This is a genomic window from Sphingopyxis sp. H053, from assembly GCF_001468225.1.
Lineage (GTDB): Bacteria > Pseudomonadota > Alphaproteobacteria > Sphingomonadales > Sphingomonadaceae > Sphingopyxis.
On the sequence record NZ_LNRU01000005.1, the window covers coordinates 391,534 to 438,927 of the forward strand.

At 65.2% G+C, this 47,394-nt stretch carries 46 protein-coding genes (1 of these 46 only partly in view); 14 read left to right on the top strand and 32 right to left on the bottom strand.

The window, feature by feature from the left end; genetic code table 11:
- The 19 genes from ATE70_RS12245 to coxB all read right to left on the bottom strand — a co-directional run.
- On the bottom strand, positions 1 to 222 hold the start of the coding sequence (locus tag ATE70_RS12245; RefSeq protein ID WP_058538159.1) for a sugar MFS transporter. It extends 1,071 nt beyond the left edge of the window; 222 of the gene's 1,293 nt are visible here — the first part of the coding sequence; it begins with the start codon at positions 220 to 222; its stop codon lies off the left edge, out of view.
- A gap of 51 nt (positions 223 to 273) precedes the next feature.
- On the bottom strand, positions 274 to 2,757 hold the full coding sequence (locus ATE70_RS12250; protein ID WP_058538160.1) for a glycoside hydrolase family 3 protein: 2,484 nt from the start codon (positions 2,755 to 2,757) through the stop codon (positions 274 to 276).
- Between the two features lie 89 nt (positions 2,758 to 2,846).
- Positions 2,847 to 4,040, bottom strand: coding sequence for an MFS transporter (locus tag ATE70_RS12255; protein ID WP_058538161.1), 1,194 nt, complete (start codon positions 4,038 to 4,040; stop codon positions 2,847 to 2,849).
- Positions 4,033 to 5,097, bottom strand: a complete 1,065-nt coding sequence (locus tag ATE70_RS12260; protein ID WP_058538162.1) for a LacI family DNA-binding transcriptional regulator — start codon at positions 5,095 to 5,097, stop codon at positions 4,033 to 4,035. The genes ATE70_RS12255 and ATE70_RS12260 overlap by 8 nt, the downstream gene beginning before the upstream one ends.
- Before the next feature lie 95 nt (positions 5,098 to 5,192).
- Complete coding sequence (locus tag ATE70_RS12265) at positions 5,193 to 6,695, bottom strand: tryptophan halogenase family protein (RefSeq protein ID WP_058538163.1); 1,503 nt, start codon at positions 6,693 to 6,695, stop codon at positions 5,193 to 5,195.
- Positions 6,692 to 7,723 carry a cupin-like domain-containing protein gene (locus ATE70_RS12270; RefSeq protein ID WP_058538164.1) on the bottom strand — a complete coding sequence of 344 codons (1,032 nt, stop codon included), beginning with the start codon at positions 7,721 to 7,723 and terminating at the stop codon, positions 6,692 to 6,694. The genes ATE70_RS12265 and ATE70_RS12270 overlap by 4 nt, the downstream gene beginning before the upstream one ends.
- A complete protein-coding gene (locus tag ATE70_RS12275; RefSeq protein WP_058538165.1) occupies positions 7,716 to 8,435 on the bottom strand; it encodes a SapC family protein in 720 nt (239 codons plus the stop codon). The genes ATE70_RS12270 and ATE70_RS12275 overlap by 8 nt, the downstream gene beginning before the upstream one ends.
- Before the next feature lie 12 nt (positions 8,436 to 8,447).
- Positions 8,448 to 9,974 carry a tryptophan halogenase family protein gene (locus ATE70_RS12280; RefSeq protein ID WP_058538166.1) on the bottom strand — a complete coding sequence of 509 codons (1,527 nt, stop codon included), beginning with the start codon at positions 9,972 to 9,974 and terminating at the stop codon, positions 8,448 to 8,450.
- Positions 9,975 to 10,079: 105 nt separating this feature from the next.
- Complete coding sequence (locus ATE70_RS12285) at positions 10,080 to 13,088, bottom strand: TonB-dependent receptor (protein ID WP_058538167.1); 3,009 nt, start codon at positions 13,086 to 13,088, stop codon at positions 10,080 to 10,082.
- 167 nt (positions 13,089 to 13,255) lie between these two features.
- Positions 13,256 to 14,134, bottom strand: coding sequence for a class I SAM-dependent methyltransferase (locus ATE70_RS12290; RefSeq protein ID WP_058538244.1), 879 nt, complete (start codon positions 14,132 to 14,134; stop codon positions 13,256 to 13,258).
- Positions 14,135 to 14,138: 4 nt separating this feature from the next.
- Entirely contained in the window at positions 14,139 to 15,536 is a 1,398-nt protein-coding gene (gene thrC / locus ATE70_RS12295; RefSeq protein WP_058538168.1) for a threonine synthase, read from the bottom strand.
- Between the two features lie 26 nt (positions 15,537 to 15,562).
- Positions 15,563 to 16,207: an SURF1 family protein gene (locus ATE70_RS12300; RefSeq protein WP_058538169.1), complete on the bottom strand. Its 645-nt coding sequence runs from the start codon at positions 16,205 to 16,207 to the stop codon at positions 15,563 to 15,565.
- The gene (locus ATE70_RS12305) at positions 16,200 to 16,592 is read right to left on the bottom strand and encodes a DUF983 domain-containing protein (RefSeq protein WP_058538170.1); all 393 of its coding nucleotides are present in this window, start codon (positions 16,590 to 16,592) and stop codon (positions 16,200 to 16,202) included. Before ATE70_RS12305 ends, ATE70_RS12300 begins: the two co-directional genes overlap by 8 nt.
- A gap of 1 nt (position 16,593) precedes the next feature.
- Positions 16,594 to 17,469, bottom strand: coding sequence for a cytochrome c oxidase subunit 3 (locus ATE70_RS12310; RefSeq protein ID WP_058538171.1), 876 nt, complete (start codon positions 17,467 to 17,469; stop codon positions 16,594 to 16,596).
- 80 nt (positions 17,470 to 17,549) lie between these two features.
- Positions 17,550 to 18,098: a cytochrome c oxidase assembly protein gene (locus tag ATE70_RS12315; RefSeq protein WP_231740071.1), complete on the bottom strand. Its 549-nt coding sequence runs from the start codon at positions 18,096 to 18,098 to the stop codon at positions 17,550 to 17,552.
- Between the two features lie 23 nt (positions 18,099 to 18,121).
- Positions 18,122 to 18,271, bottom strand: coding sequence for a hypothetical protein (locus ATE70_RS25190; protein WP_197411447.1), 150 nt, complete (start codon positions 18,269 to 18,271; stop codon positions 18,122 to 18,124).
- Positions 18,268 to 19,179 carry a heme o synthase gene (locus ATE70_RS12320; protein WP_058538173.1) on the bottom strand — a complete coding sequence of 304 codons (912 nt, stop codon included), beginning with the start codon at positions 19,177 to 19,179 and terminating at the stop codon, positions 18,268 to 18,270. Before ATE70_RS12320 ends, ATE70_RS25190 begins: the two co-directional genes overlap by 4 nt.
- A gap of 60 nt (positions 19,180 to 19,239) precedes the next feature.
- A complete protein-coding gene (ctaD, locus tag ATE70_RS12325) occupies positions 19,240 to 20,922 on the bottom strand; it encodes a cytochrome c oxidase subunit I (RefSeq protein WP_058538174.1) in 1,683 nt (560 codons plus the stop codon).
- Positions 20,923 to 20,937: 15 nt separating this feature from the next.
- A complete protein-coding gene (coxB, locus tag ATE70_RS12330) occupies positions 20,938 to 22,050 on the bottom strand; it encodes a cytochrome c oxidase subunit II (protein ID WP_058538175.1) in 1,113 nt (370 codons plus the stop codon).
- A 232-nt stretch (positions 22,051 to 22,282) separates the two neighbouring features.
- On the opposite strand from coxB, the gene pyrE reads away from it, so the two are divergent.
- The 5 genes from pyrE to ATE70_RS12355 all read left to right on the top strand — a co-directional run bounded on the left by pyrE (position 22,283) and on the right by ATE70_RS12355 (position 26,117).
- A complete protein-coding gene (gene pyrE, locus ATE70_RS12335) occupies positions 22,283 to 22,870 on the top strand; it encodes an orotate phosphoribosyltransferase (protein ID WP_058538176.1) in 588 nt (195 codons plus the stop codon).
- Entirely contained in the window at positions 22,867 to 23,610 is a 744-nt protein-coding gene (locus ATE70_RS12340; protein ID WP_058538177.1) for a pyridoxine 5'-phosphate synthase, read from the top strand. The genes pyrE and ATE70_RS12340 overlap by 4 nt, the downstream gene beginning before the upstream one ends.
- Positions 23,611 to 23,731: 121 nt before the next feature.
- Entirely contained in the window at positions 23,732 to 24,133 is a 402-nt protein-coding gene (gene acpS / locus ATE70_RS12345) for a holo-ACP synthase (RefSeq protein WP_058538178.1), read from the top strand.
- 7 nt (positions 24,134 to 24,140) lie between these two features.
- On the top strand, positions 24,141 to 24,977 hold the full coding sequence (gene lepB / locus ATE70_RS12350; RefSeq protein WP_058538179.1) for a signal peptidase I: 837 nt from the start codon (positions 24,141 to 24,143) through the stop codon (positions 24,975 to 24,977).
- A gap of 18 nt (positions 24,978 to 24,995) precedes the next feature.
- Positions 24,996 to 26,117 (top strand): AI-2E family transporter, encoded by a 1,122-nt coding sequence (locus ATE70_RS12355; RefSeq protein ID WP_082639437.1) that lies wholly within the window; start codon positions 24,996 to 24,998, stop codon positions 26,115 to 26,117.
- 38 nt (positions 26,118 to 26,155) lie between these two features.
- Here ATE70_RS12355 and ATE70_RS12360 read toward each other — a convergent pair whose 3' ends face one another.
- Both ATE70_RS12360 and rpsU read right to left on the bottom strand, forming a co-directional pair.
- Complete coding sequence (locus tag ATE70_RS12360) at positions 26,156 to 26,710, bottom strand: FKBP-type peptidyl-prolyl cis-trans isomerase (protein ID WP_058538180.1); 555 nt, start codon at positions 26,708 to 26,710, stop codon at positions 26,156 to 26,158.
- A gap of 365 nt (positions 26,711 to 27,075) precedes the next feature.
- A complete protein-coding gene (gene rpsU / locus ATE70_RS12365; protein WP_037510267.1) occupies positions 27,076 to 27,282 on the bottom strand; it encodes a 30S ribosomal protein S21 in 207 nt (68 codons plus the stop codon).
- Between the two features lie 278 nt (positions 27,283 to 27,560).
- Between rpsU and ATE70_RS12370 the strand changes: the two genes are divergently transcribed.
- From ATE70_RS12370 to ATE70_RS12385, 4 genes are all read left to right on the top strand, one after another.
- Positions 27,561 to 28,325, top strand: a complete 765-nt coding sequence (locus ATE70_RS12370; protein ID WP_058538181.1) for a class II aldolase/adducin family protein — start codon at positions 27,561 to 27,563, stop codon at positions 28,323 to 28,325.
- Between the two features lie 27 nt (positions 28,326 to 28,352).
- Positions 28,353 to 28,898, top strand: coding sequence for a (2Fe-2S)-binding protein (locus tag ATE70_RS12375; protein ID WP_058538182.1), 546 nt, complete (start codon positions 28,353 to 28,355; stop codon positions 28,896 to 28,898).
- Between the two features lie 133 nt (positions 28,899 to 29,031).
- Positions 29,032 to 30,036, top strand: coding sequence for an RcnB family protein (locus ATE70_RS12380; RefSeq protein WP_058538183.1), 1,005 nt, complete (start codon positions 29,032 to 29,034; stop codon positions 30,034 to 30,036).
- Positions 30,037 to 30,155: 119 nt separating this feature from the next.
- On the top strand, positions 30,156 to 31,427 hold the full coding sequence (locus ATE70_RS12385; protein WP_058538184.1) for a metal-dependent hydrolase family protein: 1,272 nt from the start codon (positions 30,156 to 30,158) through the stop codon (positions 31,425 to 31,427).
- 9 nt (positions 31,428 to 31,436) lie between these two features.
- On the opposite strand, the gene ATE70_RS12390 is transcribed toward ATE70_RS12385, so the two are convergent.
- Positions 31,437 to 34,034 (bottom strand): EAL domain-containing protein, encoded by a 2,598-nt coding sequence (locus tag ATE70_RS12390; RefSeq protein ID WP_231732631.1) that lies wholly within the window; start codon positions 34,032 to 34,034, stop codon positions 31,437 to 31,439.
- 190 nt (positions 34,035 to 34,224) lie between these two features.
- On the opposite strand from ATE70_RS12390, the gene ATE70_RS12395 reads away from it, so the two are divergent.
- The gene (locus ATE70_RS12395; RefSeq protein WP_058538186.1) at positions 34,225 to 35,256 is read left to right on the top strand and encodes a fatty acid desaturase family protein; all 1,032 of its coding nucleotides are present in this window, start codon (positions 34,225 to 34,227) and stop codon (positions 35,254 to 35,256) included.
- On the opposite strand, the gene ATE70_RS12400 is transcribed toward ATE70_RS12395, so the two are convergent.
- The 5 genes from ATE70_RS12400 to ATE70_RS12420 form a co-directional block, all read right to left on the bottom strand.
- Positions 35,257 to 35,748: an asparaginase domain-containing protein gene (locus tag ATE70_RS12400; protein ID WP_058538187.1), complete on the bottom strand. Its 492-nt coding sequence runs from the start codon at positions 35,746 to 35,748 to the stop codon at positions 35,257 to 35,259.
- Positions 35,745 to 36,239 carry a DUF3291 domain-containing protein gene (locus tag ATE70_RS12405; RefSeq protein WP_058538188.1) on the bottom strand — a complete coding sequence of 165 codons (495 nt, stop codon included), beginning with the start codon at positions 36,237 to 36,239 and terminating at the stop codon, positions 35,745 to 35,747. The genes ATE70_RS12400 and ATE70_RS12405 overlap by 4 nt, the downstream gene beginning before the upstream one ends.
- A gap of 105 nt (positions 36,240 to 36,344) precedes the next feature.
- Positions 36,345 to 37,946, bottom strand: a complete 1,602-nt coding sequence (locus ATE70_RS12410; protein WP_058538189.1) for a lysine--tRNA ligase — start codon at positions 37,944 to 37,946, stop codon at positions 36,345 to 36,347.
- A gap of 468 nt (positions 37,947 to 38,414) precedes the next feature.
- Complete coding sequence (locus tag ATE70_RS12415) at positions 38,415 to 38,951, bottom strand: DUF4199 domain-containing protein (RefSeq protein ID WP_058538190.1); 537 nt, start codon at positions 38,949 to 38,951, stop codon at positions 38,415 to 38,417.
- 99 nt (positions 38,952 to 39,050) lie between these two features.
- A complete protein-coding gene (locus ATE70_RS12420) occupies positions 39,051 to 39,461 on the bottom strand; it encodes a helix-turn-helix domain-containing protein (RefSeq protein ID WP_058538191.1) in 411 nt (136 codons plus the stop codon).
- 100 nt (positions 39,462 to 39,561) lie between these two features.
- Between ATE70_RS12420 and ATE70_RS12425 the strand changes: the two genes are divergently transcribed.
- From ATE70_RS12425 to ATE70_RS12435, 3 genes are all read left to right on the top strand, one after another.
- A complete protein-coding gene (locus ATE70_RS12425; protein WP_058538192.1) occupies positions 39,562 to 39,930 on the top strand; it encodes a PilZ domain-containing protein in 369 nt (122 codons plus the stop codon).
- A gap of 143 nt (positions 39,931 to 40,073) precedes the next feature.
- Positions 40,074 to 42,809: an ATP-dependent DNA helicase gene (locus ATE70_RS12430; protein ID WP_058538193.1), complete on the top strand. Its 2,736-nt coding sequence runs from the start codon at positions 40,074 to 40,076 to the stop codon at positions 42,807 to 42,809.
- 56 nt (positions 42,810 to 42,865) lie between these two features.
- The gene (locus ATE70_RS12435) at positions 42,866 to 43,417 is read left to right on the top strand and encodes a SixA phosphatase family protein (protein ID WP_058538194.1); all 552 of its coding nucleotides are present in this window, start codon (positions 42,866 to 42,868) and stop codon (positions 43,415 to 43,417) included.
- A gap of 3 nt (positions 43,418 to 43,420) precedes the next feature.
- On the opposite strand, the gene ATE70_RS12440 is transcribed toward ATE70_RS12435, so the two are convergent.
- The 5 genes from ATE70_RS12440 to rpmF form a co-directional block, all read right to left on the bottom strand.
- The gene (locus ATE70_RS12440; RefSeq protein WP_058538195.1) at positions 43,421 to 43,819 is read right to left on the bottom strand and encodes a MerR family transcriptional regulator; all 399 of its coding nucleotides are present in this window, start codon (positions 43,817 to 43,819) and stop codon (positions 43,421 to 43,423) included.
- 14 nt (positions 43,820 to 43,833) lie between these two features.
- Positions 43,834 to 44,127, bottom strand: a complete 294-nt coding sequence (locus ATE70_RS12445; protein ID WP_037516152.1) for an integration host factor subunit alpha — start codon at positions 44,125 to 44,127, stop codon at positions 43,834 to 43,836.
- A 152-nt stretch (positions 44,128 to 44,279) separates the two neighbouring features.
- Complete coding sequence (locus tag ATE70_RS12450) at positions 44,280 to 45,245, bottom strand: beta-ketoacyl-ACP synthase III (protein ID WP_058538196.1); 966 nt, start codon at positions 45,243 to 45,245, stop codon at positions 44,280 to 44,282.
- Positions 45,242 to 46,276: a phosphate acyltransferase PlsX gene (gene plsX / locus ATE70_RS12455; protein WP_058538197.1), complete on the bottom strand. Its 1,035-nt coding sequence runs from the start codon at positions 46,274 to 46,276 to the stop codon at positions 45,242 to 45,244. The genes ATE70_RS12450 and plsX overlap by 4 nt, the downstream gene beginning before the upstream one ends.
- A gap of 22 nt (positions 46,277 to 46,298) precedes the next feature.
- On the bottom strand, positions 46,299 to 46,478 hold the full coding sequence (gene rpmF / locus ATE70_RS12460) for a 50S ribosomal protein L32 (RefSeq protein ID WP_011541714.1): 180 nt from the start codon (positions 46,476 to 46,478) through the stop codon (positions 46,299 to 46,301).
- A 317-nt stretch (positions 46,479 to 46,795) separates the two neighbouring features.
- On the opposite strand from rpmF, the gene ATE70_RS12465 reads away from it, so the two are divergent.
- Positions 46,796 to 47,236 carry an MAPEG family protein gene (locus tag ATE70_RS12465; protein WP_197411449.1) on the top strand — a complete coding sequence of 147 codons (441 nt, stop codon included), beginning with the start codon at positions 46,796 to 46,798 and terminating at the stop codon, positions 47,234 to 47,236.
- Positions 47,237 to 47,394: the final 158 nt, after the last annotated feature.

Genomic DNA, 47,394 nt, shown 5'->3' on the forward strand with positions numbered 1-47,394 from the left:
GGCGCCATAGGCGATGAAAAACGCCATCTGCACCAGGTTCGCCTGCGCATGCGTCAGGTGGAACATCGGCTTGAACTTGCCGACCAGCAGGTCGTTGATGTTCGTCACCCCGCCCAGCAGGAAAAACACCGCAAAGGCGAGGATCAGCACCACGCGTGTGCTGTGACCGCCCTTGCCCGGCTGTTCGGTCGCGTTCGTCGCGACGTTCGGCGCCAATGCCATTCTCTCTCTCTCCCCTTGCCTTGTCTCAGGCTAACCCGGATGACGGTCTTGTCACTTTACCGCCGGTGGGCAAGGCAGATTCTCCCCGACCGCCTCAACATTCGTATTCAGCAGCGTCGCGGCGAAGCCCTTGTCGCTCGTGATCGAGACGGCATAGTCGACCTGCCGCAGATTGGCACCCGCATCGGCGAAGCAGCGGAGCGGCACCTTGATCGTCGAGACCTGCCCCTTTGGCGCCGCCTTCACCGCCGCCGAGACGTCGAACGCCTTGCCGCCGAGCGCGAGGCTGACCGGCGCGCTGCCGATCGCATCGACCCGCCAGTCGATACGCAGCGCGAAGCTGTTGTTCAACTGGCGCGACAGGTCGGCATATGGGCCGCTGAGGTGCAGCGCCGCGGGGCCGGTCCAGACGAAGCTTTTGCCATCCTCCTGCGCGCGAACATCGACCGAGCGCGCGGCGATCAGCCCGCCGGGGCTCGATACCGGCGGCGATTCCACCGGGCGCGATCCGCCCGCGTCGGTCACGGTCAGCACCCACGGCGCGCGCGCGCGGCCACCCGAGAAGTAATTTTCGACGTTCAGCGCCGCCGCGATGTCGACGCCCAATTCCTCGGACAGCTGCGGAACCGTCGTGCTCGCGCCATATTTCAGGCCATAACCGACCGCGAACTGCGGCTTTTCGACGGGCGAGCGCGCGTCGGCGGGCCAGGCGAAGGGCAGCGTGCCGGTAAAGCCGCGCACCGTCTTTCCATCCTTGCCGGCGACGAGCACGTCGGCGACGCCCGCACCCTGCGACCCCGGCAGCCAGCCCGCGACGAACGCATCGGCGGCGTTGATTTCGGGGTTGGTGAACATCGGCCGCCCCGACAGGAACAGCGCGACCACCGGAATGCCCGCGGCTTTCAGCTTCTTGAGCGTCGCGAGATCGGTCGCCTCCGACGGCTGATAGTCGAGCGTGGCGACGTCGCCCTGGAATTCGGCATAGGGCGCCTCGCCGAACACGACGATCGCGACGTCGGGTTTTTCTTTATAGACGCCGCCGTCGGACAGGGTCGCGACGCCGCCCGCATCGCGCACCGATTTGTTCAGCGCTTCCCAGATCGTCTGGCCATTGGGGAAGTCGGCGTGGGTGACGTCGGTCCCCTGCCAGCTGATCGTCCAGCCGCCCGACTGGATCGCCATGCTGTCGGCCGCGGGGCCGGTGACAAGCACGCGCGCGCCCGGTTTGATCGGTAGCACGCTGCCGTTATTCTTCAGCAGAACGAGCGACTTGGCGACCGCTTCGCGCGCGACAGCCAGATGTTCGGGCGTGCCAACGGCTTTCACCACGCTGCGGTCGACATGGCCTTCGGGAAACAGGCCGAGCTTGTATTTGACGCGCAGGATACGCCGCACCGCATCGTCGAGCCGCGCCGCCGATATCGTGCCGTCCTTCGCATGTTTCAGCGTGGTCTCGTACAGCCCCTTCCAGCTGTCGGGCGCCATGAACATGTCGAGCCCGGCGTTGATCGACTGCGCGCAATCGGTGACGCTGCATCCCGCAACCTGCCCGTGCCCGTTCCAGTCGCCGACGACGAAGCCCGCAAAGCCCATCTTCTCCTTGAGCGCGTCGGTCAGCAGCCCCTTGTTGCCGTGATGCTTGATACCTTGCCAGCTCGAGAAGCTCGCCATCACGGTGAGCGCGCCGGCGTCGATCGCGGCGGGATAGCCCATCGCATGCTTGGCGATCAGTTCCTTCTCGTCGGCCTTGGCGTCGCCCTGGTCCTTGCCCTCGAACGTCCCGCCGTCGGCTAGGAAATGCTTGGCGGTCGCCGCGACATGTGTGCCGTCGACCATCTTGCCCGCGACCAGCGGCCCCTGCAGCCCCAGCACCATCGCCTTGGCATATTCGGCGATCAGCTTCGGGTCGGCGGCATAGCCTTCATAGCTCCGCCCCCAGCGCAAATCCTGCGGCACCGCCAGCGTCGGCGCGAAGGTCCATTCGATACCGCTGCCGGCGATTTCGGCCGCGGTGACCGCGCCGATACGCTGGATCAGTTCGGGATCGCGCGCGGCGCCGAGGCCGATATTGTGCGGAAACAGCGTCGCGCCGGGGATATTGTTGTGGCCGTGGACGGCATCGACGCCAAAGATGATCGGGATCGCGACGCCGTTCGCCTGCGGGCGCAACGACACCGCGCGGAACTCGCCGACCAGCTTCGCCCAGTCGGCGGCGGTCGAGCGTTCATTGCCGTTCGGACCGCTGTTCCCCCCGGCGAGGATCGAGCCGAGCGGATAGGTTTCGAGATCCTTGGGCGTGATCGTGCTGATGTCGCCCTGAATCAGCTGGCCGACCTTCTGCTCGATCGTCATCTTCTTCATCAGCGCGTCGATCCGCGCCTCGGTCTTGGGATCGGTGATGGCCGCGGGGCTTTTTGCCGCGGGCCACAGTTCGGGATGGACCTTGGCCGCTTCGGTTCCAGTTGTCTGCGCGGTCGCGGTTGCCGTTCCTGCCAGCAGCAGCGCGGTCACCATACCCATTGCCTGTCGGCGCATCGTCTCTCCCATTCCTCTCATGTGAACGTTATCAAGTTTCACTTCGCATAGGGAGTGGATGAAAGCAAGCGCTCTGTTTTTGCGTTATATCAGCGCAGCCGCGGCATCGTCGCGAGCAGCAGCACCGCGATCGCGGAGAGCGCCGCGAGCAACAGAAAAAGCGCGTCGAAACCGAAACCCGGAACGAGCGAGATCGTCAGCCACGGCATGATCAGCGACGGCACGGTATTGGTCAGATTGAAGATGCCAAGGTCGCGCCCGCGCCGGTCCGACCGCGGCAGGATGCGCAGCGTCTGGCTGCTATGGAGCGACAGGAACACCGTCGACGCGATGCCGAAGACGAGATAGCTCGCCTTCGCCGCGTCGAGCCCCGTCGCCAGTGCCATACCGACCATTCCGAGGCTCGACACCGCCGCGGCGACGACGAGCGGCACGAAGGGCCGGTCGTTGCGGTCGGCCCAGCGCCCGGCCGCCAGCGCGATCGGGATCGCGATCGTCAGCGCCATGCCGAACAATCGCGCCTTTTCATTGTCGTGCATCCCGGGATCGATCGAGCGGAACCAGAAATAGAGATAGGCGAACAGCGCCGCCTCGGCGATCTGGACGAGCAGGCGCGCCAGCCACATCCGCACCGCCGGTCCGGTCGGTCGCCGCCGCTCGCCAACTGCGCGAGCCGGGGGCGGCGCGGTGAGGTCGGGGAACGCACGCGGGCGGCCGAGCAGCAGCACCGGCAGGACGGCGCTTGCCACCAGCAGCGCAATGACCACAAGCCGCTGCTCCGCCGACACCAGCCCCGGCCAGGTGACGAGCCATCCCGACCAGCCACCGAGCGCCGGCGAAAAGGCGAGCAGCCCGCCGAGCAGCCCCTTTTGTTCATCGGGAACGAGGTCGCCCGCCCATGCCGCGAGCGGCCCGAGCATCATGTTGAGCGTGAGCTGCCACGCGACGATGATCGCAACGAGCGACCAGATATTATGCGCGAGCGGAACGACCAGCAGCAAGGCGATCGTCAGGACCAGCCCCGTCAATATCCAGCCGCGCCGATTGCGCGTCAAATCGCTGAGCCAGCCGAAACCGATGCCGCCGGCGCTCGCCGCGACGGCACCGAAAAAGGTAACATATCCCAGCGTCTGCACGTCGGCGGTCCCGGCGAGCTGGGTCATGCGCCCGGGCAGCCAGATCGTCAGGAAGGGAACATAAGCGATCGCCCCGCCCGCCGACGCGAGCGCATAAAGCAGGAGGAAAGGGAGAGACTGGCGGCGCGGGGTCCCGGCGTCAGCCATGGACGGCGACAGGCGGCGCTGCGGTCGATCCGCGCTGGACGAGGCCGCCTTGCACGCGCGTCGGTTCGGTCGGGCGCGGCGCCCCACGCTGCGCCGCGATGATCAGCTCGACCGCGCGCGACGCGGTTTCGGCGACCGGCTGGTCGACCGCGGTGAGCGCCGGCTGGGTGAAGCGGACGACCGGCGTGTTGTCGAAGCTGACGATCGACAATTGTCCCGGCACATCGATGCCGAGGTCGCGCGCAACCTCCAGCGTCGCGAGCGCCATCTGGTCGCTGCTCGCGATGATCGCCGTCGGCGGATTGGCGCTGGCCAGCAAATGCCGCGCCGCGGCGGCGCCCGACGCATAGGTGAAATCGCCCTCGGCGAGCAGCCCATCTGTGGCGAGGCCCGCCGCCGCCATTTCGCCTTCCCAGCCGTCGATGCGCCAGCGGCTGAGACTATATTCGGGCGAGCCCGGAATGAACCCGATGCGTTTGTGACCGAGATCGATCAGGTGCCGCGTCGCGCGCCGCGCCGACCCTTCGTCGTCCATCGTCAGCGCGATGCCCGCGTCGCCGCCGCGCGAACCGATGCGCGCGAACGGGATCTTCTGCTGGTCGAGCAGCCCGACGATCAACGGATTGTCCGAATGCGGCGGGGTCAGGATGACGCCGTCGGGCTGCAGCGCCGCAATCGCCGCGCGCAGTTCGCGTTCGACATGATCATTGTGCGTGTCGACCAGCTCGAAGATCATCCGATAGCCATATTCGGCGCATTTCAGCATCCCGCCGAGCAGCATCTGATCGACCCAGTCGACCCCCTGCCGCCCCTGCCAGTCGGCGATCGTCCGTTCGCGGTCGTTGATCGCGAGGATCAGATAGGATCGCGACCCGCTCATCCGCTGCGCCGCGATCGAGGGAACATAGCCGAGCTTGTCGATCGACGCCTGGACGCGTTCCTTCATTTCGGACCGGACATTGGGCTCGTCGTTGATGACGCGGCTCACCGTCTGCAGCGACACCCCCGCGTCGGCCGCAACATGCTTGATCGTAACCGACTGCCGCCGACGCCCCATTATCTTTCCCGGCCCCCTATCGTGTCGCAATCGCTAACCGCATCGTCGCCACAATGCCAGCCACTAACCCGTTCTGCTTCCATAATTTCCGCCCTTCAAGCCGCCTGCGGGACTGCGGCGCCGCAATAGCGGGCGACATAATCCTGATGCGCGGGCAGGCCGGCGACCGTCTGGCGCACCTCGCTGCGGATCGCTTCGAGCAGCCGGTCGAGTTCGTCGTCGCGCAGCTTTTCGGCGATCGGGTGATGGCTTTGCGGCTCGATCCCCTGCCCCATCATCACCTGCACCCAGCTGTTCTCGGCGAACAATTCCTCATTCTTGCGGAACACGCGGCCGGTTTCGCGGAACAGCTCGATCTTCTGCGCCAGCGTGTCGGGGATCGGCATCGCCGCGCAATGGCGCCAGAACGGGCTGTCGCGGCGGTTGGTCACCTTGTAATGGAGGACGAGGAAATCGCGGATTTGCAGCATGTCCTGCATCTGCTGTTCGTTGAACTCGGCGACGTCGCGTTCGCTGACGCGCCCCGCCGGCAGCATGCGGATGAAGCGCAGCACCGAGCGCTGGATCAGGTGGATGGCGGTCGATTCCAGCGGCTCCATGAAGCCCGCCGACAGGCCGACGGCGACGCAGTTGCGATACCATTGCTTGCGCCGTGTGCCCGCAGTGAAGCGCAGGAAATTGGGCTCGGTCAACACGTCGCCCTCGATATTGCCGAGCATCCGGTCGAGCGCCGCATCCTTGCCCAGATAGCGGCTGCAATAGACGATGCCGTTGCCGGTGCGGTGCTGGAGCGGAATGCGCCATTGCCAGCCGGCGTCGTGCGCCATCACGCGCGTATAGGGGACGGGCGGATGGACATTCGGCGTCTGCAGCGCGATCGCGCTGTCGCACGGCAACCAGTTGCTCCAGTCGTCGAACCCGGCGTGGAGCGCGCCTTCCATCAGCAGCGCGCGGAACCCCGTGCAGTCGATGAATATATCGCCCTCGATCCGCCGGTCGCCGTCGAGGACGAGCGCCGCGATATCGCCGCTTGTCCCGTCGAGTTCGACGCGCGCGATCTTGCCCTCGATGCGCTTCGCCCCGTCGGCCTCGGCCATCTCGCGCAGGAAGCGCGCGTAGAGCCCGGAATCGAGCTGATAGGCGTAATTCATGCGGTCTTCGGGCAGGTGCGCGAACTTGCCCGCGATCGCGGCCTTCAGCTCCATGCAATAATCGTCATAGGGCTGCTGATGCCCCTTGGTGCGGCCATAGAGCCAGAAATGCTGGAAGCCCGCCGACCAGTGATCCTTGCCGGTCAGGCCGAAGCTGTGGAAATATTGCGTCCCGAGATCCTTCCAGTCGTCGAACAATATGCCGAGCTTGAAGGTCGCCTGCGTCGCGCGCATGAAATCGGCTTCGTTGATGCGCAGGATGCGGTTGAAATTGACCAGCGGCGGAATGGTGGATTCGCCGACCCCGATGGTCCCGATCGCTTCGGATTCGACCAGGGCCAGGTCGACCGCCTGCCCCAATGTGCGCGCGATGGCCGCCGCGGCCATCCAGCCCGCGGTGCCGCCGCCCGCAATGACGATGCGCTGGATGCGTTTATCTTCATTCATCGGCTGAGTGTCCTCAACAGGAAAGCGCGGAGGCGCCCGGCGCTTTCGGGGGTGAGCCGCGCCAGGATGCTGCGCGCCTTTTCGGGAATATGGTCGGTGACCTGCTCGTCATTCTCGAACACATAATGGTCGAACAGTTCGCGCCAGATCGCCTTATCCTCGGGCGGCAAGTCGCGGATCGCGAGGATCGCGTGGTTGAGCGCGACCTGCGGCTGCCCCAGCCAGGCGGGCGTGCTGCGCCACCAATAATTGACCAGCACATTGAAGTCCGCGAGCCCCTCGACATGGTGCCACCACATCGACGGGATGAAGATCGCATCGCCGGGTTCGAGTTCGATCGTCCGCGCTTCCGCCATCGCATCGACGAAGCGCGGGAAGGCCGCGAGGTCGGGCGCGTCGAAATCGACCATGCTCACCGCGCGGCCCGCGGGCGTGTTGTCGATCGGCCCGAGATAGAGGTTGCGGAACTGGTGCGGCGGGAACAGCGTGAAGCGGCGACGGCCGACGGCGCAGCAGGCGAGATTGTCGGGAAAGTCGTTATGTGCCGCGATCTTGGTGCGTGTGCCGATCCAGATGCTCTTCAGCGGATCGCGGTCGCCGAGATCGACCGAATTCGCTTCGTCGAGCCCATCGAAATGCGACGGGATGTCGATCGACGCGAGATAGACGGTGCGGTTTTCGCCCTGTTCCTCTGCCGTATCGATGCCGCCGAAGATGTCGGCGAGCTTGCCCGTCCCGATGCGGAAATTCATCTCCATTTCGGCATTGTAGAACAGCCGGCCATCGTGGCCGGGCGCACCGATCGACACCTTGAACGGACGGTCGCGCGCATGATCGAGCAAGTAGCGCCGCGCATCGCGGGCCGAGCGCTTGCCCGCCTCGACGAGCGGCCAGTCGCTTACCAGCCCGCGAAGGACAAAGGGCTCGCGCGCGCCTTCCAGCAACGCGTCCGGCCCTGCCCCCTTATTCCACTCACGCTCGGGCACCGGCGCGAGGCGGTCGTATATGGCGCGGTCGCGTTCAGCCACCGGCCAGCCTGCGGTTCTTGCGCGCGACGAGCACCGACAGCTGCGACAGCGACGCGAGCGCCATGAACATCGGCATCAAATGCCCCGCCGCGTGGAGCGCGCCGAGCGTCTCGCCGCCCAGCGCCCGCAGCTTCGCTTCGTCGATGATGTGGAAGCCGACGAGCGAATGGATCGATCCGTCGTCGAGCGTAACTTCGAGGCTGAAGGGTTCGAGCAGGTCGTAGGCGAGCAGCGCGTCGTAGAAGGCGCCGCTCTCGCGATAGCCTTCGTCGAGATCGCCGAGCCGCCCCGCGATCTCGTCGAGATAGGGCGTCGCCATGCCGTCGGCATCGAACAGTCGGATGCCCTCGCCCGCAGCGGCGATGCGCGGGTGATCCATGTCGATATGGATTTGCCCCGGACCGTCGCCACCCGCCGGACGTCCGATCAGGAACGGCTGGATAGCGGCCGATAGCGGGCGATAGCGCGCATCCCAGCGGTCGCCGTCGAGGAACAGATTCTCGCCATTTTCGAAACCGAACATCGCCAGCGCCGAAAAATCTTCGCGCCCGGTTTCGCGGCGGAACAGGATCGGGAAATGCGCCTGCACGCGCCGGAACTCGCTCGGCACCGTCAGCGTCGCCATGATGTCGTCGCCCAGCTCCGCCCCCGCGTCGGTCCGGATGCGGAGGTCGCGGTGGGTCTTGTTGTCGAGGACGGCGTGGCGGGTCATCAAATTCCTTTCCTATCGCGCGGCGGCTTGGGCACCGGGTCCGAGAGCGTCGAGATAGTCGCGATTGGCGGGCAGCGCCGCGGCGAGCGCGCGCGCGCGCTGCCGGTTCTCGGCGAGCAAGGCGGCCGCGCGCTCGCTCGCGGGCAGATCGGCGGGCACCGGATAGCCCATGCCATAGAGGATATATTGGTGGCTTTCGGCCGAGAAAATCTCGTCGACGCGCGGGAAATCCCATGCCGACGGCGGCTGGTCGCGCCACAGCGCCAGCATCTCCGTCAGGCGCGGCGGCATCTGCGCGGGGTCGCGCTGGGCCAGCCAATAGGGCTCTTCGCGCCGGCTGAGCGCATAGTGGAGCTTGAGGAACTCGACGATGCGATCCCAGCGATAGCGGAACAGGTCGTTGAAGCGGTCGGCGTGGATCGGCATGGCCGCGCGGCGGGCCGGAAAATTGTCGATGAGCGCCTTCAGCGACAATTCGATCATCACGATCGCCGATGCCTCGAGCGGTTCTATAAAGCCCGCCGACAGGCCGACGGCGACGCAATTGCCTTCCCAGAAACGCGCCCGGTGCCCGGTCGGAAAGGTCAGGCGCCGTGCCGGAACTTCGGGCGCATCAGGCAGGACGCGCGCGATATAGGCGCGCAGGGTCGCCTCGGCCGCATCGTCGTCCATGAAGCGGCTGGCATAGACGCAGCCGATGCCGCGGCGTCCCGGCAGGCCGATGTCCCAGATCCAGCCGGCGGCATGCGCGGTCGACACCGTCTGCGACGCGATGGCGCTGCCCGGCGCGACCGGAACCTGCGCCGCGAGCGCGCGGTCGTTAAACAGGATATCGCCGCGATCGATCCACCCGACGCCCAGATGATTGCCAATCAGCAGCGATGCATGGCCGCTGCAATCGATGAACAGGTCGCCCGCAATATCGCCGTTCTGGCGTGTCGCCACCGATGCGATGCCGCCCGCACCGTCGCGCGCCACATCGACGACATGGTCCGATATGTGGCGCACCCCGAGCCGCTGCACCGCATGCATCGCAAGCAGGTCCGCGAACTTGCCGGCGTCGAGGTGATAGGCGTAATTCGCCGCGCCCTGATAGTCGGGCATCGCGCGTTGGCGCGGCGCGAGATCGAGATCGCAAACATGCGCCTGCGCGGTCATCGCCGCCGCGAACGGCAGCTCGGGCGCCCCCGTCTGCCAGGCCGCGAGCAGTTCGGCAGTCGGTGCGGCGGGAGGCAGCGTGAACGGGTGCAGATAACGGTCGCCCTCGGCGCCGGTTACCCAGCCGTCGAACCGCGACCCCTGTTTGAACGATCCGTCGCACGCGGCGAGAAATTCGGCCTCGCCGATCCCGATCGATGCCAGTGTCGCACGCATCGTCGGCCAGGTTCCCTCGCCGACGCCGATCGTCGGGATATCGGGCGCCTCGATCAGCGTGACGTCGAGCTTTGCGGCGCGAGGCGCACTGGCGAGAAGGCAAGCCGCGAGCCATCCGGCGGTGCCGCCGCCCACGATGACAACCCTCTCGATCGCGCTATTCATTACCGTCGATCCTAAGCCAACCCACCGCCGCCGTCACGCAAAAGAGCCGCACCCCGAAAGGTGCGACCCTCTTGCCTGCGACCCGGCGAAAGTGGCCCACCCGCCTTAGAAGCTGAACCTGACCCCCGCCGCGTAGCGGGCGAAGCCCGGCTGTACGAAGGTGACATTATTCTTGTGCCGCGTGTGGCCCCGCCGTCCCTCGCCGGTCAGATTGATCGCCTCGACAAAGGCGGTGAGGCCGGGGATGAACTCATAGCTGGCGCTGGCGTCGATCTGCCAATATTCCTCAATATAGGTCGGGTTCGGACCCGAACCTTGAAGGAACTCGTCGCGCCAGTTCCACGCGACACGCGCCTGGAGGCCGTTCTTGTCATAATAAGCGACCGCGTTGGCGCTGTCGCTGAGCCCCGTCAGCGCGAACTGGGGAACCGCCACCGCCGCAGGCTTCGTATTGTCATAGGTCGCGTCACCGTTGACGATCGTATAGTTCAGGATCACGCCAAAGCCCGTGTCCCAGAAACTGTGCTGGAGCGCGAACTCCCACCCCTCGATTGTCGCGGTCTGATCGCTGTTGACCGGCGTCGTGATCTCGAAATTGACCTCCGGATCGCCCGGCGCGGCAAGGATGGTATTACCGCTCACCGTACCGGGGAAATTGTTGAGGATATACTGGCGGATATCCCCGACCGTCGGGTTCGGCGGGAGCGCCGCGAGCGCCGCCTGCCACCGCGGGCCGTTCACCGGGGTCGTAATCCCGGGCGCGCTATAGTCGATGCGCGTCGAGGATATGAAATTGCTGACATCCTTATGGAAATATCCAGCCGAGACATAGCTTGTCGGTGCGTAATACCATTCGGCCGACAGATCGATATTCTTCGACTTGTACGGGATCAAACCGGGGTTACCCAGTGCGCCCGTGCCGCCGCCCACGCGGAACAGCGTATCGAGCGATCGCCCGCCCTGCATACTGGCATAGTCGGCGCGCGTGATCGTGTGGCTGTACGACGCACGCAGCTTCACATTTTCCATCGGCGAGACGTCGAGGTCAAACGCGGGCAGCCAATTATTGTACGACCCTTTGAAACGCGTGAACTGCTCATCGGGCGAAAAAATGACATTGAATTCATTCTCGCCCACCCAGGTGGTGGTCACGGGCACCGGCACCAGCGCCGACGATGCGATATCGGTCGTTTCGTAACGGATACCCGCGACGAAATGCGCCGGGTTCTGGAAAAGATCGAACACGGTCGCGACCTGCAGATAGGGCGCCAGGGTTTTTTCGGAGATGCGCCGGTCGGTATTGAATTCCGCAAGGCAGGTTCCCGGCTGGGCCGTGCCCGTCGCGGGGTTGCTGCACGACTGGTAATTCTGCTCGATCAGACCGGCCATGCGCTCGAAATCGAAGGTGTAGAAGCTCTGGATCATGCCGTCGCGGGCGAGACCCGGGAATTTGTCGGGAAGCGTCACGAGCGAGAAGATGTCGTCGGGAATATCCGAAGCCGGGCCCGCCCCGCCCCACGTATCGTCGTTCTGGATCGTGCCGAATGCCGAGCGAACTTTGCTGTCGACATAGGAAACGCCGAAATCGATGCTGTCGAGGAAACCGCCGTCATGGTCGTATTTGCCGCGGAGCTGGACCTGGTCGATCCGGTTCCGGAAATAGGCGTTGCGAAACGCATTGCCGGTCGGCGTGATCAGCGCGGCATTCAGCGGATCGATCCCCGGATGCATCCCATAGGAGATGACCGGCAGATCATTTTCGAAATTGATCGTCTGGTTGGCGACACCGAAAACGGCATTGCCCAGCGACATGCTCGATCCGAAATTGTTGACCGGCTTCACTTCGGCGGTCGAATGATGCGCGTCGAGTTCGACCGTTACGCCGTCCGGGCCCTTCCATTCGAGATTGAAGCCCAGCGAATTATTCTCCGCCCGGTTTTCCTGAAGCGCGCCGCTGTAGGACAGATCCTTGCCGACCTGGCAGTTGTTCGGCGGCGCCGGCGACGGCGCCGAGCAACCCGGGTCGGGCGGTCCAAAGCGCTCGGTGTAGAAGAGCGGACCCGCGACCGGACCATCGGTCCACGCGCTCGACGTGTCGCCATGGTTGAACCACACGCCGACATTGCTGTTCCGCGTTTCGACGGTGTTGCGCGAATAGATATAATCGACCGTCGCGGTCAGATTGTCGGTCGGTCGAAATTGCAGCACCGCCTGGCCGTTGATGCGTTCGCGGTCGATGTCGTTGAGATCATAGGATGCGTTCTGCGGCACCTGATAGACGTCGGTCGGATCGGGCCGGTTGGTGATGTTCGCAGCGCCCCCCGTACCCGGCTGCGCCAGCGAACCCCAATTATTCTCGCTGCCAAGATAACCGTCGCGATAGCCCACATTGGCCGAGTTCGTGCTCGATTTGCGCTTCTGGTAAGAGCCCGCGATCATGATGCCGATTGTGTCATCGGCAAAGGTCGTGCTGACGATCCCCGAGATTTCGGGGGTGATCGGGTTGCCCTCGTTACGCGAGGTATCATACACGCCCTTGACGGCGAGGCTGCCCCGCAGCCCCGGATTGTCGAGGGGGCGCGGGGTGCGAATGTTGATGGTCGAACCGATGCCGCCCGATTCGATCGTCGCACGGCCGCTCTTGTAGACCTCGACGCCCGCTATGCCTTCCGACGCGAGGTTAGCGAAGTCGAACGAGCGCGACGATGGCGCGCTGCCGCCGTCGCCGATGGTCGCAGTCGGCACCTGGCGACCGTTGACCGTCACAAGGTTGAATTCCGGCCCGAAGCCGCGGACCGTCACCAGCGAACCTTCGCCATTGTTACGGTCGATAGACACGCCGGTGATGCGCTGCAGCGATTCGGCGAGGTTGGTATCGGGGAATTTTCCGATGTCTTCGGCCGAGATCGCGTCGACGACGCCCTGCGCCTCGCGCTTAATGTCGGCCGATGCGGCAAGGCTGGCGCGGATACCCGTCACGACGATCTCGTCGCCGTTCACTTCGCCCTCGGCCGGCGCCTCCTGCGCGGCGGCCGCTTGCGCCATGCCCATCAAGGACAGCGCCGACGTGCCGACCAGAAATTTGCCCAGCCACTGCTTTTGAGACGCCCGCATCCCATTCCTCCCAAATAGCCGCTCTTTTTTGGCGGCATTCCCGTTATGTGAACGTTATCTAAATGGGAACGTTCTCATTGTCAACGCATCGGCTGTGGCATTTCGGTCACAATATTACAGATTCTGCGCCGCAAACGTATGCGACATAATAAGCGCGAAGTCCGCGATCAGCGGCTCCAGCGCGCAAAAATCGCGGTCGGGAGCAGCAATCCCCGCCCCTCTTCGCGCACCGCGAGTTCGCCGCATTCGACCTTGCCGGGCAGGTCGGCGAAAAGCTGCGCCAGCAACTCGCCGATCGCGAGCGCCGACATGCGGACGGCATAGACGGTCAGGAACAGCGCCCGGCTGTCTTCGTCGAGCAACTGGCGGCAGTCGGTGAGCAAGGGCGCCAACCCCTCCTCGATCTGCCAGCGTTCGCCGGTCGGGCCGCGGCCGAATTTGGGCGGATCGAGCAGGATCGCGTCGTAGCGCTTCTCGCGCCGGACCTCACGCGCGGTGAATTTGCCTGCATCGTCGAGGATCCATCGCACCGGCTTGTCGGCCATATCCGCGAGCGCGGCATTCTCGCGCGCCTGCCCCACCGACTTCTTCGACGCATCGACATGCGTGACCGATGCGCCCACCGCGGCGAGAGCCTGGCTGCCGACACCGGTGTAGCCGAACAGGTTCAGGAAGGCGGGGTCCGCCTTGTCGGCGACGCGTTCGCGCAGCCAGTCCCATACCGGCGCCATGTCGGGGAAAAAGCCGAGGTGGCGAAAGGGCGTGCACTGCGCGGTGAAGCGCGTTTCGCGCCATGCGAGCGGCCAGCCTTCGGCGGGCACGGGCTTGTTATAATACCAGCGGCCGCCGCCATCGTCGTCCGACGCGGGGATGAATTCACCGTCTGCCGCTTCCCATTCGCTCGCAGGCAGCGCGGGCGCCCACATCGCCTGCGGTTCGGGGCGGATGAAGCGATAGCGGCCATAGCGTTCGAGCTTGCGCCCATTGCCGCTGTCGACCAGTCCATAATCGTCCCACGCCTCACCGACGAGCGTGACGAGGGGCAGAAGATCAGCCACGCGCCGCTTCCGCGAGGACAAAGGCCTTCACCGCGTCATAGTCGCCGGGCAGGCGCGTATAACGTTCCTCGCGGTCGAACAGATTGCCGAGCCGCGCGGGGAGCGGCGGGCGCACGCCGGTCGCGCGTTCGACGGCTTCGCGGAACTTTGCCGGATGCGCGGTCGCGAGCGTGACAATGGGAATATCGGCATCGATGTCGAGCGCGCGCGCCGCCGCGAGGCCGACCGCGCTGTGCGGATCGATGATCTGCCCGCCATGTTCCTGCGCCCAGCGCAGCGCGAGCGCCATCGCGTCGCCGTCGATGCTCGCGCTCGAAAACAGCCCGCGCGCGCCGGCAAGCATGTCGGCGGGGATCGTCATCGCGCGGCTCTTGTCGAACTCGCCCATCATGCCGGTGATCGCCGCGCCGTCGCGCCCCGCGAGGTCGAACAGCAGCCGTTCGAAATTGCTGCTGACCTGAATGTCCATGCTGGGCGTCGCGGTCGCGGTGACCGTGCCCGCGCTATAGTCGCCGCGGGTCAGCGCGCGGTGGAGGATGTCGTTGACGTTCGTCGCGACGACGAGCTTTACGATCGGCAGCCCCATCTGCGCCGCGACATAGCCCGCGAACACATCGCCGAAATTGCCCGTGGGGACGCTGAACGCGATCGGACGATCGGGCCCGCCGAGACGGACCGCGGCGTAGAAATAATAGACGACCTGCGCCATCAGCCGCGCCCAGTTGATGCTGTTCACCGCCGACAGCGTGACCTGGCCGCGCGCTTCCTCGTCGCCGAACAGTCGCTTCACCATCGCCTGCGCGTCGTCGAAGCTGCCGTCGATCGCGATATTGTGGACGTTCGGGGCGAGCACCGTCGTCATCTGGCGGCGCTGGACGTCGCTGACGCGGCCCTCGGGATGGAGCATGAAGATCTGGATGTGCTCGCGCCCTGCAACCGCCTCGATCGCCGCCGATCCGGTATCGCCCGAGGTCGCGCCGACGATCGTGATGTTCGTATCGCCGCCGGCGAGGAATTTCTCGAACAGTTCGCCGAGCAGCTGCAGCGCAACGTCCTTGAACGCGAGCGTCGGGCCGTGGAACAGTTCGAGCAGCCAGTGGCGATGATCGAGCTGGACGAGCGGGGTTACCGCATCGTGGCTGAAGCGGCCATAGGCAGCGCGGCAAAGCTCGCGCAATTCGTTCTCGGCCAGCACGCCCTCGACGAAGGGCCGCATGATCCGCACCGCGGTTTCGGCATAGTCGAGCCCCGCTAGCGCACGGATGTCCTCGATCGACATCTGCGGCCATTTCGCCGGCACATAGAGGCCGCCGTCGCTGGCAAGACCGGCCAGCGTTGCGGCACGAAAGTCGAGGGTCGGCGCAGAGCCGCGGGTGCTGATATAGTCCATGACGAAATGCGCCTAGCGGCGCGCCGTCACGGCTGCAAGCGGCGGCGGACCGCGAGGATGTAGATAATCAGCGCCACGATCGCGAAGAAGAACCATTGAAAGGCATAGGCAAGGTGATTGTTCGGCGTATCATCGGCCGATGGCACCGCGCTGGCCCGCAATCCCGCGACCGGTTGATCGGCGATCAGCATCGCACGCGCGGGCATCGCCTTGCCCATCGCGCGCTCCATCACCGTCGGCTGTTCGGGGCCGGGAACGATCGTCCCCTGCACCGTTCCGCCCGTCCATTTGGGCGGCGTGAAATTGTCGCCGATCCCGACATCGACAAGCACGCCCGGCCCTTCGGCGCCGGTGCGGCAATCGGCGATCATCCGGATGCCCGACTGGCCCTTGATGTCGGTGCCGCTGCGCGGATCCCAGCGCACGGGTTCGAGGCAGACGATGCTGCTCTTGCGATAGAGCATGGCGTCGGGAACGGGCGGCAGCTCGGGATAGGCGACCATCGACGACATCGCCACATTGCGCTGGAACAGCGCAATCAGCGCTTCCTTCTCGCTCTTGCGCTGCAGCTGCCAGACGCCGAGCGCGATCATCGCCGCGACCGCGGCGAGCACAAGCAGGGTCGGGATCAGCGGCCAGCGCCGCGTCGGCTGTTGGGCTGGTTCAGTCATTCTTGTCCACCTTACGGCCTTCGGCGGCCTGACGCTGATGCTCGCTCGCCAACAAGGCGCCCTTGCCGACGCGCAGGCCATAGATGACCGCGGCGGCGGTGAGCGGCACCCACAGGATGATATGCACCCACAAGGGCGGCCGTACCACGGCATCGAGCGTTAGCGCGATCGCGATCAGCAGCGCGCCGATGATCAATGTCAGGAACGCCGCGGGGCCGTCGCCGACATTATAGCGGCCATAATCGAGGCCGCAGCTTTCGCATTTCGCGCGGAATTTCACCGGCCCTTCGAACAGCGTCGGCGCGCCGCATTCGGGGCAGAGACCAAAAAGGGCAGCGCGCCAGACCGGCGGCTGCCCCTTTTGAAATTTGTCGCCAGCCGGCAATTTAGTGCGCGGCGATCGGCGCGCCCCAGCCGCCCCAGACATAGACGATGATGAAGAGGAACAGCCACACGACGTCGACGAAGTGCCAGTACCAGGCAGCGGCTTCGAAACCGAAGTGCTGCTGCGGGGTGAAGTGACCCTTGTAGGTGCGGACGAGGCAGACGATCAGGAAGATCGTGCCGACGAGCACGTGGAAGCCGTGGAAGCCGGTCGCCATGTAGAAGGCCGAGCTGTAGTTGCTCTGCCCGAAGCCCCACGGCGCATGCATATATTCATACGCCTGGATCGACGAGAAGACCGCGCCGAGGATGATCGTCAGCCACAGGCCTTTTTTCAGGCCTTCGCGGTCGCCGTGGATCAGCGCGTGGTGCGCCCAGGTGATCGTCGTGCCCGAGCAGAGCAGGATCAGCGTGTTGAGCAGCGGCAGCGAGAAGGGATCGATGACTTCGATGCCCTTCGGCGGCCACATGGTGATCGCAGCGGCGCCGTCCTGACCGAACAGCGAGGTGACCGCGCCTTCGGCATATTCGATCGGCACCGGGAAGAGCGAGAAGTCGAACCACGCCCAGAACCAGCCGACGAAGAACATGACTTCGGACGCGATGAACAGGATCATGCCGTAGCGCAGGTGCAACTGGACGACCGGCGTATGGTCGCCGGCATGCGCTTCGTTGATGACGTCCGACCACCAGCTGAAGAAGGTCGCGATCACGCCCATGAAGCCGAGGCCGAGGACCCACTTGCCGACGCCGCCGAAATGGTCGGCGTGCATCGCCATGACGAGCCCGAAGAACATCACGAGCGCAGCAACCGAGCCGATGAGCGGCCAGACGCTGGGATTTACGAGGTGGTAGTCATGATGTTTCGCACCGGACATGGCGTGTTTCCCGTTTTTAGCAGCCCCAGCATGATGATTCCCCATCATCTGCCGGTCTTGTTAGACTCTTGTTCGCGGCCTTAGCTCGCCTTTTTACCCTCGTCTACAGGGTGGAAGGTGTAGCTGAGGGTGATTTCCTGCACGTCGCGCGCGTCGGGGTCGTCCATGATCTTCGGATCGACGAAGAACAGCACCGGCATGCGCATCTGCTGCCCCGGCTCCAGCCGTTGCTGGGTGAAGCAGAAGCACTGGATCTTGGTAAAATATTTGCCCGCCTGATCGGGCGTGACGTTGAAGCTGGCGGTCCCGACGACGGGATGCGCCGAATTATTTTCGGCGATAAAGATCGCCATGTCGCGCGCGCCGATGCTCACCGTATCGGTCGGATGCTCGGGATAGAATTTCCACGGCAGGTTCGGCGAGACATTGGCGTCGAAGCGGACCGAGACCGTCTGGCTCAATATTTCGGGCTCGGCCGCCGCGGCGACCGGATCGTAACGCTGCGTCGTACCGCCGAAGCCGGTGACGCGGCAGAAGAGATCGTAGAGCGGCACCGCCGCGAACCCGAGACCGGTCATCGCGAGCGCCATCAACGCCGCGAGGCTTGCGGTCTTCGCGTTCGGGGACATGCGCCCAATGACCGGAAAAAACGTCATGAGAATATCTGCATCTTTGCGATGGTGATGAAGAAGAACAGGACCGCCAGTGCGCCGAGCATCCACGCCATCAGGTTCGCACGGCTGCGCTGGCGGCGGCGATATTCGGCCTCGTCAAACGGTTCGTTCGGGGTTTCTTCGGTCATAGCGGCCACCAATGGTCGGCGACGACAGCGCCGAACAGAATGAAAAGATAAGCGATCGAATAAGCGAACAGGCGCTTTTCGGGTTGCATCAGGTCGCCCTCGCCCGTGGTGCGCGTGCCGACCTGGACCGACAGCAGGACGAACACGGCCGAGAGCACCACCGCGGTCCAGCCGTAAAGCGCGCCGGTGTAGCCGAGCGGCCACGGCGCGATCGCGGCGGCGGCCATGATCAATGCGTAGAGGAGGATCTGGCGCCGCGTCGATTTCTCACCCGCGACGACGGGCATCATCGGAATCCCCGCGGCGGCATAGTCCGAGCGCATGAACAGCGCGAGCGCCCAGAAATGCGGCGGCGTCCACAGGAAGATGAGCAGGAACAGCAGCACCGGCAGCGGCGCGATCGACCCCGTCGCGGCGACCCAGCCGATCAGCGGCGGAAAGGCGCCCGCCGCGCCGCCGATGACGATATTCTGCGGGGTCCGCGGCTTCAGCCACATCGTATAGACGAAGACGTAGAAAAGGATCGAGGCGGCGAGCAACAGCGTTGCCTGCCAGTTCGACGCGAACAGCATCAGGAACAGCGAAAAGGCGGCAAGCCCGACGCCGAACTGCAATGCGGTCTGCGGGTCGAGGCGCCCGGCGGGGAGCGGCCGGCCCGCGGTCCGCTTCATCTTCGCGTCGAGCCCAGCCTCATACCATTGATTGAGCGCGCCCGAGGCGCCTGCCCCCAGCGCGATCGCGAGGATCGACGAGAAAGCGAGCACCGGCGGCACATGCCCCGGCGCCGCGAGCAGGCCGCACAAGGCGGTGAACACCACCAGCGACATCACGCGCGGCTTCGTCAGCGCGAACAGGTCGCGCCAATCGGCGGGTAGTGCCGTTTCGCCGTGGGTCAGGCTCTGCGCCATATTTACTCCGGCCCGAAAGTCGTGCGCCCCCTGCCATCAAACGGCAGGGGGCAACACACATCAGGCGATACGCGGCAGTTCGTTGAACTGGTGGAACGGCGGCGGGCTCGACAGCGTCCATTCGAGCGTCGTCGCGCCTTCGCCCCACGGATTGTCGGCGGCCTTCTTGCCCGCGAACAGCGAGTAGAGGATGTTCACGAAGAAGAAGAGCATGCCGACGCCCATGATCACATAGCCGAGCGACGAGATGTGATGCCAATAGGCATAGGCTTCCGCATAGTCGGGGTAACGGCGCGGCATGCCCTGCTGGCCCAGGAAGTGCTGCGGGAAGAACATGACGTTCACGCCGATGAAGAAGACCCAGAAGTGCAGCTGGCCGAGCGCCTCGTTGTACATCCGGCCCGACATTTTCGGGAACCAGTAATAGAAGCCGGCGAAGAGCGAGAAGACCGCGCCCAGCGACAGCACATAGTGGAAGTGCGCGACGACATAATAGGTGTCGTGCAGGTTGGTGTCGACGCCGCCATTGGCGAGCACGACGCCGGTCACACCGCCGACGGTGAACATGAAGATGAAGCCGAGCGACCACATCATCGGCGTCTTGAAGCTCAGCGTACCGCCCCACATGGTGGCGATCCAGCTGAAGATCTTGATGCCCGTCGGAACCGCGATGACCATCGTCGCGGCGGTGAAGTACATCTTGAGGTTCACGCTCATGCCGACCGTGAACATGTGGTGCGCCCACACGATGAAGCCGACGACGCCGATCGCGACCATGGCATATGCCATGCCGAGGTAACCGAACACGGGCTTTTTGCTGAAGGTCGAGATGATCTGGCTGACCATGCCGAAGCCCGGCAGGATCATGATGTACACTTCGGGGTGGCCGAAGAACCAGAAGAGATGCTGGTAGAGAACGGGGTCGCCGCCGCCAGCCGCATCATAGAAGGTGGTGCCGAAGTTGCGGTCGGTCAGCAGCATCGTGATCGCCGCGGCGAGAACCGGCAGCGCGAGCAGCAGCAGGAAGGCGGTGACGAGCACCGACCACACGAACAGCGGCATCTTGTGCAGCGTCATGCCCGGCGCGCGCATGTTGAAGATGGTGGTGATGAAGTTGATCGCACCAAGGATAGACGCCGCGCCCGCGAGATGGAGCGAGAAGATCGCCATGTCGACCGCGGGACCGGCCGAACCGCTGGTCGACAGCGGGGCATAGACCGTCCAGCCGGTGCCGGCGCCGTTGCCGCTGCCGCCCGGAACGAACATCGAACCGAAGAGCATGACGAAGGCAACCGCGGTCAGCCAGAAGCTGACATTGTTCATGCGCGGGAACGCCATGTCGGGCGCGCCGATCATGAGCGGCACGAACCAGTTGCCGAAGCCCCCGATCATCGCCGGCATGACCATGAAGAACACCATGATCAGGCCGTGCGCGGTGATCATCACGTTCCAGAAATGCTTGCCTGCAACCTCGTCGGCACCGCCGCCAAGGGCGCTGGCCCAGCCCGAAAGATACTGAACGCCGGGTTCGGCGAGTTCGAGGCGCATCATGCCCGACAGCGCGCCGCCGACGATGCCGGCGACGATCGCGAAGATCAGGTAGAGCGTGCCGATGTCCTTGTGGTTCGTCGACATGAACCAGCGGACAAAGAAGCCGGGCGTGTCGTGATCATGGTCGTCATGCGCATGGGTGTGGCCATGTTCGGCGCCGTGCGCGGGTGCAGTCGCTGCGATATCGGTCATCTGTCGGACCCCTTATTAATTCTTGGCGGCCGGCGCGGCGGCGGGCGCCGCTGCCGGAGCAGCTTCGGGTGCAGTGGTCGGGGCGGCAGCCGGCGTCACGGCAGGCGCCGCAGCCGGAGCGGCGGCAGCGGGAGCCGGTGCGGCAGCGGCGGGAGCCGCGGCGACCGGACCGGCGGGGTTACCACCCTTCGAGCGAACCCACGCTTCCCATTTGTCGACCGGAAGCACTTCGACGGCGATCGGCATATAGCCGTGATCGACACCGCAGAGTTCCGAACACTGGCCGTAATAGACGCCAACCTTGTTCGCGGTGAACGTCGTTTCGTTGGCGCGGCCGGGGACCGCGTCCATCTTGGTCCAGAAGGCCGGAACCGCGAAGCTGTGGATGACGTCGGCGCCGGTGATGATCAGCTTCACCTGACGGCCGACGGGAACGACCATGCGGTTGTCGACGGCGAGGTGATAGGGCTCGCCCGCGGCCTTCGCCTTGTCTTCGGGCAGGATCTTCGAGACATATTCGCCGATGCCCTGGTCGGGATAGGCATAGCCCCAATACCATTGGTAACCCGTGACCTTGATCGTCAGCGCCTCCTTCTTCGGCGGCTCATATTGCGCCGCGAGCAGGCGGATCGACGGCACCGCGATCACCGCGAGGATCAGCACCGGAATGGCGGTCCAGATGATTTCGATGAAGGTGTTGTGCGTCGTCTTCGACGGCACCGGGTTCGCCTTGGCGCGGAACCGGAACATCACCCAGAGCAGGAGACCGAGGACGATCAGCGTGATCACCGTGATGACGGGCAACAGGATCACATGGTTGAACCAGTAAGCCTGTTCGCCGATCGGGCTGACCTGCGGCTGGAAATCGATGCCCGCGTCGACCGGCTGGCCAACCCCGGGGGTCGGCTTCATCGGAACGTAGGTCGCATCGCCAGCCGGAGCCGCGGCGGTCGTCGCGACCGGTGCCGCTGCCGGAGCGGCCGCATCGGTGGCGACCGGAGCCGGATTCGCCACAGCCGTTGCGGCGGGTGCTTCGGCCGGAGCCGTCGCGGGTGCCTGCGCATGGCCGGCGCCCGCCGCGCCCAGCGACAAAGCTGCCGCAATTACAAGGGTTTTCAAGCTCTTCATAAGGATAGTGCCGCCCGTTGCCTGTTGTTCTTATTGATGCCCCACCCCCTTTGCGGCAGCCACCGGACACGCGTCGCGGCAGCCGGCAAGGGGCTGAATCTCGCGGGCGCTATAGACCCGCTTGCCGCTTGCCTCAAGCATCTCTAACACTATTTTGCGGCTGGATAATCTTCGCCGCCAAAACCCGGTCGCCCATCATGAGCGACGCACAGGACAAAAGAACAACTCCTCCATGACCGATGATGAAATCCTGGCCGAATTCCGCGCCGCCGACGCCCTGCTCCAGGGCCATTTCCTGCTCTCCTCGGGCCGCCACAGCGAATATTATCTGCAGTGCGCGCGCGTATTGATGGACACCGAACGCGCCGGACGGCTCGCCGTCGCGCTTGCCGCGAAGCTGCCGCGCGACCTGAAACAGGCGATCGATATCGTCGTCTCGCCCGCGATGGGCGGGGTGATCATCGGGCATGAAATGGGCCGCGCGCTTGGCAAGCCCGCGATTTTCGTCGAGCGACCGACGGGCACCTTCGAACTGCGCCGCGGCTTTACGATCGACCCCGGCGCCAAGGTGCTGATGGTCGAGGATGTCGTGACCACCGGCCTGTCGTCGCGCGAGGCAATGGAGGCGGTGCGCGCCGCGGGCGGCGAAGTCATCGCCGAGGCCGCGCTCGTCGACCGCTCGGCGGGCAATGTCGAACTCGGCGTGCCCTTCTACCCGCTCGTCGCGATCAATTTCCCGACCTATGCGGAGGATGAATTGCCCGAGACGCTGGCAGGAAGCGAAGCGGTGAAGCCCGGCAGCCGGAGCAAGGCGGCTTGAACGGCGGCGCGCCCTCCCGCCTGCGGCTCGGCGTCAACATCGACCATGTCGCGACGATCCGCAACGCGCGTGGGGGCGAGCATCCCGACCCGGTGCGCGCGGCGGAAATCGTCGCGGCGGTCGGTGGCGACGGGATCACCGCGCATCTGCGCGAAGACCGCCGCCATATCCGCGACGACGACCTCGCGCGCATCCAGGCCGCGACCGACCTGCCGCTGAACCTCGAAATGGCGGCGACCGACGAGATGCTCGAGATCGCGCTGCGCCACATGCCGCACGCGGCATGCATCGTTCCCGAAAAGCGCGAGGAGCGCACGACCGAGGGCGGGCTCGACGCGGCGGGGCAGCATAACCACCTCGCGCCAATCGTCTCGCGGCTGAACGATGCGGGCATCCGCGTCAGCCTGTTCATCGAGCCCGACGCGCGGCAGATCGAGGCGGCGATGCGCCTCCGCGCGCCCGTCGTCGAATTCCACACCGGCCGCTACGCGCATGTCGAGGGCGAAGAACGCGCCGTCGAACTCCGCCGCCTCGCAGACGCCGCCGCGCTCGCGTGGAAAAACGGCATCGAGCCGCACGCGGGGCACGGGCTGACCTATGAGAATGTCGTTCCCGTCGCCGCGATCCCGCAACTCGCCGAACTCAACATCGGCCATTATCTGATCGGCGAGGCGATCTTCACGGGGCTCGAGGACGCCGTACGCCGGATGCGTGCGCTGATGGACGAGGCGCGCGGGTGAGCGCGCGCCTATCCCGTCGCCCCCGCGAAGGCGGGGGCCGTCGTCGGCCTGTCACGGCAGCGCGGTTTAAGACCGACAGCGACCCCCGCCTTCGCGGGGGTGACGACCTGTTGGGGTCGTCATGATCATCGGCCTCGGTTCCGACCTCTGCAATATAGAGCGCATCCAGAACTCGCTCGACCGCTTTGGCGAGCGCTTCGAAAATCGCGTTTTCACCGAAATCGAGCGCGCCAAGGCGGCGCGGCGCCCCTTCACCCGCGCCGGCACCTATGCCAAGCGCTTCGCCGCGAAGGAGGCTTTTTCGAAAGCCGTCGGCACGGGGTTCAAGCGCGGCGTGTTCATGAAGGACATCGGCGTCGTCAACGCCCCCTCGGGCGCCCCGACGCTGGCACTGACCGGCGGCGCCGCCGAACGGCTCGCGCAGATGATTCCGCCCGGCCACAGCGCGCATATCCATTTGACACTGACCGACGACCATCCGTGGGCGCAGGCGTTCGTCATCATCGAAGCAATCAAGGACTGACATCTATATGGCGAAGGACAAGACGAAGGATGACGGGAGCTGGGGCAAGCTGATCCGCGACGTCGTGGTGATATTGCTGCTCGTGCTCGGCATCCACAGCTGCGTCGCCAAGCCTTTCTATATCCCCTCCGATTCGATGATGCCGGTGCTGCGCAACGGCGACCGGCTGATCGTCAGCAAATATCCTTATGGCTGGTCCTATTCGTCGGTCAGCTTTCACCTCGCGCCCAAGGTCGCGGGCCGGCTGTTCGGCAAGCTGCCCGAGCGCGGCGACATCGTCGTACTCGAACATCCGGTGACGCGCATCGACTATATCAAACGCGTCATCGGGCTGCCCGGCGACACGATTGAACTCCGCAACGGCGAACTCAGCATCAACGGCAAACCGGTGAAGCGCGAGGTCCAGCCGATGTTGTCGATCCCCGTCGATCCGAACCTGCCCGGCCCCGACAGCAGCCTGTTCCGCTTCGTGAACCGCGATGCGGAAGGCAAGGAAGTGCTCGAACTGCCGATCGTCCGCGAAACGCTGCCCGGCGGCGCGACCTTCGACACGATCGACATGGGTCCCGGCTACACGACCGACGATTATGGCCCGGTCACCGTACCCGCCGATCATGTCTTCCTGATGGGCGACAACCGCGACGGCAGCGCCGACAGCCGCGTCGGCACGAACCAGAAAGGCCTCGGCGGCCCCGTCCCCTTCGACGCGATCGCCGGACGCGCCGAGATCGTCAGCTTTTCGACCGACGGAACCGCCGAGTGGTATAACCCATTGAGCTGGTTTAATGCCTTGCGATCGGGGCGCGCGGGAACCGACTTGCGCCCCGAGCGTCAGGGCAGCTAACAGAACAGGGAACACGAGATGGCGGCGACAAGGAAGACAACCGGAACGCGCGCCGCCAGCGCCGCCGCGAAGGCCGACGCGCACAGGGAAGCCCCCGGCCCTACCGAGATCCGCAGCCAGCTCGTCCGCACCGAGCTGTTGAAGGCCGGCGTCTGGATCGGCCTCGCGCTGCTCATCGGTCTATGCATCGTCCTGATCCAGCCGATCCTGCTGATCTTTGCCGGCATCGTGATGGCGTCGATGCTCGACGGCGGAACGCGCCTGCTCGGCCGCGTGCTGCCGATCGCGCGCGGCTGGCGGCTGCTCATCGTCTGCCTCTCGCTCGTCGTCTTCCTTGTCTGGACCATCATGTTTGCGGGCTCGCAAATCGCCGATCAGGCCGCGACATTGCAAACCGTCGTGATGGCGCAGATCGAACGCATCGCCGCCTGGGCGAGCAATCATGGCATGGGCAATTTCCAGCTCGATACCAAGACGATCACCGACAATCTCGCCGGCACCTTCGGCCGCGTCACCGCGGCGGTGGGTACGGTTCTCGGCGGGCTGACCAGCCTGATCATGATCCTCGTGCTCGGCATCTTTATCGCGATCGAGCCGCGGCTTTACGAGCGCGGCGTCGCGTGGATGCTGCCGATGAAGTCGCGCGAGAATTTCTATATCACGACCGCGCGCATGGGCTTCACGCTGCGCCGCCTGATGGCGGGGCGCCTGCTCGGCATGCTGGTCGAGGGCATCGGCACCTGGCTCGCGTGCATGGCGGTCGGCATTCCGATGGCGGCGCTGATGGGCCTGCTCACCGGTTTGCTGGCGTTCATCCCCAATATCGGCGCGATCGTGTCGGGCGTGCTGCTCGTCCTCGTCGGCTTCTCGGCGGGCACCGACACCGGCCTGTGGGCGATCGCCATCTATTTCATCGTCCAGACGGTCGACGGTTATCTGATCGTCCCGATGGTCGCCAAGAAGACCGTCGATCTCGCCCCCGCGCTCGTGCTCGGCGCGCAGATCTTGTTCGGCGCGCTGCTCGGCCTGATGGGGCTGTTCCTCGCCGACCCGATCATTGCGATGATCAAGGTCGCGCTGGAGCGCGAGGCCGAGCGCAACGCCGACGGCGCCAAAACGACAACGGCGGCGGGCTCCTGAGCCCACCGCCGTTTCGATTTCGTCGAGACCGTCGCTTGTTACTGCGGCGGCATGCCCGGCGGCGGACCGGCCGGACCGCCGGGAGCGCCCCCGGGGCCGCCCTGCATCATCTGTTGCTGCTGCATCATCTGCTGCTGTTGCTGCATCTGCTGCTGCATCGCGCGAACCTCGGCCTCCGAACGGAAGTCGAGCAGCGTGACGGCGAAGTGCAGCGTGCTGCCGGCCGGGATCGGACCGACCGCGCGGTCGCCATAGCCGAGCTGCGCGGGGATGGTGATCTTGTACTCGCCGCCCTTTTTCATGCGTGTCAGCGCCTCCGAAAAGCCGGGAACGACCTGCGCGACCTGCATCGGCGCCTGTTCGTTCGCGTCGAAGACGGTGCCGTCGTCGAGCTTGCCTTCATATTTGACCAGCACGACGTCGGCCTTAGTCGGGCTCGGCCCGGAGCCTTCCTTCACGACCTCGAATCCGATGCGCGGGGTCATGTGCCAGGCAAAGGCCGCGCCGGCGACCAACAGCGCGGCGAGGCCAAACCACATCAGCCACAGGCCGCCCTTGCTCACCGGGCGCAGTGGAACCGTCGTTACGCTCATCTTGCAGTCCTTTACCTGCCCCGTTTTCCGGGGGCGAAATGTCGGGCATGCCTATAGGCGGAGCGGCGCGGAACGGTCCAGAGGCAATTACGCGAGGTCGCGATATACGCCAATGTTGGCTTTGGGATGGAGGCTGCCATCGCTTCACTTTCTTTCGTCATCCCGGACTTGATCCGGGATCCCGCTTTTTTTGAGGCACCGGCTGGCTTCGACCTCAAGCTGGACCCCGGATCAAGTCCGGGGTGACGATGATGGATAGTCACGTCCGGTCGCAAACCAGTAACAGACTCTCCAAACCAACGAAAAAGGGCGCCGCGTTGCCGCGGCGCCCTTTTCACGATCAGGATCCCGAACGGGAGACGGTCTTACTTGATACCGTCGCGCTCCATCCGCTTGCGCTCCATCTTGCGGGCGCGGCGGACAGCGGCGGCGTGCTCACGCGCGCGCTTTTCGCTGGGCTTCTCGTAATGACGGCGCAGCTTCATTTCGCGATACACGCCCTCACGCTGCAGCTTCTTCTTGAGCGCGCGAAGGGCCTGGTCGACATTATTGTCGCGAACGATGATCTGCATACGCCGTGTCGTCTCCGGTTCGTCCAACGATGAACGGCTACCGGCCATCCGGTCCGCCATAAATCGCCGATATAAGGGCAATAAAAGAAGCGCCGCGAACCCGCGACGTTCCGATGGCTGGGCCACTAAAAGGATTCGCGGCAAAATGCAAGCCCTTGCGCGGTAAACTGCGCTTGCCCCGCTATCGAACCGCCCTGCCCGCTCGCGGGATTGTGCCGCGCCCCATCCTTATGGCATAGGTAGCAGGACGAAACTAACATCATAATGAGGGACAGGCCATGGCGACCCAGCTCAAGCGCAACAGCAAATATAGCGAAGCCGAATGGACGGCGCGGCAGGAGCTTGCCGCCTGCTATCGCATCTTCGCGATGATGGGCTGGGACGAGATGATCTTCAACCATATCACGGTGAAGGTGCCCGACGAGGAAGGCGCCTTCCTGATCAACCCCTATGGCCTGCACTTCAGCGAAGTCACCGCATCGAACCTGATCAAGATCGACATCGACGGCAACAAGGTCGACGAGGACAATCCCTGGCACGTCAACAAGGCGGGCTTTGTCCAGCATAGCCTGTTCCACCGTGTCCTGCCCGACGCGCATGCGATCATCCACACGCATACTACCGCAACGGTTTCGGTCTGCGCGCTCGAGGGCGGGCTGCAGCCGGTCAATTTCTACGCCTGCAACTTTGCCGGCCAGCTCGCCTATCATGATTTCGAGGGGGTGACGGTGCGCGAGGAGGAAGGCGAACGCCTCGTCCAGAACCTCGGCGACAAACGCATCCTGATGCTCAAGAACCACGGCCCCGTCGTGATGGGCAAGACGCTGACCGAGGCCTTCATCAAATATTGGGCGCTCCAGCGCGCGTGCGAGATCCAGATGGCGACGATGAGCATGGGCAAGCCGATCACGGTGCCGCAGGAAGTGATCGCCGTCCACCAGCGCGACCTGTTCATGGCCTCGATCCCCGGACAAGCGGGTAAGGCCGAATTCGACGCGATGGTGCGCAAGGTCGACAAGATCGACACGAGCTGGCGTGACTAATCCGGCCATTCGGTTAACAGGTGCGGCATGACGCGATTCTCGGTCAACGACCGCCCGGTCGAATATCGCATGGAACCCGAAACGCCCCTGCTGTGGGCGCTGCGCGACGCGTCGAACCTGACGGGAACCAAATATGGCTGCGGCACCGGCGAGTGCGGCGCGTGCACCGTCGACATCGACGGCGAGGCGATTCGCAGCTGCATGGTTACGATCGCCGAGTGCGAAGGCCGCTTCGTCACGACGATCGAGGGGCTGGCGCGCGATCGCAGCCATCCGGTGCAGCAGGCGTGGGTCGCCGAACAGGTTCCGCAATGCGGCTTCTGCCAGTCGGGGATGATCATGGCCGCCGCCGCGCTGCTCCGGTCCAACAGCAATCCCAGCGATGCCGACATCGACGCGGCGATGACCAACATCTGCCGCTGCGGCACCTATCCGCGCATCCGCACTGCCATCCGCTTGGCGGGCCGCGTGATCCGCGGCGAGGAACGCATCGCCGCCGCACCCCCACCCGGCATTCGTCCCGAAGATGCGGCGCGCGCCGTCCCCGCCCTCCGCCTGCCGCCCGGAACCTGAATATCCCTGTTCATCTAGCTGAACCGCAGGCAACAGCCCGGTCAGCCATCGATCATCTTGCTAAGAGTAAGAATCACTCCATCATCCCGGCTGGTGTCTTCAGCGATCGGGACATGAGTTGGAGAATGGCGAGATGAAGAAGATGTTCGGAGGGTTGCTGATCGCTGCAACGATCCTGACCCCGATCGCTCCGGCTGCCGCACAGGCATCGGGCGAGCGGGTGCAGATCGCGCAGCGCGGCGACCGGGAGGACCGCGGACCACGCGGCCCCGAAGTGCGCCGTGGCGGCGATCGTGGGCAAGCCCGCGCAGAACGCCAGCAAGGTCAACAGCCGCAGGTCGAGCGTCAGCAACGCGCCGAATGGCGACAGCAGCGCGGTAATGATGCGCAACGCGGCAACGATCAACAGCGCCAAGCCCAGCGTCAGCAGTGGCAGCAGCAGCGCGGGAACGACCAGCAGCGGCAAGCCCAGCGTCAGCAGTGGCAACGTCAAGCCGAACAGCGTCAGCGCGGCGGCAGCTATGACCGCAACCGCGACGGCCGCACCGACCGTCAGTGGGACCGCAATCGCGACGGTCAGGTCGACCGTCAGTGGGACCGCAACCGCAACGGCCAGGTCGATCGCCGCTACGATCGCAATCGCAACGGCGACCTCGACCGCCGCTGGGATCGCAACAACAACAATCGCATCGACCAGCGAGACGGTCGCTACGATCGCAACCGCGACGGCCAGATCGATCGGCGCTACGACCGCAATAACAATGACCGCGTAGACCGGCGCTATCGCGACGGCCGCAACGATCGCTGGGACCGGGGCGACCGCAACAACCGGTGGAACCGCGATTGGCGCAACGACCGCCGCTACGACTGGCGCAGCTACCGCGACCGGAACCGCAGCTATTACCGCATGCCGCGCTATTACAACCCGTATCGCGGCTATGGCTACACGCGGTTCAGCATCGGATTCTCGCTGAATTCGCTCTTCTATAGCTCGCGCTACTGGATCAACGATCCGGGCTATTACCGCCTGCCGCCCGCTTACGGAGGCACGCGCTGGATCCGCTATTACAACGACGCGCTTCTGGTCGACACCTACTCGGGCGAAGTGATCGACGTGATCTACGATTTCTTCTGGTAATATTCCTTTCGGTTATCAGATGACAAACTGAGGGGTCGGCCCAGCCGGCCCCTCTTTTTATGCGCTTGCCCTCCCCCGCCCGCCGCGCCACGGTGGCGCAATCAGACAGGGGAGACTTCATGCGTAAATTGGGAATGGTCGCGGCAGCGACGCTGGCGCTGCTGGGTACGACGGCGTACGCAAAAACCACGGTCGTGTATGCGGGACGCGTCATCACCGACGCTAGCAAGCCCGCGCAAGGCCCCTCGACCGTCACCATCACCGACGACCGCATCACGTCGATCGTCGCCGGACGCACCGAAGCCCCCGCCGGCGCCGAGATCGTCGACCTTGGCGACAAGACCCTGCTGCCCGGCCTCGTCGACCTTCACGTCCACCTGACCGGCGATCCGGGCGAGGATTATCGCGCCGCGACGGTCGACCCTGACGAATGGGGCGTCGTCGTCGGTGCGAAAAATGCCGCCATCACGCTCCGCGCGGGCTTCACGACGGTCCGCGAGGCCGGATCGGCGCAATATACCGCCTATGCGCTCCGCCGCGGAACGACCGCCGGCTTCATCGAAGGCCCGCGCATCGTCGCCGCCGGCCCGGCGCTGTCGATCATCGGCGGGCATGGCGACGTCACGGGCTTTCGCGAGGACGTCCACGCCGTGCTCGACCAGGGCTATACCTGCACCGGCGCGCTCGAATGCGCCGAAAAGGTGCGCAAGGCGTCGCGCGCGGGCGCCGACGTTATCAAGATCACCGCGACCGGCGGCGTGTTGTCGCAGCAGGCGCGTGGGCTCGAAGGCCATTTCACCAGCGCCGAATTGCAGAGCATCGCCGACACCGCGCACTCGCTGGGCCTCAAAGTGATGGCGCACGCGCATGGTGCGGGCGGGATTACCGCCTCGGCGGCGGCGGGCATCGACAGCATCGAGCATGGCACCTTCGCCGACGATGCGACGCTGAAGGTCATGAAGGCGAAGGGCACCTATCTCGTCCCGACGCTGATGGCGTTCGAGGGCATCCGCGAGCGGCTGGGCAAGGGCATCTATACCCCGACGGTCGAGAACAAGGTGCGCATGACGCTGAACGACGTCGGCAAGGCGGTGACGCGCGCCAAGGCGCTCGGCGTCCCGGTTGCTTTCGGCACCGACGCCGGCGTGTTCGAGCATGGCCGCAACGGGCAGGAGTTCGCGCTACTCGTCAAACATGGCCTGACCCCGCGCGAGGCGCTGGCGAGCGCGACGACGGTCGCGGCGAAACTCCTGTCGCTCGAAAACGAGATCGGCCGCATCGCACCCGGCATGTCGGCTGATATGATCGCGGTCAGCGGCGACCCGCTGACCGACGTCACCGTGCTGGAAAAGGTCGACTGGGTGATGGCACGCGGCCGGATCGCCGAATGATCGCGGCCGTCACGCGGCGCGGCGGACGCGTCCCCGCGCCGACGTGACCGTCTTTGGACCGGTCAGCCCGTCGATCTCGACCGCTTCGGCAAATTTTACGCCGACGCGGTTGCCCGCCGACCAGCGCGCCTCGGCATCGAAAATCTGGTCGGCGCCGAATTCGAGCGTCAGCACCGTCCCGGGCGGCACATTCCACAGCCCCTCGATCAGCGCCCCGTGCGACGATATGTTGCGGACGATCCCCTCATATCGATACCCGCCGCTGCCGACCTGGATCGTGCGGAAGGTCGTCAGCCGCGCCTCGCGTGCGCTCTTATACCCCTTCGCCTCGGCGCGCCCGCCGCCCTCGCGAAGCAGAGCCAGTACCTCGACCAGATCCATCGGACGCCCATAGATATAGCCCTGGACATGGCTGCACCCGAGCCCGCGGATCAGCGCGAGGTCGTCATGCGTCTCGACGCCTTCGGCGGTCGTTTCCATGTCGAGCGCGGTGGCCAGCCCGACGATCGACGAGATTATCGCGGCGTTCATGCTGCTGGGATCGGCGGCGCCCAGGACGAAGCTCTGGTCGATCTTGATCTTGTCGAACGGCGCCTTCTTGAGATAGCCGAGCGCCGAATAGCCGGTGCCGAAATCGTCGAGCGCCAGCCGCACACCGGTGCGCTTCAATTTCTGGAACATCGCGAGATTCTCGGCGCTCTCGTCGAGGAAGACCCCCTCGGTGATCTCGAGCTCGAGCTGATCGGGACGGATGCCCGCCGCCGACACCGCACTCATGATCGTCGCGGGCAGCTTTTCATTGGCGAACTGCCGCGGCGAGACATTGACCGCGACGCGGTATCCGGGGCCGAGGTGCGCGATCGTCGCGCAGGCGGTGCGGATGATCCATTCGCCGATCGGCACGATCAGGTTCGATTCCTCGGCTATGGGTATGAATTTCGACGGGCTGATCAAGCCGTCGGTCGCATGATGCCAGCGGATCAGCGCCTCGAACCCGGTAATCCGCTCGCTCTCGACGTCGACGATCGGCTGATAGAGCAGCCTCAGCTCATCCTTCGCCAGCGCGTCGCGCAGCGCATCTTCGATCGCCTTGCGCTCGCTCGCCTGATTGTGCATCGCGTCGGCATAGAAGCGATAGACGCCGCGCCCCGCGTCCTTCGCGGCATAAAGCGCAAGGTCGGCGTTGCGGACAAGCGCCGACGCCGAGACGCCCTGCCCCTCCGACACCGCGATGCCGAGCGACGAGCCGACGCGCACCTGCTCGCCCTCGATGGAAAAGGGCTTGGCGAGGCTCAGAATGATCGCATTGGCGATGCCGGCAAGCTTCTCGGGCTGGCTCATCTGCGGCACGACAATCTGGAATTCGTCGCCGCCGAGCCGTCCGACCTGTCCCTTGTCGCCGACGATCTGCGTCAGCCGCCCCGCGACCTGCTGCAGCAACTGGTCGCCCACCGGATGCCCCAGCGTATCGTTCACCGCCTTGAACCGGTCGAGGTCCATCAGCAGCAGCGCGCAGGGCTGCGGCTGCCCACTATGGCTCTTGAGCGCGCGTTCGAGCAGGTCGGTGATGTGGCGGCGGTTCGCAAGGCCGGTGAGCGTGTCGTAGCGCGCGAGCTGGTTGATCTCGCGCTCGGACCTCTTCTTGTCGGTGAGGTCGGTGCCGCTGCCTCTGAACCCCTGGAAATTTCCAAGCTCGTTGCTGATCGGCTGGCCCGAAATCGACCACCAGCGCTCCTCGCCCGGCACCGCGGCCTGTACCGTCAGCTCCTTGAACGGGGTGCGCGACGACAGGCTGAACCCCAGCGTCCGCTCCTCGCTCTCGTCGTTGCCGATCCGCTTGCGGATGATGTCGGTAAAGGGATGGCCGAGCAGGTCGGCGAGCGGCCGGTCGAGCCGCGCCGCGACGGTCGGCGAGATATAGACGAGCTGGCCATAGCGATCGGTTTCCCAGAACCAGCCGCGTCCCGCGCGCTCGAAATCACGCATCAGGTTCAGCGCGCGCTGCTGGTCGCTGACGCCCTGCCGCGCGGCGCGCGTCGCGCGGCGCTGATGCCGGACATCCTCGCGCATCATGACGATCAGCAGGCCAAGGAAGATGAAACCTGCGACCGCGAACGGCCACGAGGCGACGCCGATCGCGCCACCCAGTGCTGTCGCACCGGCGAAAGCAAAAAAGGCGGGACGAACCACCGCGACCGCCGATGCCGCGACGAGCAGCGAGCCGATGTGGATCGCGGTAAAGGCATCGAAATGGCGGCTGCCGTCGGGAACGGCGATCGCGTCGAACATCGCGGCGGCGTTGAGCAAGGTGCCAAGCGCGATCAGCGCCATGCACAGCATCGCCATCAGTCGCACGCGGCTGTGTGCGATCGGACGCGGTTTGCGCATCGCCTGCCCGATTACCGTCAGCGCGACATCGCATGGCAAGCCGGCCGCCATCACCAGCCAGTGCGAAGGGTGATCGAGGAAGCCCGCAAGGCCCGGCAGAAAGGCGAAGGTCAGGAATGCAAGGACGCGGCCGATCAGCACATAATGCCACAGCTTCGCCACGCGCATCAGATGCATGACGAATTCGGGTGAATCGAACAGCGATTCGCCCGCTGGCAAATCGCCGCCTCCCGGCCGGATGATGTTACGCCGAACCCCCAATGTTCCGAACTTCCCCGCTTTTCTGGTCGCCGCGACCAGTGGCCAAAAAGGGGTTTCCAAATCCTTACCGCAAGCTCACGATTTCCGCCGATATTGTGCCAAAACGGAAGGGGTTACGTTTCGGTTCGCAACTTGTTATAGATCGGCCATGCCTGCCGTCCGCCTGTTCCCGCCCGACCGCTTTTTCGACCGCGCCGAATGGTCGGCGATCACGCGCGCATCGTCATGGCGCGGCATCTGGCTGGTCGCGCACGCGTGGATCGTCAGCATCGCGCTCGTCGGCCTTGCCGCCTGGTCGCAGAACCCGGTGGCGTGGCTGCTGGCCGTCATCTTTGTCGGCGGACGCCAGCTCGGGCTTGCGATCCTGATGCACGACGCGGCGCATGGCGCGCTGCATCCGAACCGGAAAATCAACAATTTCCTTGGCCAATGGCTGACCGGTGCGGCGGTCGGATCGGACCTGATCGCCTATCGCACCTATCACCTCCAGCATCATAAATTCACCCAGCAGCCCGAAGACCCCGACTTATCACTGTCGAAGCCCTTCCCCACCACGCGCGCCAGCCTTTGGCGCAAGGTGCTGCGCGACCTGACCGGCCAGACCTTCTTCAAGCAGCGTATGGCGCAATTCGGATTCGCCTTCGTCGGCCTGAAAGCGATTCTGCGCGGCGAACAGGGGCAGAAAAGCGGTGCGAGCACCAAGGCCGGGACGCCGTTCAACAAGCAGTCCGACGACGGCATGACGTCACCGACGATCGACGTCGCGGGGGCGATGGCGGTCGCCCGCGCGGTCGGACGTTTCCTGATCGTGCAAGCGGTGCTGCTCGCGGCGTCGCTCGCGCTCTATGGCTGGACGCCCTACCTGCTCTGGCTCGCCGGGCTCGCGACGACCTTTCAGCTCTATCTGCGTATTCGCAACATCGCCGAACATGCGTGCACGACGACCGGCAGCGACGACCCCTTCACCCATGCGCGCACCACCCACGCCGGCTGGCTGGCGCGCGCGACGGTTGCTCCATATTGGGTGAATTATCACGCCGAGCATCACCTGTTCATGGGTGTGCCCTGCTATCGACTGCCCGATGTGCATGCCGCGCTCGGCCGCGCGGGACGGCACGAATCGATGACGATCGCGCCGAATTATGCCGCGGTGCTGCGGCAAGTCACCGCCCGCGGCTGATCAGCCTTCCTGAACGAACCTTGCGCCGGCGCGGTCCTTGACCGTCTTTTCGGGGTCGAAGATCATCCCGTTCATCGCGACATAGACCCCGGGCGGCAGCGTCTGCGCCGCCGCGAGCGCGAAGCCGACGTTGAATTCGGCGTCGCTCGCGCGCACCGACGCGGGCTGCATCGCCCCCGTCATCACGATCGTCTTGCCTTCGATCCCCGCGAGCACGCGCCCGGTGACGACCATCGTGTCGGTGCCGTGCGTGACGAGGATGCGCGATGCGTCGCTCGCGGCGACCGCGGCGCGGATCGCCTCGCGGTCGGCATCGCCCAGCTCGAGGCTGTCTTTGCGCATCAACTGCGTGACGCGGTGCGGGACGTGGACGTTGTTTTCGCGCAGCATGTCCGGGATCGCTGCGGGGCCGATCTGGAACTCGCTCAAGGCATCGAAATAGACTTTGTCGATCGTCCCGCCGGTCGTGAAGATATCGATCACGTCGCTCATGCACATTCGTCCTGGATCGGCAGCGCCGGGGTGCCGTCGGGCGCGGCGAAGGGCTGCTTGAAGGTAAAAGCCTCGGCCGTCGGCCCGTTCGCGTCGAGCATCGCGATCCGCGCCATGCCTTCAGCGACCGTCGGGCGATGCCCCACGGGAACCCACCAAAGCGCCTGATAGACCGCCATATGGTCGAACCACTCCTTGCGGCGCTTCATCACCGTCAGATGATCGGGGGTGCGATAGACATAGGCCGCGAGCGCGTCGATGTCGCGCCACACCGACATGTTCGCGATCAGTTGCGGATCGTCGGTCACGGGGACGTCGGTCGCGTTGTTGCCCTCACCGGTGAGCCGCCAGATAAAGCCGTCAGCCGCCTCGGCGACGGCGTTCACATGGTCGAGCGCGTCCATGAAATCGCGGTTCGCGACATGCTCGGGCGGCAGGCGGAAACGGCCGATGTTGATCTGCGCGAGTTGGAAAGCAGGCTCTACAGGCATGAAACCACTCCCTAATTCCCGCTCGTGTCGAGCGAAGTCGAGACACCTCGTCGGCATCGAGCAAGACCAAGAGGCATCTCGACCTCGCTCGATGCGAACGGAATTTTATGCAAGCGCTTCCGCGATCAGCCGCCGCGTGTTGTCGATGCCGAACAGCGCGATGAAGCTGCCCATCCGCGGCCCGGCACTCGACCCGAGCAAAGTCTCGTAAAGCGCTTTGAACCAATCGCGCAGGTTTTCAAAGCCATAGGCCTCGTTCTTGCCGATCGCATACACGATATTCTGGATATCGTCGGCGCCGGCATCGGCGGGCAGTGCCGCGAGTTCGCCGTCGAGTTCCTGCAGCGCCGCGACCTCGCCGCCCTGCGGCTTGCGGCGCTTCAGCGTCGGCGCGACATAGTCGCGGTTATACGCCATCGCATTGTCGATCAGCCGGTCGAGCTCGGGATAGGTCGCTGCGCTCGCGCCGTCGACATATTGGCCGAGGTAGCGCCAGATCTGCTCTTTCGACGCGTCGGCGCCCATCACCCCGACGAGGTTGAGGAGCAAGCCGAAGGTCACCGGCAGTTCGGCGCTCGGCATGTCCTCGCCGCGCGCGACATGGACGTGGTGCACGGGGTTGCCGAGCTTCTTGTCAGGCTCCTGCGCCGCGTAATTTCCGCGCATCTGCAGATATTCGTCGACCGCCTTCGGGATGACGCCGATGTGGAGCTGCTTCGCCGCCTTGGGCTCGCGATAGGCGAAAAAGGCGAGGCTTTCCTCGCTGCCATAGTCGAGCCATTGCTCGAGGCTGAGGCCATTGCCCTTCGACTTCGAAATCTTCTCGCCCTTTTCGTCGAGGAACATTTCGTAGATCAGCCCCTCGGGCTTGCGCCCGCCGAGCGCCTTGGCGATCTTGCCCGACTGGACGCCGCTGTCGGTCAGGTCCTTGCCGTACATTTCGTAATCGACGCCAAGCGCGACCCAGCGCATCGCCCAGTCGACCTTCCACTGCAGCTTCGCGCCGCCGCCGAGGATCGAGTGGGTGATCGTCTCGCCCTCATCCTCGAACGACACGAGGCCCGCATCGGCATCGACGACGGTCACCGGCACCTGCAGCACGATCCCCGACTTCGGGCTGACGGGCAGGATCGGCGAATAGGTCGCGGCGCGCTCGGCGCGCAGCGTCGGCAGCATGATGTCGAGAATGTCCTGATTGTGGCGGAGGACATTTCGCAGCGCGTCGTCGAACGCGCCCGACTGGTAGCGCTCGGTCGAGCTCACGAACTCATATTCGAAGCCGAAACGGTCGAGAAACTCGCGCAGCATCGCATTGTTATGATGCGCAAAACTTTCATACTTGCCGAACGGATCGGGGATCGCGGTCAGCGGCTTGCCGAGATATTCGCGCAGCATGTCGCCGTTCGGCACATTGTCGGGAACCTTGCGGAGTCCGTCCAGATCGTCGCTGAACGCGACCAGCCGCGTCGGCGCGCCGCCGGTCAACGCCTCATAGGCGCGGCGGACCATCGTCGTGCGCAGCACTTCGTTGAAGGTGCCGATATGCGGCAGCCCCGAGGGACCATAGCCGGTCTCAAAAAGGATCGCCTCGCCCCCGGGCTTGCCATCGGGATAGCGTTTGACGATCTTGCGCGCTTCCTCGAACGGCCAGGCCTTGGACGTTTGCGCGGGCTCGCGCAGCGACGGGTGAAGGTGCAAGTCAGTCATAGCTGCGCCCCATAGCGGCAAGAAGCCGCGATGGAAAGGAGCACGGAAAACTGCGCAACTTCACGCTGGAATCGTTTTTTTCGGACAGGTTGCACCTTTGCTTCGTCATCCCGGACTTGATCCGGGATCCATTGGGGGCGTCGGCCGTCGCTGGACCCCGGATCAAGTCCGGGGTGACGATGACAGGAGACGGCCACCCTCGCCGAAAGGTCGGAAAACTGCGCAACTTCACTCCGGAATCGCATTTCGCTCGCGTATCGACATGCCTTAGAGCGACAAAAGATACCGACGAGCGCGGCGCTTTTGTCTCCCCTTCGACTGCCCGCCTGCGGCAAGCGCTCAGGACAGTCTTTGTCGCTTTAAGGAGAGAGGCGGCGGTCGGTAGCATCCGAGAGGATCAAGCATGCCGGTGCAATGTAGGAAAGCCGATATATCGGCCGATACCGCCCGATGCCGCCGCGTCTCAATTCAGCCCCGCGGTTGCAGCGCCGGCATGAAGCTGCTCCGGCGCAGCAGCGCGGCCGACACGAGCGACACGAGGAGCGCAACCGGGAATATCTCGGTCAGCGTCAGCGCCATGCGGAACAGCGGGTTCTTATACTGCTCCGCCATCGCCCCCATCTCGGCCGAAAACGCCGCGATCTCGGCCGCCGGTTTGCCGGCCGCACGCATATCCTCGACGCTCCGGGCGATATAGTCGGTCATGAAGGTCCCGCCGGTCTGCCACATGTAAAGCTCCCAGCCGAGAACATAGAACAGCGCCGCAACAAGCCCGATACCGAGGCCAACGCCAAGCGCCTTCCAGAAGCCGATCACCCCGCCCAGATTGACGTCGCGGTAGCGCTTCACGCCGATAAACACGAACAGCAACGCAACCAGCATCGACAGATAGCCGGCGACCATGCCCATCGTGCCATGGTCGGCGACGAAGGTGATGCTGATAAACATGCCGATGATGACGATGACGCCCGCGATGGCGCCGTAAACCGCAACGATCCTGCCCATGATCCTGTCTCCCCATCTGATGAATGCCATGCGCGATGGACCGGAACAACGGGTGAAATCTATCGCCCAAATGGGTGATTTGGCAGCATTAGGCCGAATTTACGGCAGGATGTCGAGCGTCCGCGCTTTCTGCACCGCCTGCGTGCGGCTGGCGACCGCCAGCTTTTCATAAACGCGCGCAACATGTGTCTTCACCGTGTTGGGCGAAATATCGAGCTGGCGCGCGATCACCTTGTTGGCGTGCCCCGCCGCGAGCATTTCCAGCACCTCGCATTCGCGCACGCTGAGCCCCAGCGCCGCGATCGCCGCATCGTTACGCACAAAAGCCTGACGCGGCCGCGCCGTCAGCCGGTTGCCGGCCCATATGCCGAGCGCAATGCAAAGGACGGCGATGATCGCGACATAAAATTCGGTCGACCAGCGATGTACGACATGTTTGTAGTTCAGCCATTCGAGCAGGAATGCCGCGGCGGCGAGACCGATGCCATAAAGGATGATCGGGCGGACCATGATCCGCGTAGACCATTGTCGGCGATCGCTTGCAACATTGTCCCGGCACGAGCCAACATCGTTACCGGAAAATTTACCATGCGGGCGTAGCGTCCCGGACATGGACAATTTTCGCACCCCCGCCGCCCGCGGCCACAAGCGCACCGCCGTTTCGATAGACGTCACCGTCAATGGCGTACTCAACTTCGTCGACGGCCGGATCACCGACCTGTCCGAAGGCGGCGCGCGGATCGACGGGGCGAGCATGCCCGCGCGCTCGCGCTGCGAAATTCACTATGGCGGACAGGTAACCTATGCGGTCGTCATGTGGTCCGAGCATGACCGCATGGGCGTGCGCTTCCCCTACGAACTGACGCACGGGCCGCTCTACAACGCGCTGAAGCTCGCCCGAAACGCGGCGATGGTCGAGCCCGCGCAGATTTTCCACAGCAATCGGCCGGCCGTGTTCGGGCGTCGCGGACTGAGCTAAGCGTTCCTCCCTTTTCGTCATCCCCGCGAAGGCGGGGATCCCGCTGACCGCGCACCGAAAAAAAGCGGGATCCCCGCCTTCGCGGGGATGACGATAAAGAAGTCGACCTTGCCGCGTTCGCCTTTTGTCCCTAGCGTGGGGCGATGGCTCCCGACCCGCTTTCCCTGCCCGCGATCCATGCGAGCCATATCGGCATCTGGATCGCCGACACGCACGGCCGCGTGCAGCGCGTCGGGCGTGGTGAGGCGATCGCCGCGGTCGCGGCGACCCCGCACCTGCTGCTCAATGCGACGCTGACCGGCGACCGGCTGGGCTATCCCGAATTGTCCGGCCTCGACCTGCTCGAGCTCTTCGCTTTCCTCTATCCCGCGCGCTTCGCCGTGCCGACCCCGGCGGGGATATCCGCCGCGATCGGCCTGACGCCGCCGAAAGGCGAAGAGGATATCGCGGCTTTCCTGCCGAAAGCGGCCGCGGCGATGCTCGGCAGCATCGACGATCCCGACTGGCCCGAGCGCGAAGGCGCGTGGCACGGCGTCCAGGCCTTGTCACGCCAGCGCTGGTCGTGGTCGCCGCTGGTGCAGCCGCGACTGTCGCAGCCCGACGCGAACGAACGCTGGCTGTTCGCGCGCCTTCCCGAATGGGAGGAACAGCCGCCGCGCGGCGCGCCGCGACAGGTGACGATCAACGAAGACGATGTGTCGGCGCGGCTCGACCGGCTGACCGGCGACGGCGCCGAGCGGCGGCCGGGGCAGCAGGACTATGCGCGCGCGACCGCCGCAATCTTCGCCCCACGCGAACGCAAGGATGCGCCGCAGATGCTCGTTGCCGAGGCCGGAACGGGCATCGGCAAGACATTGGGCTACCTCGCCCCCGCGAAACAATGGATCGACCAGTCTGCGGGCGCCGTCTGCATCTCGACCTTCACCAAAGCGCTGCAACGCCAATTGTCGCGCGAGACCGAGCGCCTCTACCCCGACGCCGCGACGCACCGCGAAAAGGTCGTGGTGCGCAAGGGACGCGAGAATTACCTCTGCCTGCTCAACCTCGAAGACGCGTTGCAGGGCGGTTTTTCGGGGCGTGCCGCGATCCTCGCGCAGCTGGTCGCGCGCTGGGCCGCCTATACGCGCGACGGCGACATGGTTGGCGGCGACCTGCCCGGCTGGCTCCCCGCCCTGTTCCGCCGCAACGGCACGACCGCGCTCACCGACCGGCGCGGCGAGTGCATCTATGCGGGCTGTCCGCATTTCCGCAAATGCTTCATCGAACATTCGGCGCGCGCGGCGACGCAGGCCGAGATCGTCATCGCCAACCATGCGCTGACGATGGTGCAGGCGGCGCGCCCGCGCGACGGCGGCGCCCCCGCGACGCGGCTGATCTTCGACGAGGGGCACCATCTGTGGGACGCGGCGGACTCGATGTTCGCCGCGGCGCTGACGGGACAGGAAGCGGTCGAAATCCGCCGCTGGGTGCTGGGTCCCGAGGGCAAGTCGCGCGGGCGGCGGCGCGGGCTCGCGGCACGGCTCGCCGACGTCGCAAGCTATGACGAGGCGGGCGACCGTGCGATCCAGGCGGCGATCGCCGCCGCCGCCGAACTGCCCGGCGACGGCTGGCTCGGCCGCTTGTCGGAGAATGACCCGTGGGGCGCGATCGAGCGGCTGCTCGTCGCGGTGCGCGGACAGGTTTATGCGCGCGCGGTCGACACGCGCACCGCCGACGCGGGCTATGGGCTCGAAACCGAGCTCGCCGATCCCGATTCCGACCTGGTGACCGCAGCCGCGAGCGCCAGCGACGCAATCGAGGCGCTGCTGCGCCCGCTGATGGCGCTCGGCAAAAGGCTGGAGGTGTTGATCGAGGATCCGCCCGACTGGCTCGACGGACAAGCCCGGGCAAGGATCGATGGCGCGCGCCACAGCCTTGGTACGCGGATCGACACGTTAGGCGGCTGGCTTTCGTTGCTCGGGCGCGTCGGTGGGCCCGCCGATCCCGATTTCGTCGACTGGCTCGCGGTCGACCGCTACGATGGGCGCGAGTTCGACTGCGGGCTGCACCGCCACTGGCTCGACCCTGCAAAACCCATCGCCGACGTCGTGTACCGCCCGGCGCAGGGCGTGCTCGTCACCTCGGCGACCTTGCGCAACGGTGGTCATGGGCGCGGCGGCTGGACCGATGCCGATATCCGCACCGGCGCGCGCCATATGGACGGCGGGGTCCAGCATTTCGCGGTCCCCAGCCCGTTCGATTATGCGCGCCAGTCCGAAGTGCTGATCGTCACCGACATTCCGCGCGGCGACCTGCCCGCGCTCGCCGGCGCGTACAGCCGGCTGATCGAGGCGGCGGGCGGCGGCGCATTGGGGCTGTTCAGCGCGATCCGGCGGCTGCGTATCGTTCATTCGCGCATTGCCGACCGGCTGGCGCGCGCCGGGCTGCCGCTGTTCGCGCAGCACGTCGATCCGCTCGACACCGGGACGCTCGTCGACATTTTCCGCGCCGATCCGCACGCGTCGCTGCTCGGCACCGATGCCCTGCGCGACGGGGTCGATGTTCCCGGCGATTCGCTGCGCCTCGTCGTGATGGAGGGGGTGCCGTGGCCGCGTCCGACGATCCTCCACGCGGCAAGGCGCGCGGCGCAGGGCGGCAGCGCCTATGACGACATGGTCATCCGCGCGCGCATCGGGCAGGCGTTCGGGCGGCTGATCCGCCGCGCCGACGATTTCGGGCAGTTCGTGATGCTCTCACCCAGCTTTCCCTCGCGCCTGCTCAGCGCCTTTCCCGAGGGCACCCCGATCCGCCGCCTGCCGCTCGACGAAGCGGTCAACCATGTCGCCGCGGCGAATGTGGAAAGGCGAAAAAGCGCCTTTCCAGCCTTTTCACCGTCATAAGTTTCCGGCACAAGGCCCGCGAACGAGGGCATGGCGCAACGGCGCGGGGAGCGATTTTGAAGACTTTGACTATCCTGCGCCATGCCAAATCGGGTTGGGACGTGCAGGTCGAGCGCGATTTCGACCGCCCGATCAACAAACGCGGGGCGCGCGGCGCTGAACTGATCGGCCAGTGGCTGAAGCGCCAGAAGCTGCCCATCGACCGCATCATCGCCTCGCCCGCGGTGCGCGTGACCGAAACGCTCGACATCTTCCAGCCCGCCGCCGACCTCGACGGGCTTGAGCCGCATTGGGACCGGCGCATCTATCTCGCGTCGGCCGCGACGCTGATCGACGTGATCCGCGACACCGGCAAGGATTCCGAGCATCTGCTGATTTCGGGGCATAACCCGGGGCTAGAAGACCTGATCCTGATGCTCGTTCCCGAATCGGCGGGCGACGAATTGCGCGCGAAGGTCGAGGAAAAGCTGCCGACCTCGGCGCTCGCGCGGCTCGAACTCGACATCGGCAACTGGCACGATCTCGATACGAACAGCGCGCGGTTTGTGGGCTTCATTCGTCCGCGCGATCTCGACCCGGCGCTCGCGCCGGCGATGGATAACGACTAAGGCTTAGCCGAGCGCCGCGGCGAGCCGCTGGCGGAGCGCGACCAGCGCCTCGACCGGAATTCCCTTCACCACGCGCATCGGCGCGGTGCTGTCGAGCACCTCGCGGGTCAATGGCGCACGCGCCGTGGGCGCTGCGCCCGGCTCGGACAGCGCCTTGCGCGCGCCCTCGACGGTGAAGCCCTGGACATGCAGCAGATGATGGATGCGCTCGGCAAGCGCGACGTCCTCGGCGCGGTAGTAGCGGCGGCGGCCCGACCGCTGGAGCGGCTTGAGCTGCGGAAAACGCGTTTCCCAATAACGCAGGACATGCGTCGGGACGCCGATGCGCACCGCAAGTTCGCCGATGGCGAGCATGGCGCCGGACGCCTTGCCGCCATCGTCGGTCATTTCAAAACCCGACATGGGTCAGGTGCGGTCTATTTGCCGGCAACGCGGGCTCGCATCGTCTGGCTGGCGCGAAAGGTCATCACGCGCCGCGGCAGGATCGGCACTTCGATTCCGGTCTTGGGATTGCGGCCGATCCGCTGCGCCTTATCGCGCAGGACGAAGGTGCCGAAACCCGAGATTTTCACATTCTGACCGACCGCGAGCGCATCGGACATATGATCGAGAATCGATTCGACGATTGCGGCCGATTCATTGCGCGACAGCCCGATCTGCTGGTTGATCCGCGTCGCAATGTCGGCCCGCGTAAGAGTCCCTGCGGTCATGTTGATCCCTTCCCCCTCTGAAGCGAAAATGCACGATCGGTTCCCTGACAGCCCCCACCGTCACGAGTCCCTGTTCGCATATGTAACAAATGCGAATTAATCCGCCAAACTGAAACGGATGGAGCGAGAAGTTGACGCGCCGGAGCGAAGCGTCAGACGCGCAAAACCGCAGCGCCCCAGGTGAAGCCGCCACCCATCGCCTCGAGCACCACCAGGTCGCCGCGCTTGATGCGTCCGTCGCGCACCGCGAGGTCGAGCGCGAGCGGCACCGACGCTGCCGATGTATTGGCGTGCTGGTCGACGGTCAGCACGACGCGTTCGGGCGGCAAACCCAGCTTTTTCGCGGTTGCGTCGATGATCCGCTTGTTCGCCTGATGCGGCACGACCCAGTCGATCGACTCGGCCGACAGGCCAACATCGGCCATCACTTCGCCCAGCACCGAGGCGAGGTTGGTGACGGCGTGGCGAAAGACTTCGCGGCCCTGCATCCGGACGTGGCCGACGGTGCCCGTGGTCGACGGACCGCCGTCGACATAGAGCATATCTGCGTATTTTCCCTCGGCATGCAGACGCGTCGCGAGGATGCCCTGATCGTCGTCGACGTCCTTCGCCGACAGTATGACGGCGCCCGCGCCGTCGCCGAAGAGGACGCACGTCGTGCGATCTTCCCAGTCGAGGATGCGGCTGAAGGTTTCCGAACCGATCACCAGCGCATGCTTCGCCGCGCCGGTGCGCAGCATCGAGTCGGCGACCGACACGGCATAAAGGAAGCCCGAGCAGACCGCCGCGACGTCGAAGGCGATGCAATCGGGGATGCCGAGCAGCGCCTGCACCTTGGTGGCGCTGGCGGGGAATGTATTGTCGGGGGTCGCGGTGGCGACGATGATCAGGCCGATGTCGGCGGGCCCGAGCCCCGCAGCCGCCAGCGCCTGCTTCGCCGCATCGGCGCCGAGCGTTGCCGTCGTCTCGTCGGGTTCGGCGATGTGGCGGAAACGGATGCCGGTGCGTTCGACGATCCATTCGTCGCTGGTGTCGACGCGCGCCGCAAGCTCGGCGTTCGAGACCCGCGTGCGCGGCAAGGCCGAGCCGGTGCCGGCCAATATGGCGCGGAGCGTCATGCTGCGGCTCCGCTGCGGAAATTCGCGAGATCCTCGGTCACCTGACGCGTAATGTCCTTTTCGATCAGCTCGGCGCAGAGGTGGACGCAGTTCGCGACCCCCTTCGCATCGGCGCTGCCATGGCTTTTGAGCACCACGCCGTTGAGGCCGAGGAACACCGCGCCATTATGGTTGTTGGGATCGAGGTGATGCTTGAGCAGCTCGGTCGCCGGGCGCGAGATCAGGAAGCCGATCTTCGAGCGCGTCGAGCTGGTGAAGGCGCGGCGCAGCAGGTCGGTCACGAAACGCGCCGTCCCCTCGATCGTTTTCAGCGCGATATTCCCCGAAAAACCGTCATGCACGATCACATCGACATCGCCGCGCGACAATTTGTCGCCCTCGATAAAGCCCGCGAACTCCATCGGCAGCCCTTTGGCCGCGCGGAGCATCGCGGCGGCATCGCGAATCTCGTCGGTGCCCTTCAGCTCCTCGGTGCCGATGTTCAAAAGCGCGACGCGCGGGCGTTCGAGCCCCATGGCAGTGCGCGCATAGGCAGCGCCCATGACCGCGAATTGCGTCAGGTTGGTCGCGTCGCATTCGGTGTTGGCGCCGAGGTCGAGCATCACGACGTCATTGTCGCCGAGCGTCGGCAGCAACGCCGCGAGCGCCGGCCGGTCGATCCCCGGCATCGTGCGCAGCGCGAGTTTCGCCATCGCCATGAGCGCGCCGGTGTTGCCCGCCGACACAGCGCCGCCGGCATCGCCGCGCTTTACCGCGTCGATCGCGAGCCCCATCGAGGTGCTTTTCGCCTTGCGCAGCGCCTGGCTCGGCTTGTCCGAACCCGACACCACGCCGTCGGTGTGGATGATATCCGACGCCGCGCGCAGATTGGGGTGGTTTTCAAGCGCCGCCTTGATCTGCACCTCGTCGCCGACGAGGATGAAGCGGAGGCCATCGTGCTTGTGGCGCGCCATCGCGGCGCCGGCGAGCATCATGCGCACGCCGACGTCACCGCCCATCGCATCGATTGCGATTCGCGGTGTCAGTGCCATTTAATGCCCTCCGGCTTGATTTTTACGCGCCGACCGACACCACTTCACGGCCATTATAGTGGCCGCAGGCGTTGCAAAGATTGTGCGGGCGCTTCAGCTCGCCACAATTGGGGCATTCCTGAAAGGCTTCGACCTTCAGGCTGTCGTGGCTGCGACGCATGCCGCGCTTCGAGGGCGAGGTTTTTCGCTTGGGAACGGCCATGATATTTCCTGCATTCTTAAATAGTGTGTCACGAATCGGCTACCCGGATTTGTCACCGCCGTCGCCGGAAATGACTGGCCCGCCCGCCACGCCGAAGCCCGCTCCTGCCGATGTTCGACAGGGAAAAACTTCCGCCGGAGGGTGCCTCAACGCCATATGGTGTCGGGTGCCGGATCGGGCGGGGCTATAGCGTTTTTGCCCGCAAAGGCAAGCCCATTGCGTCCATCCCCGTACAGGCTTGCCGCCCCGGTCGGGGGATGTCACACCCTGCCCGCTGCCGGCAAGCGAAACGCACCGGTCCATAAGGGGGAAACCAGATGATAATCTTGCCGATCAGCCTGACGATCGCCGCCGGGGCGGCGCTGCTCAACCTGTGGCTTGCGGTGCGCGTCGGCCGCGTCCGCACAAAGGAAAAGGTGTTCATCGGCGACGGCGGCAACGAGCCCCTGACGCGGCGCATGCGCGCGCACAGCAATTTCGTCGAAAACACGGCGTTCGTGCTGATCCTGCTCGCATTGGTCGAGCTGGGCCTCGGCTCATCGCTCTGGCTGTGGGGCGTTGGCGCGCTCTATCTTGTCGGGCGCATCCTCCACGCGATCGGCATGGACGGGATGATGTGGGGCCGGATGGTCGGCACGATCATCACCATGCTGACCCAGCTCGGCCTGGCGATCGGCGCGCTCGCGGTCGTCTATCTGACGCCGACGAGTATCACGACGACCGAGATCGAGGAAACAGTGGTCGCGGCGCCGGAGTGACCTTCTCCCCTCCCGCTTGCGGGAGGGGTCGGGGGAGGACTTGTCATTAGCTGAGGGCCGAAACATGCCCTCCCCTAGCCCCTCCCGCAAGCGGGAGGGGAAAAGGTCACTCCGGCGCCGCGACCACTGTTTCCTCGATCTCGGTCGTCGTGATACCC

Bases quoted from the DNA above. Each gene is read 5' to 3' on its own strand.
- ATE70_RS12250 (WP_058538160.1), bottom strand. From the start codon at position 2,757: ATGCGCCGACAGGCAATGGGTATGGTGACCGCGCTGCTGCTGGCAGGA.
- ATE70_RS12255 (WP_058538161.1), bottom strand. From the start codon at position 4,040: ATGGCTGACGCCGGGACCCCGCGCCGCCAGTCTCTCCCTTTCCTCCTG.
- ATE70_RS12260 (WP_058538162.1), bottom strand. From the start codon at position 5,097: ATGGGGCGTCGGCGGCAGTCGGTTACGATCAAGCATGTTGCGGCCGAC.
- ATE70_RS12265 (WP_058538163.1), bottom strand. From the start codon at position 6,695: ATGAATGAAGATAAACGCATCCAGCGCATCGTCATTGCGGGCGGCGGC.
- ATE70_RS12275 (WP_058538165.1), bottom strand. From the start codon at position 8,435: ATGACCCGCCACGCCGTCCTCGACAACAAGACCCACCGCGACCTCCGC.
- ATE70_RS12280 (WP_058538166.1), bottom strand. From the start codon at position 9,974: ATGAATAGCGCGATCGAGAGGGTTGTCATCGTGGGCGGCGGCACCGCC.
- ATE70_RS12285 (WP_058538167.1), bottom strand. From the start codon at position 13,088: ATGCGGGCGTCTCAAAAGCAGTGGCTGGGCAAATTTCTGGTCGGCACG.
- thrC (WP_058538168.1), bottom strand. From the start codon at position 15,536: ATGGACTATATCAGCACCCGCGGCTCTGCGCCGACCCTCGACTTTCGT.
- ATE70_RS12300 (WP_058538169.1), bottom strand. From the start codon at position 16,207: ATGACTGAACCAGCCCAACAGCCGACGCGGCGCTGGCCGCTGATCCCG.
- ATE70_RS12310 (WP_058538171.1), bottom strand. From the start codon at position 17,469: ATGTCCGGTGCGAAACATCATGACTACCACCTCGTAAATCCCAGCGTC.
- ATE70_RS12315 (WP_231740071.1), bottom strand. From the start codon at position 18,098: ATGTCCCCGAACGCGAAGACCGCAAGCCTCGCGGCGTTGATGGCGCTC.
- ATE70_RS25190 (WP_197411447.1), bottom strand. From the start codon at position 18,271: ATGACCGAAGAAACCCCGAACGAACCGTTTGACGAGGCCGAATATCGC.
- ATE70_RS12320 (WP_058538173.1), bottom strand. From the start codon at position 19,179: ATGGCGCAGAGCCTGACCCACGGCGAAACGGCACTACCCGCCGATTGG.
- ctaD (WP_058538174.1), bottom strand. From the start codon at position 20,922: ATGACCGATATCGCAGCGACTGCACCCGCGCACGGCGCCGAACATGGC.
- coxB (WP_058538175.1), bottom strand. From the start codon at position 22,050: ATGAAGAGCTTGAAAACCCTTGTAATTGCGGCAGCTTTGTCGCTGGGC.
- pyrE (WP_058538176.1), top strand. From the start codon at position 22,283: ATGACCGATGATGAAATCCTGGCCGAATTCCGCGCCGCCGACGCCCTG.
- acpS (WP_058538178.1), top strand. From the start codon at position 23,732: ATGATCATCGGCCTCGGTTCCGACCTCTGCAATATAGAGCGCATCCAG.
- lepB (WP_058538179.1), top strand. From the start codon at position 24,141: ATGGCGAAGGACAAGACGAAGGATGACGGGAGCTGGGGCAAGCTGATC.
- ATE70_RS12355 (WP_082639437.1), top strand. From the start codon at position 24,996: ATGGCGGCGACAAGGAAGACAACCGGAACGCGCGCCGCCAGCGCCGCC.
- ATE70_RS12360 (WP_058538180.1), bottom strand. From the start codon at position 26,710: ATGAGCGTAACGACGGTTCCACTGCGCCCGGTGAGCAAGGGCGGCCTG.
- rpsU (WP_037510267.1), bottom strand. From the start codon at position 27,282: ATGCAGATCATCGTTCGCGACAATAATGTCGACCAGGCCCTTCGCGCG.
- ATE70_RS12370 (WP_058538181.1), top strand. From the start codon at position 27,561: ATGGCGACCCAGCTCAAGCGCAACAGCAAATATAGCGAAGCCGAATGG.
- ATE70_RS12375 (WP_058538182.1), top strand. From the start codon at position 28,353: ATGACGCGATTCTCGGTCAACGACCGCCCGGTCGAATATCGCATGGAA.
- ATE70_RS12380 (WP_058538183.1), top strand. From the start codon at position 29,032: ATGAAGAAGATGTTCGGAGGGTTGCTGATCGCTGCAACGATCCTGACC.
- ATE70_RS12385 (WP_058538184.1), top strand. From the start codon at position 30,156: ATGCGTAAATTGGGAATGGTCGCGGCAGCGACGCTGGCGCTGCTGGGT.
- ATE70_RS12395 (WP_058538186.1), top strand. From the start codon at position 34,225: ATGCCTGCCGTCCGCCTGTTCCCGCCCGACCGCTTTTTCGACCGCGCC.
- ATE70_RS12400 (WP_058538187.1), bottom strand. From the start codon at position 35,748: ATGAGCGACGTGATCGATATCTTCACGACCGGCGGGACGATCGACAAA.
- ATE70_RS12405 (WP_058538188.1), bottom strand. From the start codon at position 36,239: ATGCCTGTAGAGCCTGCTTTCCAACTCGCGCAGATCAACATCGGCCGT.
- ATE70_RS12410 (WP_058538189.1), bottom strand. From the start codon at position 37,946: ATGACTGACTTGCACCTTCACCCGTCGCTGCGCGAGCCCGCGCAAACG.
- ATE70_RS12415 (WP_058538190.1), bottom strand. From the start codon at position 38,951: ATGGGCAGGATCGTTGCGGTTTACGGCGCCATCGCGGGCGTCATCGTC.
- ATE70_RS12420 (WP_058538191.1), bottom strand. From the start codon at position 39,461: ATGGTCCGCCCGATCATCCTTTATGGCATCGGTCTCGCCGCCGCGGCA.
- ATE70_RS12425 (WP_058538192.1), top strand. From the start codon at position 39,562: ATGGACAATTTTCGCACCCCCGCCGCCCGCGGCCACAAGCGCACCGCC.
- ATE70_RS12430 (WP_058538193.1), top strand. From the start codon at position 40,074: ATGGCTCCCGACCCGCTTTCCCTGCCCGCGATCCATGCGAGCCATATC.
- ATE70_RS12440 (WP_058538195.1), bottom strand. From the start codon at position 43,819: ATGTCGGGTTTTGAAATGACCGACGATGGCGGCAAGGCGTCCGGCGCC.
- ATE70_RS12445 (WP_037516152.1), bottom strand. From the start codon at position 44,127: ATGACCGCAGGGACTCTTACGCGGGCCGACATTGCGACGCGGATCAAC.
- ATE70_RS12450 (WP_058538196.1), bottom strand. From the start codon at position 45,245: ATGACGCTCCGCGCCATATTGGCCGGCACCGGCTCGGCCTTGCCGCGC.
- plsX (WP_058538197.1), bottom strand. From the start codon at position 46,276: ATGGCACTGACACCGCGAATCGCAATCGATGCGATGGGCGGTGACGTC.
- rpmF (WP_011541714.1), bottom strand. From the start codon at position 46,478: ATGGCCGTTCCCAAGCGAAAAACCTCGCCCTCGAAGCGCGGCATGCGT.
- ATE70_RS12465 (WP_197411449.1), top strand. From the start codon at position 46,796: ATGATAATCTTGCCGATCAGCCTGACGATCGCCGCCGGGGCGGCGCTG.